Annotated in this window: 40 protein-coding genes and 1 pseudogene; 23 read left to right on the plus strand and 18 right to left on the minus strand. The window is 46.6% G+C overall.

Features of this window, described 5'->3' with window-relative positions; translation table 11 throughout:
* From VNN20_07540 to VNN20_07555, 4 genes are all read left to right on the plus strand, one after another.
* Positions 1-324, plus strand: a 324-nt coding sequence (locus VNN20_07540; GenBank protein HWP92033.1) for a DUF433 domain-containing protein, incomplete at its 5' end; no start/stop codon positions are given.
* Complete coding sequence (locus VNN20_07545) at positions 324-671, plus strand: DUF5615 family PIN-like protein (GenBank protein HWP92034.1); 348 nt, start codon at positions 324-326, stop codon at positions 669-671. The genes VNN20_07540 and VNN20_07545, both read left to right, overlap by 1 nt.
* Positions 672-1091: 420 nt before the next feature.
* The gene (locus VNN20_07550; protein ID HWP92035.1) at positions 1092-1313 is read left to right on the plus strand and encodes an AbrB/MazE/SpoVT family DNA-binding domain-containing protein; all 222 of its coding nucleotides are present in this window, start codon (positions 1092-1094) and stop codon (positions 1311-1313) included.
* Positions 1310-1771 carry a PIN domain-containing protein gene (locus VNN20_07555; GenBank protein HWP92036.1) on the plus strand — a complete coding sequence of 154 codons (462 nt, stop codon included), beginning with the start codon at positions 1310-1312 and terminating at the stop codon, positions 1769-1771. Before VNN20_07550 ends, VNN20_07555 begins: the two co-directional genes overlap by 4 nt.
* A gap of 102 nt (positions 1772-1873) precedes the next feature.
* On the opposite strand, the gene VNN20_07560 is transcribed toward VNN20_07555, so the two are convergent.
* Complete coding sequence (locus tag VNN20_07560) at positions 1874-2332, minus strand: putative toxin-antitoxin system toxin component, PIN family (GenBank protein HWP92037.1); 459 nt, start codon at positions 2330-2332, stop codon at positions 1874-1876.
* On the minus strand, positions 2310-2672 hold the full coding sequence (locus VNN20_07565; GenBank protein ID HWP92038.1) for a ribbon-helix-helix domain-containing protein: 363 nt from the start codon (positions 2670-2672) through the stop codon (positions 2310-2312). Before VNN20_07565 ends, VNN20_07560 begins: the two co-directional genes overlap by 23 nt.
* A 239-nt stretch (positions 2673-2911) precedes the next feature.
* On the opposite strand from VNN20_07565, the gene VNN20_07570 reads away from it, so the two are divergent.
* The 7 genes from VNN20_07570 (at position 2912) to VNN20_07600 (ending at position 12159) form a co-directional block, all read left to right on the plus strand.
* The gene (locus VNN20_07570; GenBank protein HWP92039.1) at positions 2912-3781 is read left to right on the plus strand and encodes an enoyl-CoA hydratase-related protein; all 870 of its coding nucleotides are present in this window, start codon (positions 2912-2914) and stop codon (positions 3779-3781) included.
* A gap of 185 nt (positions 3782-3966) precedes the next feature.
* The gene (locus tag VNN20_07575) at positions 3967-6126 is read left to right on the plus strand and encodes an adenylate/guanylate cyclase domain-containing protein (protein ID HWP92040.1); all 2160 of its coding nucleotides are present in this window, start codon (positions 3967-3969) and stop codon (positions 6124-6126) included.
* Positions 6127-6312: 186 nt separating this feature from the next.
* A complete protein-coding gene (locus tag VNN20_07580; GenBank protein ID HWP92041.1) occupies positions 6313-7815 on the plus strand; it encodes a tetratricopeptide repeat protein in 1503 nt (500 codons plus the stop codon).
* Positions 7816-7828: 13 nt separating this feature from the next.
* Positions 7829-8638 (plus strand): FecR domain-containing protein, encoded by an 810-nt coding sequence (locus VNN20_07585; protein HWP92042.1) that lies wholly within the window; start codon positions 7829-7831, stop codon positions 8636-8638.
* Between the two features lie 19 nt (positions 8639-8657).
* A complete protein-coding gene (locus VNN20_07590) occupies positions 8658-9704 on the plus strand; it encodes a CARDB domain-containing protein (protein HWP92043.1) in 1047 nt (348 codons plus the stop codon).
* Between the two features lie 250 nt (positions 9705-9954).
* A complete protein-coding gene (locus VNN20_07595; protein HWP92044.1) occupies positions 9955-11646 on the plus strand; it encodes a cation:proton antiporter in 1692 nt (563 codons plus the stop codon).
* A gap of 285 nt (positions 11647-11931) precedes the next feature.
* Entirely contained in the window at positions 11932-12159 is a 228-nt protein-coding gene (locus VNN20_07600; GenBank protein HWP92045.1) for a hypothetical protein, read from the plus strand.
* 123 nt (positions 12160-12282) lie between these two features.
* Here the strand turns inward: VNN20_07600 and VNN20_07605 are convergent, their stop codons facing one another.
* The 11 genes from VNN20_07605 to VNN20_07655 form a co-directional block, all read right to left on the minus strand.
* The gene (locus VNN20_07605; GenBank protein ID HWP92046.1) at positions 12283-13056 is read right to left on the minus strand and encodes a response regulator; all 774 of its coding nucleotides are present in this window, start codon (positions 13054-13056) and stop codon (positions 12283-12285) included.
* Complete coding sequence (locus VNN20_07610; protein HWP92047.1) at positions 13053-13190, minus strand: hypothetical protein; 138 nt, start codon at positions 13188-13190, stop codon at positions 13053-13055. Before VNN20_07610 ends, VNN20_07605 begins: the two co-directional genes overlap by 4 nt.
* A gap of 60 nt (positions 13191-13250) precedes the next feature.
* Positions 13251-15047 carry an EAL domain-containing protein gene (locus VNN20_07615; protein HWP92048.1) on the minus strand — a complete coding sequence of 599 codons (1797 nt, stop codon included), beginning with the start codon at positions 15045-15047 and terminating at the stop codon, positions 13251-13253.
* Between the two features lie 503 nt (positions 15048-15550).
* Positions 15551-16204 (minus strand): response regulator transcription factor, encoded by a 654-nt coding sequence (locus VNN20_07620; GenBank protein ID HWP92049.1) that lies wholly within the window; start codon positions 16202-16204, stop codon positions 15551-15553.
* Positions 16205-16228: 24 nt separating this feature from the next.
* Positions 16229-19597, minus strand: coding sequence for a GAF domain-containing protein (locus tag VNN20_07625; GenBank protein HWP92050.1), 3369 nt, complete (start codon positions 19595-19597; stop codon positions 16229-16231).
* A 1002-nt stretch (positions 19598-20599) separates the two neighbouring features.
* A complete protein-coding gene (queA, locus tag VNN20_07630; GenBank protein HWP92051.1) occupies positions 20600-21646 on the minus strand; it encodes a tRNA preQ1(34) S-adenosylmethionine ribosyltransferase-isomerase QueA in 1047 nt (348 codons plus the stop codon).
* Between the two features lie 89 nt (positions 21647-21735).
* Complete coding sequence (locus tag VNN20_07635; GenBank protein HWP92052.1) at positions 21736-22938, minus strand: argininosuccinate synthase; 1203 nt, start codon at positions 22936-22938, stop codon at positions 21736-21738.
* A gap of 127 nt (positions 22939-23065) precedes the next feature.
* Positions 23066-23494, minus strand: coding sequence for a hypothetical protein (locus VNN20_07640; protein ID HWP92053.1), 429 nt, complete (start codon positions 23492-23494; stop codon positions 23066-23068).
* Between the two features lie 110 nt (positions 23495-23604).
* Positions 23605-24285, minus strand: coding sequence for a peptidoglycan editing factor PgeF (gene pgeF / locus VNN20_07645; GenBank protein HWP92054.1), 681 nt, complete (start codon positions 24283-24285; stop codon positions 23605-23607).
* Positions 24272-25246: an RluA family pseudouridine synthase gene (locus tag VNN20_07650; GenBank protein HWP92055.1), complete on the minus strand. Its 975-nt coding sequence runs from the start codon at positions 25244-25246 to the stop codon at positions 24272-24274. The genes pgeF and VNN20_07650 overlap by 14 nt, the downstream gene beginning before the upstream one ends.
* A gap of 25 nt (positions 25247-25271) precedes the next feature.
* Positions 25272-26378: a hypothetical protein gene (locus tag VNN20_07655; GenBank protein HWP92056.1), complete on the minus strand. Its 1107-nt coding sequence runs from the start codon at positions 26376-26378 to the stop codon at positions 25272-25274.
* Between the two features lie 230 nt (positions 26379-26608).
* Here VNN20_07655 and VNN20_07660 point away from each other — a divergent pair, with 230 nt between their 5' ends.
* Positions 26609-27073: a hypothetical protein gene (locus VNN20_07660; GenBank protein HWP92057.1), complete on the plus strand. Its 465-nt coding sequence runs from the start codon at positions 26609-26611 to the stop codon at positions 27071-27073.
* A 113-nt stretch (positions 27074-27186) separates the two neighbouring features.
* A complete protein-coding gene (locus VNN20_07665) occupies positions 27187-30366 on the plus strand; it encodes a PAS domain S-box protein (GenBank protein ID HWP92058.1) in 3180 nt (1059 codons plus the stop codon).
* Between the two features lie 7 nt (positions 30367-30373).
* On the opposite strand, the gene VNN20_07670 is transcribed toward VNN20_07665, so the two are convergent.
* Complete coding sequence (locus VNN20_07670; GenBank protein HWP92059.1) at positions 30374-31144, minus strand: SAM-dependent chlorinase/fluorinase; 771 nt, start codon at positions 31142-31144, stop codon at positions 30374-30376.
* Positions 31145-31324: 180 nt separating this feature from the next.
* Here VNN20_07670 and VNN20_07675 point away from each other — a divergent pair, with 180 nt between their 5' ends.
* Positions 31325-32074 carry an MBL fold metallo-hydrolase gene (locus VNN20_07675; GenBank protein HWP92060.1) on the plus strand — a complete coding sequence of 250 codons (750 nt, stop codon included), beginning with the start codon at positions 31325-31327 and terminating at the stop codon, positions 32072-32074.
* Positions 32075-32160: 86 nt separating this feature from the next.
* Positions 32161-33042, plus strand: coding sequence for a nitroreductase family protein (locus VNN20_07680; protein HWP92061.1), 882 nt, complete (start codon positions 32161-32163; stop codon positions 33040-33042).
* 88 nt (positions 33043-33130) lie between these two features.
* On the opposite strand, the gene VNN20_07685 is transcribed toward VNN20_07680, so the two are convergent.
* From VNN20_07685 to VNN20_07695, 3 genes are all read right to left on the minus strand, one after another.
* Entirely contained in the window at positions 33131-34252 is a 1122-nt protein-coding gene (locus tag VNN20_07685; GenBank protein ID HWP92062.1) for a glycosyltransferase family 9 protein, read from the minus strand.
* Between the two features lie 323 nt (positions 34253-34575).
* Positions 34576-34950 (minus strand): hypothetical protein, encoded by a 375-nt coding sequence (locus VNN20_07690; protein HWP92063.1) that lies wholly within the window; start codon positions 34948-34950, stop codon positions 34576-34578.
* On the minus strand, positions 34947-36131 hold the full coding sequence (locus VNN20_07695; protein HWP92064.1) for a sigma-70 family RNA polymerase sigma factor: 1185 nt from the start codon (positions 36129-36131) through the stop codon (positions 34947-34949). Before VNN20_07695 ends, VNN20_07690 begins: the two co-directional genes overlap by 4 nt.
* A gap of 638 nt (positions 36132-36769) precedes the next feature.
* On the opposite strand from VNN20_07695, the pseudogene VNN20_07700 reads away from it, so the two are divergent.
* From VNN20_07700 to VNN20_07730, 7 genes and pseudogenes are all read left to right on the plus strand, one after another.
* A pseudogene (locus VNN20_07700) lies at positions 36770-36865 on the plus strand (zinc-ribbon domain-containing protein).
* Between the two features lie 12 nt (positions 36866-36877).
* On the plus strand, positions 36878-38116 hold the full coding sequence (locus VNN20_07705) for a hypothetical protein (protein ID HWP92065.1): 1239 nt from the start codon (positions 36878-36880) through the stop codon (positions 38114-38116).
* A 418-nt stretch (positions 38117-38534) separates the two neighbouring features.
* Entirely contained in the window at positions 38535-40712 is a 2178-nt protein-coding gene (locus VNN20_07710; protein ID HWP92066.1) for a UvrD-helicase domain-containing protein, read from the plus strand.
* A gap of 131 nt (positions 40713-40843) precedes the next feature.
* On the plus strand, positions 40844-41383 hold the full coding sequence (locus VNN20_07715) for a thioredoxin family protein (GenBank protein HWP92067.1): 540 nt from the start codon (positions 40844-40846) through the stop codon (positions 41381-41383).
* A gap of 232 nt (positions 41384-41615) precedes the next feature.
* Positions 41616-41909 carry a DUF2103 domain-containing protein gene (locus VNN20_07720; protein ID HWP92068.1) on the plus strand — a complete coding sequence of 98 codons (294 nt, stop codon included), beginning with the start codon at positions 41616-41618 and terminating at the stop codon, positions 41907-41909.
* 450 nt (positions 41910-42359) lie between these two features.
* The gene (locus tag VNN20_07725; GenBank protein ID HWP92069.1) at positions 42360-45299 is read left to right on the plus strand and encodes a GAF domain-containing protein; all 2940 of its coding nucleotides are present in this window, start codon (positions 42360-42362) and stop codon (positions 45297-45299) included.
* Between the two features lie 92 nt (positions 45300-45391).
* Positions 45392-46465 carry an HD domain-containing phosphohydrolase gene (locus tag VNN20_07730; protein HWP92070.1) on the plus strand — a complete coding sequence of 358 codons (1074 nt, stop codon included), beginning with the start codon at positions 45392-45394 and terminating at the stop codon, positions 46463-46465.
* Positions 46466-46510: 45 nt separating this feature from the next.
* Here VNN20_07730 and dnaE read toward each other — a convergent pair whose 3' ends face one another.
* Positions 46511-49942 carry a DNA polymerase III subunit alpha gene (gene dnaE, locus VNN20_07735; GenBank protein ID HWP92071.1) on the minus strand — a complete coding sequence of 1144 codons (3432 nt, stop codon included), beginning with the start codon at positions 49940-49942 and terminating at the stop codon, positions 46511-46513.
* A 410-nt stretch (positions 49943-50352) separates the two neighbouring features.
* Here dnaE and VNN20_07740 point away from each other — a divergent pair.
* A partial coding sequence (locus VNN20_07740) for a signal recognition particle receptor subunit alpha (protein ID HWP92072.1) occupies positions 50353-50939 on the plus strand: 587 nt, incomplete at its 3' end.

Below are 50939 nucleotides of genomic sequence, written 5' to 3' on the forward strand. Positions count from 1 at the left end.
GAGTTATTAATGTCCGTCGCAGAAACCAGGTACGAACATATTGTAATTGGTGAGGATGGAACACCCATCATCTCCGGAACAACTATGAAAGTGGTCGAACTTGTTGCTGAAAGAATTGCTTACGGCTGGAGTCCGGAGGAATTACACTTTCAGCACCCTTATTTGACTTTAGGGCAAATCTATTCAGCCCTGGCATATTACTGGGACCACTTGGAAGAACTCCACAAAGACCTGGAGCGCCGACTGCAAAACGTGGAGAAGATCAGGCAGGCAAGCGGGCCATCACCTTTAGTTGCCAGGTTAAAATCCAAAGGTTTACTGTAATGGCCATCGCCATTTACATGGACGTCCATATTCCCAGAGCCATTACAGTAGGTTTACGGCTTCGTGGTGTTGATGTTCTTACCGCACAAGAAGATAACTCGGCTAATCTGTCTGACCCAGAGTTGCTGGAGCGTGCTACTGCATCAAAACGAGTCCTATTCACATTCGACGATGACCTTCTGATCGAAGCTAGAAAACGGCAACTAGTAGGTAATCCGTTTACCGGCCTAATCTATGCTCATCCTTCGCGTGTGTCTATCGGAACCTGCATCCGTGATATAGAAATTATCGCTAAGGCAGCGGAGCTTGATGATATAGCCAATCGAGTGGAATTTCTACCTCTTTAACAACGTAGGAACTCAGATTAACAGCGTATGAACCCTGCAGTGGTAATTACTGCTTATCGAACAGGCGTGTATGAAGCTAACTTATGATGCTGAGCAATTGTTTGCCTTCCAGGTGTTGAAATAAGAGGGGAATTTCAGATAGTGTACACACCCCTATATCCCCTCCTTCGACTGAGTTTATCCAGCGTAGTCGAAGGGCTCAGGACAGGTCTCGAGAGGGGACTTGACAATCCTCCCTAAAAACTAAGTCCATCGTAAATGAGAGTCCCCCCCGGGATAACTACTTGTCCTTGTCTTTAGTTATCGAATCAAGTAATTCTCTCTTTGCTGCATTCCCACGAATATTACGATAAGACTGTGGAATCATAGTATTGACCTCTGCTTTACATTTATTTAAAATGTAAAGCAAGGAGAAATGATATGAATGAAGTTAAGCTATCGAGCAAAAATCAGGTAGTGATACCGCGTGAGGCCCGGAATGCTCTGGGAGTCAAGGCGGGCGATAAACTGCTGGTGGTGGTGCGTGGCGATACGCTTATTTTGCTTCGCAAACCCAAGAAATATTCGAGGGCGACCGCCGGAATTGCCAAAGGGCTTTATCCACCCGAGTACCTGGAAAAGGAGAGAGAAGGCTGGAAGTGACCTTAACAAGACTAGAAGGTTTCCTCAAACAGCACAGAAAGATCGGACTTGATACAAGCATCTTTATCTTCCAGGTGGAAGAAAACCCGAAGTACCTTAAGCTTGTTGAGCCGATTTTTCTCTGGATTGAAAGACCCAAGGCTCGTGCTGTGACCTCCACGATCACAATGCTTGAACTTCTCGTCCGGCCCTATCAGCTTTCAGATATCGATCGGGTCAATAAGTTCTATTCTCTGTTATCTACCTACCCACACCTGGATTGGATCGCGCCAACGCTCGAGATCGCCGACCTGGCGGCACGACTTAGGGCGGAATATAATCTGAGAACCCCTGACGCCCTGCAGGCCGCTTCAGCTTTGGCCAGCCAGGCGCCGGGATTTATCTCGAACGATGCCGTATTTCAAAGAGTGACTGAGCTTGAAGTACTCATTCTGGATGATTTGCTACGACTTAAATAGGAGGATATACACACCCCTAAATCCCCTCCTTCGACCCTTCGACTACGCTCAGGGCAGGCAAGGCTCAGGACAGATCTCGAGAGGGGACTTGACAATTCTCGACTACGATGAGGACGGTAACCCCTCAAGCTTAGCAATAAACTCTCTCGGCTTAAGAATCCTAATTCCTTTAAACTCTTTCAAATCCAGAAGATCCAAGTCTCCGGTAACTATAAATTTGGCACTTGAGGCCAAGGCGCCGGCAAGAATGTTGTTGTCAGATGGGTCTCTTTCGCAAACTCCTTCCACTTTTATACTAGTCTCATCGGGGTTGATTATCTCGAGCGCTTCCTCGATAAGCTTCATAGTCTCTTTTTTAGCCCGACTAAACTCTCTTTCACTAAATTCCCTATCCAGAACTTTTCTAAGCTCGTTCATTACAAAGGGAGATGTAAATCCCAAGAATTCTCTATCTCTTGCCCTTTCCAGAATCTCCGAGCAAAGGCCTTCCGTAATAAACGCAGCCATGAGTATGTTAGTATCAATAAAGGCTCTTAATTTATGAGATTCTTCTGAAGACATCCTCTTCGGTAACTATACCTTTCTGCCTGGCGGCAGGAACAAGCTTTTCCCTGACCCTATCGGCCCGCACCCTCCATAGATATTTATGTACAGCTTCGATGACTATCTGATCACCGGGAATCCCGGTTTCCCGAGATAATCTGTCCAGTTGTTCCTTAATACCCGGTGGCAAATCAAGCAGGGTTTTATCCCCGAAATAGTTTTGAATTGCCTGCCTTATGAGATTGCTCTTTTCCACGCCCCTCTCTTTTGCCACCTTCTCCACTTGTTTTAAGAGTTTTTGTTCTACCCTGATCGTTATGAATTTATTCTTACCCTTTGTCCTGGCCTTTGATGCCATAGTTATCCCTCCATGATGTTACACAATTGTAACACATACCATTGCCTGCGTAAACTTCTCGAAGGATCCTAGTCCGGCAAATCAAATTCATGAGGAGGATTTCAAATAGCCTACACACCCCTAAATCCCACATCACCGGGAATTCCCCGCTACTCTAAAAGAATTTTTTATTGACAGTAGCCCTTCTCTAATGCGAAAATGGTAATAGAAATTACAAATTCATAGACAAGGAGGACGATATGGCAAGAGGAAAATCGGCAAGATCAAAAACCAAGAAAAAAGGAGTCGACAGGAAGAATCCCGGCGGAAACAAGAAGAACGGTTCATTCAAGTTCGACTATGTTCTTTATGATAAGAAAGACCGCATAGCCCGCGTCACCATCAACCGTCCGGAGGTGCGAAACGCTCTCGACTCAAAAACAAGGGCGGAGCTGGCCACAGCCATCGAAGACGCATGGATGGACGATGACATAGGAGTGATCGTGCTTACCGGAGCGGGAGACAGGGCATTCTCTGCCGGTGGAGATTTGTCCTGGATAGTCGACCCCAAGAGAAAGGTGGATGCGGAATACATGCTGGTGCACTACCGGCTGGCCACGGCCATGCGCTCCTGCGGAAAACCGATCATAGCCCGGGTAAACGGGTTCTGCATCGGCGGGGGCAACGAGCTTAACATGCTCTGCGACCTGACCATCGCCTCCGAGGATTCCATATTCGGGCAGGCCGGGCCGCTCGTGGGAAGCTGCCCTATATGGTACGGGCTTCAGGGGCTTCAACACTCCGTCGGCGATAAGAAGGCCCGGGAGATCGTCTATCTCTGTAACCGTTACACGGCCAAGGAGGCAGAGCAAATGGGATGGGTGAATAAAGTAGTGCCGAAGGAAAAATTGGACGAGGAAGTCGACGCCTGGTGCAACAGGCTTCTGGAAATGAGTCCCCAGTCCCTACGGATCGCCAAATTGCAGATTAACTTCGTCTCGGACATGGCTTCTCCTCAGATAACTCACGGACTGGAGCTGGCCAGGTTCTTCCTTAAATCCCCGCAGATGATCGAGGGGGCAAGTGCGTTTTTGGAGAAGCGGAAGCCGGATTTTTATAAGTACCTTTAACTTAAACCTGAAAGGCTCTGCAATTCAAATCAGGGAGAATCTTAACCTGATTCATCAAGACTCATTGTCCCATCCTTCCCGGATTATAGGGAGGATGGGATAAAGGGTAATGTTCGAACTGGTGATGCAATCTAAGTATCCCATGTCCCACGGGTTTCGGTAAATTCTTTGCATCAGTATAATTAATGCCTAATACCCGGATGAAAGGCACGAGAAAGGGCACCAGAATTTTCTCATACGTATCACTGGCCATCGGTCTCCTATCCGCTTTAATCGTTATATGCCTTTATATATGGAATGCCGCTTTTCTTAGGGAGATTGACCTTCGATATAGCGACTTGCGTTTTAAGATGCGGGGAACAGTGGAACCCAATCCCCAAGTGGCTATAGTAGCCATAGACGAGAAGAGTATCAATGAGCTAGGAAGATGGCCCTGGTCACGCCACCAGCTGGCCGAACTCTTGAACAGGCTTACGGATTACAGGCCCAGGGTGGTAGCGTTTGACGTATTGTTTTCAGAGCCGGAATCCATGGATGCAGATGCCGCACTCGGTGAAGCCATGGAGAAAAGCGGAAACGTGGTGCTCGGTTATTTCTTTCGGAAGGATGCTACAGAAAAACCCTCTCCCTCATCGCTTAAAGAGCTCGATAACTCCAGCATCAAGCTGACAAAATTTCTGGGCCTGCCTAAAGGAGAGTTTCTAACACAATTTGACTCAGCAGACCTCAATATAAGCGAAATAGGAGCCCATGCTGGAGGATTCGGGTTTTTCAACGCCTTTCCGGATACGGATGGGGTTGTCCGTCGCGCCCAGATGCTCATAGAATACAAAGACAAGATTTATCCTTCTCTCAACCTGGAGGGCATTCGCCGTTACCTTGGACAGGACATACTTCTTCAAGTAGCTTCCTACGGCGTAGAGGAACTCTACGTCGGGCAAGAGCCTATTCCGGTAGACGAAAAAGCACAGTTTCTCATCAACTACTACGGCCCCCATGGCATTTTCCCCATCTATTCGGCTGTAGACGTCATATCCGGCGAAGTCCCGGAGGATGCCTTGAGGGACAAGCTGGTCTTCGTAGGAGCAACCGAGATAGGCATCTCGGACGTGAAACCCACGGCGTTCGACCCGGTGCTTCCGGGCGTGGAAATACATGCTACCGTGGCCGGGAACATACTCGACGGGCGATTCCTCATCAAGAATACCCTTACCAGGGCACTGGACCTGGCTTTAATCCTGATTTTACCGATGGTGCTTATATGGCTCCTTATGCGGGTTCAGAAGACATTCATCGCATTCGTCATTTTTGCGGCCGCGGTGCTCTTTCACACCTTAGTTAATTACCTATTTTTCACTGAGCTCAATTCACTACTCAGCTTTATTTATCCGGGTTTATCGTTAGCCCTTGCCTACGTGCTCTTCGAGGGTTATCGAAACATCGTTGTGGAAAGGAGGAATCGTTACCTGCGTATGGCCTTCAGCACCTATGTTTCTCCAGAGCTTGTAGCCGGTATATTGCAAGACCCGGATAAACTTAAACTGGGCGGTGAAAAGAGAAGTATCACGGTCCTGTTCTCAGATATAAGAAACTTCACCTCTTTTTCGGAAAAGATCCCCCCGGAGACGCTCGTAACCATTCTCAACGAGTATCTGAGCCCCATGACTCAAATTGTCATGAAAGAACGGGGCACACTGGATAAGTACATAGGAGACGCAATAATGGCTATCTTCGGAGCCCCCCTCGACGTCCCGGACCATCCGAAGAGAGCATGCCAGGCCGCTATCTACATGCTCGAAAAACTGGAGAAGCTCAACACCGAATGGAGCAAAAAAGGCTGGCCCCATATATCCATCGGCATAGGAATAAACACCGGCGAGGCCATCGTTGGGAATATGGGTGCAAACGTCCGGTTCGACTACACGGCGATAGGCGACACGGTCAACCTGGCTTCACGACTGGAGGGTCTCAACAAAATTTATGGCACCGAGATAATCCTAACCAAATCAACCTTGGATAACATTGAATCCCCCGAACTAGCCTTCTTGGTGAGGGAACTCGACCTGGTACAGGTGAAGGGGAAAGAAAAACCTATCCCCATATTTCAACTCATTGACTTCTATCCCGGGAACCTCAAGCAGAGAACACTGGTTAAATTCTTCTCCGAGGCCCTTTCTCTCTTCAGAGAGAGGAGCTTCCACAAGGCCCGGGACAGGTTTGCCGATATTCTGGGAACGTTTCCGGATGACGTACCTTCAAGTGTTTATTTCGAGCGCTGTTCTCAGTACATTACACATCCGCCGCCGGCTGAATGGGAAGGTATATATATCGCCAAGGAAAAGTAATAGCCATCCAATACGAGCCCTTGAGCGAATGAACTAAATACCGGGGAAGGGCGTTAACCCTAGCGAGAAATCCACTTGACAACCAATGGTGAAGCTTGTAGAGTCAGTCTAAGTTCTGGGAGCGTACTTGTCGGCCCGAATAGGTGTTCAATTCCGGCTGAACTTAGAGGAGGATAGAGAGGAGGGTTGAGCTACAGAAGGCTGCTTATAACCTGCTTCCTACTAGTTTATTTTACCCACCCCGTATCGGCTGATTTCGAGCTTAAACTCAACCAGGGCGTTGCCGCTTACCTTAAAAAGGACTACCAGGCAGCGGTAAATTTTTTAAAACTGGCCCTGGAAGAAAACCCGGACAGCGCTACGGCTAATCACATACTGGGCCTTTCCCTGTCAAGACTAGAAAAATATGATGAAGCTATTACCTATCTGGAAAAAACAAAAGAGCTCGACCCCAACATTAGAGGTATATACTTGGACCTGGGAACCGCCTACCTGAAGGGTGATGACCTTAAGATGGCCGAGAGTGAATTTAAAGAGGCGGTGCGCCAGGAGCCGGAAAACGGTCTTGCCTATTACAACCTGGGCTACACCCAGTTCCAACTCGGAAATTTCGAAGAGGCCATTACCGCCCTGGATAAAGCGGCTAATCTTGACCCGGAGCTGGCTACTCAGGCCCGTTTCTACGCCGGACTAAGCCGCTATAAGCTTACCGATTACCAAGCCTCTATAAGCGATTTTCAGTCTGCGCGCGAGCTAGGGTTGGGAACGGATTTTGCGATTGCCTCCGAGGAGTACCTGGACTTAATATCCAGACTCAACAAAAAATACTATGGAACGGTTAGCTCGGGTGTTCAGTACGATACAAACGTAGTCCTCGACCCGGACGGCGTCGAGATTATAAGCGACCAGAGCGCAGCGCGGGCAATCTTCTACTTGAACCTGGGATATAAGCCCTATCTTAAACCGGATGCGGTTATAGGCGGGGACTACACCGGCTATTTTTCTTTCAATCATGACTTGGAAGACTTCAACGTTCAAAGTCATCTTTTCAGAATTTATGGAGAAAAAACGGTCTCCGTGCGTAAAAGGCCCACTGCCTTTTACCTGGAATACTTTTATAACATCATCTTCGTGGGCGGCTCTCCGGCCGATAACCTCTTCTCTCAGAGCAACTCGGTAAGGCCGAAAGTGACCGTGCAATGGTCAAGCCTCACCCAGACCGAGCTTTCTTATCAGTTCAGGTATGACAACTTCGATAATTTCCCGGAGAGAGACGCCGCAAATAACAATTTGACCCTGGCTCAGCTATTTCGGCTCTGCGATGGGAAGTTATTCTTGAGGCCGGGAATTAACGTCGCCATAAATAGCGCAAAGGACATTACCGGCAGGCGCAACTTTGATTATTTCTCGCCGGAAGTCTTTTTAGAAACCGTTTCATTCCTTCCCCATGGGATTACGGTTTTAACCAACACTTATTATTTTAATGCAGACTACTACAACGACCCTTTCGACAGAGTGGACAATCAGATCGGGGTGAGGGCCGTGGTTTCAAAGAAGCTGTATAAGGTATTATCATTAGACCTGAGCTATCAGTACATCAAAAATTTCTCCAGCAGCGATTTTCCCGGGCCGGAGCCGTTTAAGTATTCAACCAACATATTCTCGGCCGTACTGAGCGCCAGATTTTAGGAGCGTAACAAACATGCGGGATGGACTCTCGAAATTCTGGATTGCTTCGCTGACCATATTCGTGTTAGGCCTTGCCGCCGCTCATACCCATGCCCAGGAGCCCGAGCCAATAGGTATCGTCACCGCAGCCAGGGGACAGGTTACCGTGGTAGGAGAAGATGGTGTGAGCGAGGCGGTTGAGGAAGGGGCCAGGGTCTATCTTGGGGACAGGTTTGAGACAGGAGAGGACTCCGGGGTAAAAATCCTGTTTAATGACGATACGCTTATATCGTTGGGGGCAAATACCACTTATGAAATAAACGAATTCGTCTATACTCCCAATACCAGGAGGTCCTTATCGAACATACTCCGGGGAAAACTGAAAGGCATAATCCAAACCTTTGAAGGCGAGGAATCTAACGTCGAATTCGCCACCCCTAAAGGGGTCATCGGGATAAAGGGAACCATAGTCTACATAGACGCAGATAGGGGCATATTCTTCGTCCTCGAGGGCAAGGGTAGGGTAAGAGGGGTTACAGAGGAGGTAGAACTGCTATCCGGAGAATTTACGATCATCGGACCGGATGGGAATCCGTCTCTTCCTAAGCCCATAACGCCGGAGCTAAGGAAAGAATTGGAAGAAGTGACCCTGGTCCTAGAAGAGGCACCACCCAGGGATTCATTATACAAAGAAGATTACCCGGGGAAAGAACCCCCTCCGGCAGTTCCGCCTGAGGGTATGGTGACGACTATTGGCGATGTGCCCACAGGCCAGCCGGTCGACCTGCTCCCTGGGGTTAATCCTGATGACGAAGCGCCGGTGGACGTTATCATAAACCCGTAGTGATGCTTGGAGATAAGGAATGAGGAAAGACCGCTTGAGACTTCATCTGTTATTATTGTTTCTGGTTACTGCTATTTCCTGCGGAGGTGGCAGCAGCGGAGGAGGAACTGGTCAAGCCTCGGTCAGGATCGTTATTCAATTCCCGGAAGTAGAATCGAGCGAGGTGGTATACAAGCAGGTCTCTACCAGGCAGGGTGTCGAGGACATCCGCATAATAACCATTACTATAGAGGATGGATTCCCTACGATAGAGAGAACCTTTGATGTCACCGACCTTCCCTTAGAGGAGAGGATTTTCGTCCCGGTGGGAAGTGACAGAATAGTCACGGTTAGAGCGAGAGATATAAATGGGCTCCTGATAGCCATAGGAAGCACAACCATAGACGTCTTCCCCGGAGCAAGCAACACCGCCACTATACAGCTTGAACTGGTAGGAGAGGTCTGCGACGACGGTATAGATAATAACGAAGACGGGAATGCGGACTGTGCTGACCCAGATTGCGATGGAGAAAGGTGCGACCCGGAGGATGATTCCTTTGTGTGTGAAAACGGGGAGTGTGTGATACCGACACCGTCACCCACCCCCACTCCTCCGCCCAGTGAGTCCTTGTGCTTCGACAATATTGACAACGATGAGGATGAGTTGGTGGATTGTGCCGACCCTGACTGCGATGGAAGGATCTGCCGGGTCGGGGGCGTTTCCGGAGTATGTGATAATGGAGCGTGCAGGATCATTGATTTAGTCCCTTCGATCGACGACCTGTGCGGGGTTGATTTTACAGTTACCAATCAAGGTAATACTACCGCCCCGGCCTCGGTTACACAGGTTGTATTCTTCACCGAGGATGACAGCGGAAACCCTGGCACCGCTACAGCCAATATAGCCACACCTTCTTTATCCCCGGGCCAATCGGTCAACCTTAACGCCGATATTGGGACCACTGTTCCCTCCGGCTCTTTCTGCTTCATTCCGAATTGCGTCTACACAATCGGAGTTGACGCAAACAATCAGATACCGGAATCCGATGAAGGAAACAACACTATAATCGGCCTCTGCCCCGGATGACGAGGCTAGGAAAAACAGTCGCTTAAATGCATAGCTACTTCTTCTTGAACTCGAGAATTCCCTGCGGCTTGCCACAGTTTACCTTATCCATCCTCCCCCCTGAGGAGGGATTAAGGTGGAGGTTCACCCTCCCCTTCATCCCCTCCCATCAAGGGAGGGGAAATGTTGGGATACGCTGCGGATTGCAGGGTGGTTCATTAGAGACAAATAAGCTGTATCCTATTAGTCCTCCTAGCTAGAATAAGTAAACATGGAATCCAGCCTCTTAGTCGATATCGGCCTATCCGTAATCACCGCCACGCTATTTGCGTACATAGTAAAGATTCTCAAGCAGCCGCTCATACTGGGCTACATTGCCGCCGGTATACTTATTGGCCCCGTAGGGCTGGGGTTGATAAAGGACCAGCACTCCATAGAAGTCCTTTCTGAACTCGGCCTTGCCTTCCTGATGTTCATAATCGGGCTGGAAATCGACTTAAAAAAGCTGATAAAAGCCGGAAAGGTGGTGATTATAGCCGGGCTGGTTAAGGTGGTATTATGCGGGCTCCTGGGGTTCGTCGTGGCCACTTGGCTAGGTTATACCGGCCTGACGGCGGCCTACGTTGCCGTTATCTTTTGTTTCAGCAGTACACTGGTCACGGTCAAATTACTATCGGATAAAAGCGAACTGGATACGATCGCCGGGAGAATCACCTTAGGCATTCTTCTCCTAGAAGACGTGATAAGCATATTTGTCCTGGGACTGCAATCCAATATCACCAACCCCTCCATCCTGCCCATATCCTTCTCCCTGGCCAAAGGCGCGGCGTTGGTGCTGGTTTCAATGCTCGCCACCAGGTATCTTCTTCCATCCCTCTTTAGGTTCGTGGCAAAGTTGCCCGAAGTACTCCTCCTCTCCACGATCTCCTGGTGTTTTTTGGTATCCTGGCTGGCCATGAAAGCCGGGTTTTCCATAGCCATGGGGGCATTGATAGCCGGGGTGAGCATATCCAATTTCCCTTATAACCTGGATGTATTGGCCAAGATAAGGGCACTCCGGGATTTTTTCGTAACCCTCTTTTTTGTCTCCCTGGGTATGCAGGTGGTCATAAGCTCTTCTTCGATAATTACCTCGGCCCTGGTGATATCCTTCTTTGTCATACTGAGCAGTTTCTTCACAATTATCCCCACGCTGAGGCTCCTCCAGTACGGCTATAGGTTTGGAATCCTATCGGCTATATCGTTAGCCCAGATCAGTGAGTTTGCCCTGGTAATCGTCGCTCTCGGCTATAAACTCGGGCACATATCCCAGGATATCGTATCGCTCACGGCAATAGTGCTTATAATTACCGCGACCATATCCACCTACATGACCCTGAATAACCATTCTATATGCGGATTTCTTCTCGAACTCCTCAAGAGAATGGGAATAAGGGAAAGCGCATCAACAGAAACACCCGGCGCCGACCATAAGGGGAGAAGCCTCGTCCTCCTAGGGTGCCACCGGGTCGGAAGTTCCCTGGTGGAATCCTTGAAGAAGAGATACGACGACCTTCTGGTAGTGGATTTCAGCCCGGAGGTGGAAGCTAATCTCAAAGCTCAGAATATACCCTTTGTCTATGCCGATATAAGCCATATGGACACGCTTGAGGAAATAAACATCCGTGAGGCAAAGGTGGTAGTTTCTTCCATCTCCGACGATTTTCTGAGAGGAACCAGCAATATCCGGCTTCTTCGGCATATAAAGAGCTTGAACCCCGAGGCCAGGGTGATTGTCACTGCGGAAACGATCAAAAACGCTATCGAGATGTATAAGGAAGGGGCGGATTATGTACTAATCCCCAGGATATTATCGGCGAACTACCTCACCGAGATCATAGACATAGCCATTAGCGGAAGAATGGACGAGCTCAAAAAACGCGAGCTCGAGGAATTAGAAAATAGAAGAGAGGTTCTTGATTGAAGCACAGTTTTGAGGATGCACCGGGCTTGTAAGACCGACCGGCTCGAGCAAACCCGACCTTACAATTTTTTGCCGTTAATTTCCCAACCCGGTCAGACGGCCTGTAATTAAAACCCTGTCATTGAATGGTTTTTGAATTGATAATAGTAGGTTAAGTAGGTACAGGTATTATGGCACGCACGTTGCAATAAGAACATTAATGTGTATCCGACGAGATTGATATAAAACAGAAATCGGTAACCGAATAACAAATCAATCTACAGGTCAATAACTTACGGAGGGAAAATGAAGAATTTTGAATTTGTGGCCCTGAACTCGTCCGGGAGAAAGGAAATAGGCGTGGTAAGGGCTTGGAGATTGGCAGAGGCAAAAAGAAAGGTACAACAGAAGGGGTTTTACCTAGTTTCCATCAAAATAGAAGACGGATCGGCTCCTGGAATAGAGAAAAATCTTTCCTTCTTCCAGGAACTAAAAAATATTTTGTTTCCGAAGGTTAGAATAAACCGTATTTAAAAGATAAGGCTGTGTGCTTCTGTTTAGGCCATTACACTGTTTGCTTTAGCAAAATCCAGATCCAAAAACCCAAGACATTTTTGAGGTTAATCTCCGAACTGCCCGGTTTGATTTTTTTCGGCGCTACGCTTTTTTAGCTTCCCTGAGCACCTCATGCAAAACCTTGAGAAGCGCTTTTGCTGTGAAAGGCTTCCATAAATAAACCTGGGCATCGGAGTTTCCAGCCCAGCTATACTTATCCTTCTCGTCAAATCCGCTGGCAGAGACGATTTTAACTGCCGGGTTGATTTTTCTAAGTTTACCGATGGTTTCCGCCCCGTCCATAACCGGCATCATATTATCCACAATCACCGCCCTTACCTCCTCCTTATACCTATTGAAAATGGCCAGAGCCTCCCGGCCGTCCCTTGCCGTGACCGCGCTATAATTGTATCTCTCCAGCGTCATGTTGGTAATCTCGCAAATCGAGGCTTCATCGTCGACAACCAATATCAGTTCTCCATTTCCAGAAGGGGCTTGTATATTGTCTTCATCCGCTTTTGATGATTCATTCGATCTACTAGCCGGCAAGTAGACCATAAACTTCGTTCCCTTCCCCACCTCGCTATAGACTTTTATAAAACCGCCATGACCCTTGATGATTCCAAAAACTATGGCCAGCCCCAACCCGGTACCCTTGCCGTATTCCTTTGTGATGAAAAATGGCTCGAATATCCTGCCAACATTGTCCGGGGGGATTCCGATTCCGGTATTGGAAAAACCGACTACGACATAAGGACCTACCCCAGCACCGGCGGTCATACGCGCGTAATTTTCATCGATAAAGATATTCTCGATAAAAATACTTAATTTGCCCCCATCGGGCATGGCATCGCGGGCATTAACACACAGGTTCATGAAAACTTGATGAAGCTGAGTTGGGTCGCGTCCCGAGCCTTGTCCAGTAGCTCAGCCTGTTCTCGTATTCTTTGCTCCACCGGGAACTCGCTACCATCCATTCGGAGACCATAAAGGCCTTTGCCGTTACTCATCGCTTCCTCGGCAAGAAATGATTACCACCATCCAAACAATCGTCTTCTTCTAGCCCTTATCTACCAGCTAGGCTGTGCGGCGATTAACGCCCTGGTACTCTCACAGTCCATAGGTTTTGAAAAATAATAGCCCTGTCCGTGTGTACATTTCATCAGTCTAAGTTTTGTTAGTTGATTGGCGGTCTCTATGCCCTCTGCCGTAACATCCATACCCAAACCATGTGCCAGCATTATGATCGCCCGGACAATATTCCAATCTTTTTCATCGCCGTTTATCCCTTTGATGAAAGAACGGTCTATCTTTAATGTGTCCACCGGCAGATTGTTGAATGAGCCAAAGGATGAATATCCGGTTCCAAAGTCATCCAGGCTTAACCGAACCCCCAATGCCCTCAATTGCCGTAAGATACCGGTCACACAATGAGCATTCTTCGTAATTGCATCCTCTATGATCTCCAGTCTCAGTTTGGAAGGGTCCAGGTCGGTATCTTTAAGGACCTGCTCGACCTGGTCTACGAGATTAGACTGGGTACACTGCTTACCGGATAGGTTAACATTCATGGAGAAAGGGGTTTTTCTATAAAATTCATCCTGCCACACACGAGCCTGTCGGCACGCCTCTCTCAGCACCCAGTCTCCTATCGGAATAATTAATCTAGTTACTTCCGCACCCGGAATAAACTCCGCTGGTAATAACAGTCCGCGCTTCGGGTGTCGCCAGCGAAGAAGAGCCTCGATCCCGGTTATTTTACCGTTGTCTAACGACACGACCGGCTGGTAATGAAGCTCAAACTCCTGACGCTCGATTGCCTGGTGAAGGTCAACCTCCAGCTCCAGAAGCTTTGCTGCCATGTCCCTCATGCTATGGTCAAAAACCTCGTATCGCCCTCCCCCAAGCGACTTGGCCCGAAGCATAGCCAGGTCAGCATCATGCAGGATGTCTTCTGTACGCTCGTAGCCCGCCGAGCTAAGGACTACTCCAATACTGGCACTGGTGAATACCCGGTGACCGTTGAGATTAAAGGGCAAGTTGACTTCCCTGCTTATACGGTTAGCCACCCGTATGGCATCGCTAATGTCCTTGATGTCATCGAGTATAATAGTAAACTCATCGCCACCCAGGCGGCCCACGGTATCGTTAGAACGCAGGCACCCTTCCAACCTTTGCGCAACCGCTCTAAGCAATAGATCCCCAATCCTGTGCCCTAGAGAATCGTTGATTTTCTTGAAACGGTCCAGGTCCAGGAATAAAACGGCAAACAAGTAGTCTTTTCGCCTCATGCCGTGTCTGATTAACTGATTCAACCGATCTAAGAATAAGTTTCTATTCGGTACACCGGTTAAGGCATCGTGGAAGGCATTATAAATCAATTGCTCTTCCAATTTTTTGCGCATGCCCCTTTCCTCCACTTCCTTCAATGCCCCATGTATGGAAGGCACTAACCGGGAGAGGCGATCTTTAAGGACATAATCAGTCGCACCGCTTTTTAGGGTTTCAATCGCCGTTTCTTCCCCTAGCGAACCGGTGACAAATATGAATGGCACTTCGGGGCATTTTTCCTTGGCTATAGCCAATGCAGACATGCCGTCAAACGATGGAAGCGTATAGTCCGAGAGAATAAGGTCGGGTGCAAATTCCTTGAGTTCTTTGAGATAGGTTTCTTCAGTGTCCGCCTGTCTTAATAAAAACTGTGTGCTTGCCTTACTGAGCTCGTGTCTAATCAAATCTGCGTCGGCAGGATTATCCTCCAATAACAAGATGCGAAGTTCCCTAATCACGAAATGCCCTTTCCCGTTTACAATCTGGTGTTGGACACCGGACTGCGCGTCGCAAGGTATAAGTACCAGTGCAAGCACTCTCGAGCTAGAACGTCCCTATTCTATAACACCGCATCTCTTAATAAAATCAGGAAAAACCTTAGTTTGATTGGGGAAAAACCCTAATTGAAATAGCTAGCTAGAATTAAGGGGGAATTGATCAACTCGTAGTGTCCGCCGTTTTTAAACCTGTCCAAAATAAGAGATTTATTGTCAGAGCCGACCCGATGGTAAACTAAGGACTTCAATTATGGAAAAGAAACAACCCCTCTTTAAATCCACCCTTACTAAGGGCGGAAACACAGGGTGGAATGGCTATTTACATGAATAGAGTTAGGATAGCGCTTGGATAGCAAACATAGACGACGGGAAACTGATTTTAAAAAGACGTTTTTATCTATCTAAAGACCTTATCTTACGAAAGTGAATCGTTGGTTTCTAATTATCTTGGACAGCAATAGGTCGTTTTCTGGGGCAGATGCCCACAGCGATTTTAGTATGATTGTTCTCATTGTTACCCTTAATCATTGGGAATTCGGGAATTACTCCGGCTTTATTATCCCCATGCGGATGGCATAGCGCACCAAGCCGGCAATATCATGAATATCCAGTCGCTCCATCATCTTGGTGCGGTGGGTGTCCACGGTTTTGACGCTCAAGTTAAGCATACGGGCAATCTTTTTGGTCGAGCAGCCCTCGGCAATCAACTGTAGAATTTCGCGCTGCCGCGGCGTTAATAAATTTAAGGAAGTGCCTCCGGCTTCGGCTCGCTGTAAGTAATCGGCCACGATATGCTTGGACACACCCGGGCTTAGATAGGTCTGACCACCGGCAACCGCCCTGATAGCGATTTCAAGCTCGGCCTGGTCCGCGCCCTTCACTAGATAGCCGGATGCCCCGCTTCGTAATGCTTGAAGCACGTACTCTTCATTTAAATGCATAGACAAGATTATAACACCCACTTCCGGGAACTCCTTTGTTGCGCGTGCGGTCACCTCCAAGCCGTTCAAACCAGGCATAGAAATATCGATTAAAGCTATGTCCGGCCGATAAGCTTCGATGAAACTTAGAGCATTGCGGCCATCACCCACTTCCCCTATAACCTCCATACCGTCTATATTCTGTATTAACGACCGAATCCCGGCCCGCACGAGGTTATGGTCATCCGCGAGTAAAATTCGAATCGGCTTGGTCATAAGATTCTCTTTGCTATAGCTGTTTTAAGATTCAAAGCTTAGTGGAAAGTAAGCTCTAATCATGGTTCCCTTATTTGGCTTTGTCTTGATCTCAATCCTACCGCCGACAAGCTGGACACGCTCTTGCATACTGAGCAGGCCGAAACTCAAGCCGCGAGCCATCCTTTCCTGCACCGCATCCAGGTCAAACCCTATTCCGTCGTCGCGAATCACCAGTTCGAGCATGCTATCATGCTGCCTTAGCTCTACCGATACCCTCTTTGCATTTGCGTGGCGTAAAACATTAGTCAACGCCTCCTGCGCGGTGCGAAAGCAAACAGTCTCAAGATTCGGCTCAAAACGCATGTTTTCCGGGCTGGCGTTAAATTCCCCCACAAACCCTCCCAACTGCGCCTGCTGATTTATATACCACCGCAAGGTAGCGACCAGCCCCAGGTCATCCAGCATCGAGGGCCTTAAATTCAGCGACAAATCCCGAACCTGTCTTAAAGCCTTATCAACCACCGACATGCTCTCCTTCAGGTGGGTTATGTAGGAATCATTCTCCCCGAGACCTCGCAAAGCCTGCAAGTGAATCTTCACCACCGTCAGCACCTGGCCTATTTCGTCGTGCAATTCTTTAGCTAGAAAACGGCGTTCGATCTCCTGTACACTCATCAAGCGATGGGACAGACTCTGCAGTTGCCGGGCATAATTATTCAGTCTCTCCTCCGCATTCTTTCTTTCGGTAATATCGATACATGAACCCATAAATCCAACAAACCTGCCGTCTGGAAGAAACCGGGGCACACCCTTATCTAAGACCCACCGGTATTCCCCATCAAACCGCTTCAAACGGTATTCCATCTCAAATTCCTGACGGGCGTTAAAAGCAGCAAAATAGGTGTCTAAACACCGTTCTTGGTCATCGGGGTGCAAATTCTCAGCCCAACTACTGCCCAGTTCCTGCTCCAAAGTCCTTCCGGTAAACTCCAGCCAGCCCTTGTTGACGTAACTCCAGAGCTTATCGACCCCCGACATCCATATCATAACTGGAGCTGCATCGGCCATGCTTCTGAATCTTTTCTCGCTTTCCCTGAGCGCCTCTGCCTTCTGAGCATTATTGATCGCTATCTCTATTTGTTGCGCTATGATTTCGAGCAACTTTAGCTCTTCCTTTCGAAATGCATTCTTCTTCAGGGAATTAATATTTATAACCCCTACCGTCTCGTCCTGGAACCTAATGGGCATGGCCGCATAACTTTTTGTTCCGAGGTCCCTTCCTGCTTGACCGATAATCGTATCTTGGTCTGTATCTGCACAATATATTGGCTTGCCTTCTATTATCGTTTTCCATGTAAAGCCTTTCGGATAAGGTATTCTTCTTAAACGTTCGACAAACCAGCCGGGGTAACCCCGGTAAGCTCTCATGACAGCTTCCTCTTCCTCTACCAAGTAGATACCGACATTGTCTATTCCCTCTATTTCTTCACTCATAGCCTCGACGGCATTTTCCAGGACGTCTTGTAAGTCGATGGATTGATGCACTGCCCGGGTCACACTGCCGACTACAGGCTCATAACGATTCTTTCTGGATAATTCCCGGTATTGCTCCGTCTTTGCTATGGCTATAGCGATCTGGTTACCAACGGCGGAAAGTAAACCTATCTCCTTTTCATTAAATTTATGCTCCTTATACGCAGCAAACCAAATAACCCCTATGACTTTTTCTTTGAGAAATATAGGTATGCCCAAGCTGCCACGGAGTCCCAGGTCTCTACCGGCCGGCCCGGTATCCGGGTCCTTTTGGGCATCCTCGATATTAATTACCCTGCCGGCATTAATAGCCTTCCAGGTTAATCCTTTAGGATAGGGAATTCTTCCCGCTCTTCTTATATAATCCTCGGGAAGATTTACATGAGCTTGAAGCACTGCTTCATCTTTTTCTTCGTCTATCACATAAACCATCACCGCGTCCACATTTTCTAGCTCGAGGATTTTATTCAAGGCAACCCGGTAAATCTGCTGAAGGTCAAATGACTGGTTTATGGCTTGAGTAATGGCGTTTACTACTTCCAAGTCCTTGTTTCTTTCATTTAACCTTTCATTCAAGGCTTTCAGTTCCTTGGCCTGCTTCGCACGGGTCAAAGCCACTCCGATTTGCTTTGTCACAGCCTCCATTAACTTTATGTCTTCTTCATCGAAGGCATGTTTTTGCAGAGAATTTATATTCACACAACCGATAGTTTTATCCCCAAAAAAGATAGGCGTGGATAAATAGCTTTTCGTGCCAACCTGTTTGCCTGCCGGTCCGATGATTGTGTCCCGTTCTACGTCGCCGCAATAAAGAGCCTTTCCTTCTAATATCGCCTTCCAGGTATAGCCCTTAGGATAGGGGATTCTCCCCGTCTGTTCTACAAACCAATCTGGAAAACCTCTATGGGCCTTCAAAACCGCCGTCGGTGGACCTTGAGCCGAGGTCACCAGGTTTAACCGGGGGAAGGAAGTTGAATCCCACCACTCTCCTTCGACCAGATAAATACCGATATGGCTGGCCTGTCTTATGTTCTTGATCATGGACTCTACGGCGTTTTCCAGAACCTCTTGAAGATTAATGGATTTATGTACAGCCTGGGTTACGTGGCTCATTATCGACTCGTAACGGTTCCTCTTGGAAATATAGTCCAGGCTTTTTTTTAATTCTTCTTCAACTTTGACCCGGTTTGAGATTTCTACACGTAAAGCCTCGTTGGTTTTTAGAAGCTGGCTCGTTCGTTCTTTAACCCTTATCTCTAGCTCATCCAAGGCTTTATCGAGCTTTTCCTTGGACTGCCTTTGTTCGGTAATATCGAGTATTGCAATTCTAAAATGAACGAAATTCCCCTCAGAATTAAATACGGCCACGCTGTCTAACCTGGAATAAAAAGTGGCTCCGTCATTACGGAGCATCTGCAATTCACAAGACTCTCGAGTATTTGTCTTGAGGAGCCTTTTTCGATAACTGTAAAAAACGTCGTGATTTTTATGGGCAATATATCGAGTAAACCGCTTCCCTATCAAAAATTGTTTCTCGGCTCTAAGCAACTCCGCACCGGCTAGATTGACATCTAAAATAATTGTCCTCGCATTCAAGGTAAAATATCCGACCGGGGCAAAATTGTATAAGTCAAGGTACTTGTTGCAGGATTCCTCAAGCTCCAGTTGTATTCTGCGAAGCTCTTCGTTTTGTATCTCCAGCTCAGCTTGATACACCCTCAGTTCATGGATTAAGCTGGAGAGGTCGGCCTTAGAAAAATCATCTACCTTTGCTGGCTCATAGTCTAATAATCTCGGGGCGCGTCTGCGCAAGACTTCACCAGCCTCACTCTGCAGGAGACCCTTTTTCCCCTGGGATCGTTTGTATTTCTTCTCCATGTTTACTCTTTTAAACTATATTATATCGCCAACTTCATCGTCAACTATGGGCACACATCCTTTGACTGTGAGATTGAGTCCAAAAAAACTCTTTAATTTAACCGTAATTTAACCGTCCATCACAGTACCAGTATAAGACCCTAATTTTCAGAGATGATTCATTTGTGAAGCTTTTCCAGATCTATTTCGGGGAGATAACCTGAAGCGTTGATAAACCGAGTTCGCAGTTTTATGTCCAATTGTACTGAGTCCGCAGGCCGCTTCCATAACTTACTCTTAAGTTTATTACAGGGTGATTAAAATTAAATCAATAGTACTTTTATACTAGCACCAATGTACTCGTACTACATCTTTCTATCTTACTTTTATGCCTGAATAGATGTATGTATAAGGAATTAGTCGAAAGATACTCAGACTGAAAGTTCGCGGTCTACAAGCCAGGCCTTTTCATATTATTTTTTTACCGACACCCACTCCGACAATCAAGAGGGTTTTACAATATGAATTGACCTGACTTGATTTATTATTAAGCACCTAACTTTTCCAAAATAAGAGATTGCTTCACCGCAAAAAGAAAGGATAGAATTTTTTGAGGTGTTTCCCCTTCGACTCCGTCCTTCGTCAAGCCTGTCCTGAGGAAATCGAAGGGCTCAGGACGAACGGGTCTTTTATTCCTGATTAACAGCGGATGCTTGCATCCGCTCATCCTGAGCCCCGTCGAAGGATGCCAAATGTACTTATTCGGAACCCTATCTAGCTTGTCGAAGGGATAAATTCCACGAACGAAGCAATCCCATTTCTAAAAACTAATCTCATCAGGGCATACACGGCTTGGTTGAACGGATATGATTTGGACAGCATTTACACGAGAAAGATAAAAGAAAGCAGCCTGATTTGAGAAATGCCTTTTTATCCGCCTAAAAGCCTTGTTTAAAACGATGGATTTCTTGATTTTTTATTATTTTGAACAGCGGCGAATAAGACCACTTTTCATGAAAGGCTTCAAATTATTAGCATAGCATCGCCGTAGCTGAGGAATCTATATCCTTCCCTTTTGGCCTCTTCGTACGCCTTGAAAATAAGCTCTTTCCCGGCAAAAGCGGAAACAAGCATAAGGAGTGTGGAACGGGGGAGGTGAAAATTTGTGATTAAGGCATCGACTACCCGGAAACGAAACCCGGGGTAGATAAAAAGGTCCGTAGGTCCATTCTCTTTTCTTACCCTGCCCGTTTGATCCGCTGCCGATTCGAGGGTCCTCACCACAGTGGTCCCGACAGCAACTACCCTCCTGTGCTCGCTCTTGGCCTTATTCACGGCAAGAGCGGTCTCCTCCGGAATCTCCCTGTGTTCCGGGTGCATCTTGTGTTCACTAATATCATCTGTCTTGACCGGTCTAAAGGTTCCTACCCCTACGTGTAGCGTTACATAGCGAACTTCCACCCCGCTTCGGTGTATTTCATCAATAAGCTCTTTGGTGAAATGAAGGCCCGCCGTCGGGGCGGCTATGGCTCCATATTTCTCCGCATAAACGGTCTGGTAAGAAGCCCTGTCCCTATCTTCCGGTTCACGCTCGATGTAAGGGGGAAGAGGCATCCTGCCATATTGCTCTACATAATCATCGGCATTCACCTCATATTCAATCAACCACTCGTCTTTCCCATTCTTAAGAACCCGGCCCCTTAACCCTCCGTCGAATTCGACCGAAACACCTTGTTTGGGATTTCTCATAATCGCTTTCCATAGACGGGGATTTACCCTCTCGGTAAGTAGAACCTCGAACCTATCGCCGTTACTTAGCTTACCGAATAACCGGGCCGGTATGACCTTTGTGTCGTTAAGCACGAGGAGATCGCCCTTTTTCAGTAAGCCGGGCAACTGGTAAAACCTTCGATGTCCTATTTCTCCATCCCCTCTCCTTACAACCATCAACCGGGACTGTTCCCTCTTGGCAAGGGGATAGAAGGGTATCAACTCTTTAGGAAGGTGATAGTCAAAATCAGAGGTTTTCATGGATTTTATTCTACCTAAAACATTTTCCAAAGACGCCATAAATGGCCTCCCTATAACCACCGGTGCTCGCGAAAGCGCTCTTTTAGATTTTTCTGATATTGGGTGCATAAAGGTGTGCCGTTTAGCTATTACTCTTTCTGTAATAGGGTTTTGACCGCCAGCCTCAATGCATTAAGCCTGATGAATCCGGTTGCGTCTTTTTGATTGTATATTTTGTCCTCTTCGAATGTGGCCAGGTCCCTTTGGTATAGGGAAAAGGGAGAACGCCTTCCAGCGACCGATACATTTCCTTTATAAATTTTCATCCTGGCAGTACCGGTGACGTTCTTTTGTGATTCGTCTATGGCCGCTCTCAGCATGGACATCTCCGGGGAATACCAGAAGCCATAGTAAATAAGCTCGGCGTATTTGGGGGCTAGGGTATCTCTTAGATGCATGACCTCCCGGTCCATGGTGATAGATTCAACTGCTCTATGCGCTGAATGGAGTATCGTACCGCCGGGGGTTTCATATACCCCTCGGGACTTTATCCCCACAAACCGGTTTTCCACCATGTCCACCCTGCCTATCCCGTTCCTGCCTCCCATCTCGTTCAGCCGGTAGAGGAGTTCTACCGGCGAAAGCTCATGTCCGTCTATGCTTATGGGCACGCCCTTTTCAAAGTCTATGTCGATGTAGGTCGGTCTATCCGGAGCCTTCTCCGGAGAAACGGTCATCTCAAACATTTCTTCGGGCGGCTCGTCCCACGGGTCTTCCAGGATTCCTCCCTCATAACTGGTATGAAGCAAATTCCTGTCACAGCTATACGGTTTTTTAGGAGTCACCGGGACGGGAATACCGTGTCTCTGGGCGTAGGAAACGAGGTCTCCCCTCGATTTCAAATCCCACTCCCGCCAGGGAGCTATGACCCGGATGTTAGGCTCGAGCGCATAGTATGTAAGCTCGAACCTTACCTGGTCATTTCCCTTGCCGGTAGCACCATGTGCCACCGCATCAGCATGCTCTTTCTTGGCAATCTCGATTTGTTTCTTTGCAATCAACGGACGCGCTATGGAGGTTCCCAGGAGGTAATCGCCTTCATAAACCGCATTTGCCTTGAGTGCGGAGAAAACGAAATCCCTGACGAATTCTTCTCTCAGGTCCTCGACATACACCTTGCTTGCACCCGTTTTTAATGCTTTTTCTCTTACTTCCTCCAAATCCTCTCCCTGGCCGAGGTCGGCAACAAAGGCTACTACATGAGCCTTGTACTCCTCGATAAGCCACCTTAGTATCACCGAGGTATCGAGACCACCAGAGTAAGCCAGTACTATCTTATTTATCTTTGCCATTTAAAAAGCTCCGTTCCAAGCTGGGATTTATCCAATCGAATGAAAGATATCAAATCCAAAATCGTAAATTCCAAAAAATACCCGATAAACCCTGAATTCTAAATTTGATATTTGGTCACTGGTGTTTTCACTTAGACTTGCTGCCCCTAAGGTCAAAGAGATAAAACGTAGCGCCTTTATTTTCATAAAACTTCTCCAAAGAAAACCCTACGTACTCCAGCCTTTCGTTATCGTCTCCCATATAAGAGGCCCTCTTGACCTCATCGGATAGCTTGCAAACAACCGGGATATCGTCAGACAGACGGTCATTACACACAAAGTTAAGCTGGAACTCGCCGTCCACGGAAAAACCGGGGGGAAGGGCAAACCCCACTGCCAAATTAGCGTTGATCAATTCAACAACCATGAGCTTTACCACGCTTCCTCCGCCCGAAGTTTCCCCTCCGCCCTCCACTTCAAACATGTAACCATAGTAGTTAACCGGTATGTTTTTCTCTCCTAGGGAATTGAGATACCAGTAATCCTCTGAATTTACCCAGCACATAATCTGTAGCATTTTTACCCTCCGCAAGTTTAATCATGAGCTAAGAGCGAACACTTTTTCAACTCCTAACCCTTGGTCATTCACTAGTTAGAATGATAATAATAACATGTTTATCCCCGAGACTAAACCAAGCCGATAATGCTGAGCTGGGAGCCCACCATTTTGCCGTCTCTCCGGTAGGAGTGGAAATTATTATTGCACTTGGTGCATATACTCATTACCTCTATATTCTTTACTCCCTCTTCAAGGAGTAAAAGCCTATTTATTTCCTTAAGGTCGAGTGTGTATTTGGAATTGCCTTTCTCGAAGAGATAACGCTGATTATCCTTGAACTTCTCCATAAACGGTGAGGCCACGTCCTCACCAACCTCATAACAGCAGTTTCCGATAGATGGTCCCAATACCACATGAACCCTCGAAGGATCAGCCCCAAAATGCCGGCGCATCTCCTGGAGGGTCTTTTGAGAAAGCTGATAGAGCGTTCCCCGCCATCCGGCATGCACAACTGCTACGCAAGATGCGCGTTCGTCAACCAGAAGAATAGGCACGCAATCCGCGGTAAAAACCCCTATGCCCATTCCTTTCTGCCCGGTTATAATCGCATCCCCCTTCGTTCCCGGCTCTTCTTTGAACCCGTCTTTTAGTACGATAACATCGGCGCTGTGAACCTGAGCCATGGTAAAAACGGTGCCGAGTCCGAAATTTCTAGCCGTCTCCTCCAAATCACCGTTAAACTGACGATCAGAAAAGCCATGCACGACAAACCTAAAATTGGATAAAGTATCGGACCTAAACCATACCATTTTTGGCTATATCTTGTCCTTCCAGAAGATTAATTGCCTCCTTCATATCGTCAGGAAGAGGGGCATTAAACTGTACCTCCTCTCCGCTCCGGGGATGCTTGAACGAGAGCATCTCTGCATGGAGTGCCTGCCTTCCCAGGGTTCTGGAGATAGCTTCCAGATGAGCAGATTTATGCTTTTTTAGACCGTAAACCTTATCCCCCAGGATCGGATGGCCGTTTTCCGAAAAATGAACCCTTATTTGATGCGTCCTTCCGGTCCTGGGCTCGGCTTCGACCAGGGTTGCCCCATTATATCTCCTGATGACCTTCCATACCGTATGAGCCTCTCTTCCTGCCCTTGCCGCCGAGGACATCCTCTTCCTGTCGATCGGGTGCCTTCCTATAGAAGAGGTGAAGGAACCGGCTTCCTCTTTGACATTGCTCAATACCAAAGCCAAATACCTTTTCTTGACACTTCTCCGCTTGAACTGCTCGATTAAGGACTGATGGGCAAAATCGTTCTTGGCTACGACCATAACCCCCGAGGTCTCCTTGTCCAATCTGTGTACTATACCCGGCCTAATCTTGCCCCCGATCCCGGAGAGCCCTTTGCATTTGTATAAGAGCGCGTTCACCAAGGTCCCGCTCTTCACCCCGGCTCCCGGATGCACGGTCATTCCGGCCGATTTGTTAACCACTACGATATCATCGTCCTCATACAATATCTCTATGGGTATATTCTCTGGTTCTGCTTCTATGGGCTCCGGTGGAAGCAAGGTTATAGAGGCGGTCTCGCCTCCGCTCAGTTTCTTTGACGGCTTTATCGCCTCTCCGTCCACCAAGATAAACCTCTCTTCTATAAGCTTCCTTACTTGTGAACGGGTCAGGCTGGGAATTATATGGGAGAAAGCAACGTCCGCTCTCATGCCGGAAAAAACTAAAGGTATTTCCAATATCTCCTTCTCAGCTTCCCTTTTCATGATTAGCCTCTATCTCCCCCCACCCTTAATCTTTTTCGTCTTTCCTCTTTTCCTGCATTATCCTCTTGGCAGTACTGGTAATAACCCCGGGAAGATTTTTATTCCATAAAAGAGCACGGACTTCCCTATCCCTTAAATGCCGAATAAGGTGGAGAGAAACGTGGGACGGCGTCTTAGGATTATTTACCAAAGCCACCTTCACCTGATAAATCTTAGCCCATTTGCGCGACATGGAGATTTCCCGAAGTATGTCCTCATCGACGGTCTTTGACTGGGCTATGTTTATTATCTCCATGTCGGTAAGGCGTGGATTTTTGAGCACTGCACCGGCTACTATCCGGTTTGGGTCTCTAACCAAGATCGTCCGTGCCTCCCGGTTCCCCAAGATCGCTAGCTTAACCCTCTCGGCTATATTCATCTGTTTTATAGTATGGAGTAAACTCTCCCGCCTAGCCTCCCCTATATCTTCTTCGCTTTCTTCCACCAAGTCATCCGAAAAGCCAATGTCATCCAAGAACGATGACTGGACATCATCGATTATGGCTGATCCAGCTTCTTCATCGGATTCTTCGGGGACATCCGGGGCTTCACCATCTATTCTCAGGAACTCCGGGATTACCCCTTTCTTGTCCAGATAAAGACGAAAGAAGGAAATTACCCGGTCAAGCGTCGAGCGGCTGATAGTAGGATTCTTGCTGAGCGCTTCGACGATCTCCGCCGAACGAAGGATTCGCTCCTGGTTGTTAGCTATAAGGTCTAGGAGCGATTGTATATGAGTCGCTTCTGCCAGATAGGCTATCGTGGCATCACTCGTAGAAAAGTTTAATATTATTTTTTGCAGTAAGGTTTCGCTCTCCGTACTTCTGGCGATATAATCGAGAAGCTCACTCGGCGATGATGAATCGGCCAGCACACCCACCATGACGCTTTCCGGAATGGATTTCAGGGACTTTGCCGCCTCCTCGCTTATCTCTTCATCCTCATCCTGAGTGAGGCCGTATAGGACGAACGCAAGGTCTTTTGGTGGGATCGGTACGACGCCCTGCGCAGCCATGAGACGCATTTCTCTGGGAAGGGAAGGGTCTATGAATTTCTTTATGGATTCGGGAATCTTTTCCAGAAAACTTTTCATCAGGGGTAAGGTTTATTTTAAGTAAAAACAACCCTGTATACAAGCTTCCCCGAATTGCCAAACCCCTGACGAAATTTGTTATTGAAGGCTATCCATGGCACCCGTACCCTAGGAAAATTGCTGTGTTTTAAATTAGTTAAGGCCGGAAATATTTATGGCATATTTTTTGCGATTAAGGCTAGGGGTGATCGGAGCTTAGTTTGCTGGCACATTTCCTGTAGAGGAATGATATGAAACGTCGAGTAGAGAGTTATAAGCTTAGGAGAGAAAAAATGAAGAACTACGCCATGGGTCTTGCAGAGAAGGACTATTCAAAATCAAATGAAGTAACACTAAAATGGAGCGAGGTGCTCGAAAGCGCCTTTGATTACTATTACGCTGAATACATCCCGGCCTGGGCTTTGAATGAAACTTCGTTCAATAACTGCGGTGATAAGCTTTTCATCTCCAAAAAAAGCAATGAGTGGGTAAGCTGGGAGAAAATCGCCGAGTCGGAGCGGCCGGATATAGCAACGCTGTTCGACCTCCTGCCCGATCTCCCCGGAGACGACCAATACCGGCAAATTCTCCGGGAAATCCGGAACTCCGGGATAGAAGAACCCGAGGACTATTTCTGGGAAAACATGTTTTCCTACAAACAGGCAAACGAAGTTAAGATCAATGGAAAGAAGTATAGAATCGAGTGGGAAGCATAGCCCGGGATAACTATCTACCAGCACAATCCAGAGTCTAACGCAAAGATTTAGTGAATATCTGGAAATTCTAGTTAGATCATTACAGGACGAAGGAAATCCCCGACGAGCCCGGCATGGCTGGATTATATAAAGAGCTATTCGATAAGATTTTTCGGGAATCGCTGGATGTGGTCGCCATTGTCGACCCGGCCAGCGGAAACGTAATAAGAATCAACAACGCCGTCCGTTATAGCCTGGGATACGGCATAGAGGACCTTGTTGGAAAAAACCTCTCTGTGCTTTTCTCTAAAGAAAGCTCGCCGAAAATACAAAACTGGCTTGAAGAAACCAAGAACCATGGGCCGGTATTCACAGAAGAAAACCTAATCCGCGCCGATGGCTCAACTTATCCCATGAAATTAACCACCACACTTACACCCTGGGATGAAGGTGACGCTATCCTGGTAACCTTTCGGGATGTAGTAGGAGAAAGACGAAATGAGGAGGTATTGAGGCGCAGTGAACATCTTCTTGAGAACTCTTTCGAGCTTATCACCATTCTTGGCCCGGACGGAGCATACCGATACGCCAGTCCTTCATACAAACAGATATCGGGATACGAGCCCGAAGAATTATCAGACCAGGACTTCTTCCGGTTTATTCACACGGAGGATGTGAGTCGGCTTTGTGCTAGTCTTGACAGTTTGCAAGCAGACCACGGAGTTAACCATACTGCTGAATTTCGCTTCAAACGTAAGGACGGCTTATGGGCTTACCTTGAATCCCGAATGAAGACCCTTCCCGGTGAATCCGAAGAGGCAATCACAATCATTATTGCCCGTGACCTGACCGAACTTAAGCAAGCGGAAAAAGCCTTTTTGGAAAACCTGACACAGCTATCCAAAAAGAACCGCTATGAAACCATAATCAATTCCGTAACCCAAAGCGTACACCAATCAATAAACCTGCAAGAAGTCCTGGAAAACGCCGCCGACTCCATGAGTAGGAACATACAGGGCGCCGATTTTGTAGCCATTTACCTGGTCGAAGGAGCAACCCAATCGACCGGAGTTAATCAAGCTCCAGACTCACCACAGGCAGTTTTAAAAGCTTACCGAGGCTATCCCGATTGGTTTATCGAACGGGTAAGAAGGATACCCTATCCCAAAGACTTTACCTGGAAAACCATAATTAGTGGAGCGCTCAGATACTGTGCGGATGCCGAAACAGATACGGTAATAGGCCCGGCTGGAAGGGAGGTGGGAACCAAAAGCTACGTATCGATGCCTATACGTTTAAAAAACGAGGTCATCGGCGTGATAAACATAAACTCTTTGGAAAAGAACTCATTCGACGAAGAGGAGCTTAAGCTCGTAGAGGGCGTCGCCAGACAGATAGAGGTAGCTATCAAGAATGCTCAACAGGCCGAGGAATTACGTCAATCAGAGGAGCGTTACCACACCCTATTCGACCAGTCCCCGGTCGGCGTATACATCTTCGACAGAGATTTCACCATAACCCATTGCAATAAAAAAATGGTTCAAATTCTCCAATCTTCCTACGACAGAATCATAGGTACGGACATGCGAAGGCTATGCGACCACCGTGTCCAAGCAGTATTGGATACGGTCTTAGCGGGAGAAAGCGTAACATACGAAGGGTCTTACGTAGGAACCACCACGCCGGCCAAACTATGGGTGTCAAAACGGCTCTCTCCGCTCCGGGATTCAAAGGGAAAGGTCATCGGCGGGATGGCGGTGGTGGAAGACATAACCGAGCGCAAGCGGGCAGAGGAAGAGCTCCTTAAGTCTCAGGCCAAGTATGCTGACCTCTTCGAGAATGCTAACGATATGATTTTTACCTTCGACCTTTCCGGCAATCTTACCTCGGCCAATCGCGTGGCCTTCACCACCCTGGGTTACGACCTGGAAGATGTTTCCAAAAGCAACTTGTCCGAGATACTCACTCCTGAGGGCTTTAGGTTTGCTCTCGACATGCTCCAAAATGCGATCATACGGAAATCAGACCTGACCGAGTTACAACCCTGGGAATTAGAGGCGGTCAAGAAAGACGGAAGCAAACTCTCTCTTGAGGTGCGTACCAGGCTCATTTGGGAAGGAGAGAAAATAGTCGGGGTACAGGGCATTGCCCGGGATGTTACCGAGAGAAAGAAAATGCAAGAAGAAATAGTGAAAGCCCAGAAATTGGAGTCCCTGGGCATTCTTGCCGGCGGTATAGCCCACGATTTTAATAATCTTCTTACTTCCATTCTGGGTAACATCTCCCTTGCCAAGATGTACGCCAATCCGAACGATAAAGGATACAAGAGACTTTCCGAGGCGGAAAAGGCCTGTATCAGGACGAGGGATTTAACCCAGCAATTGCTCACGTTTTCCCGGGGTGGAGCACCGGTGAAAAGGGTAGTATCATCACTCGGCGAGATAATTAAAGACTCGGCCAGCTTCGCGGTAAGCGGGTCAAAGGTCAAATGTGAATTCGTTATAGAAGAAAAGCTATGGCCGGTGGAGGTTGACCAGGGACAGATAAGTCAGGTTATGAACAACCTGGTAATAAATGCCGACCAGGCTATGCCAAAGGGAGGGGTAATAAAGATAAAAGTAGAGAACGCTGTACTGGAAAAGGATGAAACCCCACATCTAATGCCAGGACGCTACGTAAAGATAACTATAGAGGACAGCGGGGTGGGAATACCGGAAGAGCTTTTAACCAGGATCTTTGACCCCTATTTTACGACGAAGCAAAGGGGGAGCGGTCTTGGGCTTGCCACCGTTTACTCGATAATTAAGAATCACGATGGGTACGTGGGGGTGGAATCAAGATTAGGGGTGGGAACAAGGTTCAAAGTATATATCCCGGCAAAGGAGGGAGGAGCATCAACCGAGTCAGAAGCTCAGGAATCCCTCAAAAGGGGCAAAGGAAGGGTTTTGGTAGTCGACGACGTGGATATTGTGAGGGAGACTGCCGGAGAAATACTGTCGCACCTGGGATATGAGGTAGATTATGCCAAGAACGGCAATGAGGTAATCGAGAAATACGCCCGGTCGAGAGAAAATGGAAAGCCAATCGATACGGTTATAATTGACTTGAACATACCCGGAGAGATCGGCGGCCAGGAAGCTATCCAGAAGCTCCTGGACAAATATCCGGGTGTTAAAGCCATAGTATCTACAGGATATTCAAACGACCCGATATTATCCGATTACGGCAAGTATGGATTCAGGGGCGTAATCAGCAAGCCATATAAAATAGAGGAGCTAGGCGACATCGTGTACGAAGTAATCAATGGTAATTAATACATCTTCATTCTTCATTCTTCACTCTTAAAGTTTCATTCATCCCAATCACATCAGAAGCCCTGCCCTGGTTTATAGATATCTCCAGGAAACCGGAGCTACCGATTATGGCCAGGAGTTCACCCTTGGAAACATCTGAATACGACTTAGAAACTCCTTCGACTACCCTTTGCCCAATATGGATTTTCGATTTTCCTTTTATAAGATTGGACGGTATATTCGTAACCAGATTGCCAAAAGAGTCTACATGAATAAACTCACCGATTATTTCCCCCCTCCGAACCACCGGCTCCTTAATTTCAAGCCTAACCGGTTTCCCAACCTTCTTTCCCAAGTCTTCGACCGGAACCCCCAAAGAAAGATGAGCCGCGGCAGGAGCGAATATGTCCCTTCCGTGAAAGGTATTGCTTATCCGGGATAAAACGTATTTTGAATCGGTTATCTGGTAAGCGCGATACCTCTTTGATAGGGCATAAACAAAGGTAAATAGCCCATTATCCGGCCCGATAAAAAAGTGTCCGTCGGCTTCCACGGCTATCGGTTTTCTTTTACTTCCCACACCCGGGTCAACCACTACAACATGGATTGTCCCTACTGGGAAATAACGGTAAAAGTTCATCAGTGTGAATGCCGCATCGAAGATGCTATGTGGCGGTATTTCGTGGGTGATATCCGTGGGGATAGCGTCGGGATTTATGGAGAGAATAACCCCCTTCATCGCACCGACGTAGTAGTCTTTTAAACCGAAGTCAGTAGTAAGGGTTATTATGCGTCCCATCGGTAACACCTTTTTACCTGAGAAAGCATTTAGTTGCAAAAATTGTTCACAAACCAGAAAAGGCCGCCCTTCACTGAACAAACTGAGTAAGTTCGTCAAGAAAGAACGAAGGGATACTTAGTTGATAAATTAGCCTTACTCCGCTTGGGCTGCAGATTAAAGATCATGTAAATTACATACATGAAGCTCTACATACTCGGCTCGGGCACCTGTGTTCCTTATGAAAGAAGAGGCTCCTCTGGCTATGCATTAAGACTCCCCAAATCAACCCTTCTGCTCGACTGCGGAAACGGCACTACCTGGAAACTCGAAAAAGCGGGCATAAATTATCTGGATATCGACCATATATTCCTATCCCACTTCCATCCCGACCATACTGCCGACCTGATTCCATTTTTATTCGCTACGAAATACACCCAAAGCTCTCAAAGGGTAAAACAACTTCATATCTGGGGAGCGGAGGGCTTTTTAAACTTTTTCTCGGCACTGAAAGAGGCCTATAACGGCTGGATCACCCCTGATTGCCTGAATGTATCAGAAATTAAAGAGGGGGCTATAGAATTTCGGGACTTCCGAGTAATCGTGAGGAAAACCGTTCATATTGAAAGCAGCCTCGCCTATAGAATCGAATCCGAGGGCAAGTCCCTGGTTTATTCCGGCGACACCGATTATTCGGAATCTTTAATCGAACTGGCAAAAGGCGCCGATGCACTAATCCTGGAATGCTCCGCACCGGACCAAAAATCAAAGGTTAAAGGCCACCTTACCCCTGACGAGGTTACCAAAATAGCAAATGAGGCCAGAGTAAAAAGGCTTATCATCACCCATTTGTATCCCGTCTGCGACGAAAATAAGGTGATAGAAAAAATTAGAAGAAAAACAGCAGTTGAAACAATCCTGGCTGAGGATTTAATGGAAATCAAAATCTAGAATAGAGACCGGCAAATGTGTATCCTAATACTCCCTTGACAATAAAACCGAACACTGTTTTAATTGGGAAAAAGGAGGTACATAAAATGGAACTTTTTGAAGCAATAGGGGCAAGAAGAAGTATAAGGTTTTTTAAGCCCTGGAAACCAGTAGAAGAATGGAAGATTCAGATGATGCTCCAGGCGGCGAGATATGCATCCTGCCAGGGGAATTGCGGCTCAACCGAAGCCATAGTGATCGACAAAAGCAAGTATCCCAAGGAAAAATTCGAACAGATCGTCGAGTGCGCATCGCTTTTTAATGAAATACATCTTCGTCAGGCTCCAATAGTCATCGCTTGGCTTCTGAATCTAGATGCCTGGTATAAGGAGTTGGTTCAATCTTTCGCCGTGCTTTTCCCGGCAAGAGCAATAACCGCAGCCCATGGTTGGACTTACAAACTTCTCACCGAGGTAACCTATCCCCGTCTAATGAGCTTCCCCCGTGAAAGAACGGAAGGCTTGTTGAGAATAGAAGCAGGCCAGGCAATAGCGCATTCAATGCTCGTAGCCACCGAACTTGGACTGGGTTGCTGTCTTCTGGCCACTGGAAGAAAGCCAGCGGAGTTTCCAAAGGTGTTGGGGACTCCAGATAACGTCGTGCCAATATGGCTTATGGCGGTAGGTTACCCACTTGAGTCTCCGGGGCAGAGACCGAGAAAGCGCTTTGACCGACTGTTTCACCTGAACCAATATGGAAACCCGCTGAAGGAAGACGAACAGGTTAGAGAGGAACTAAAAAAGAGGAAAATGATTCAGCCAATGGACCCGCTGCCGGGGCGAGAAGAAGAGCTTAAACACATATGCAGGATGTTCGGATATTCAGAGGATATGCCGGACATGCCCAAAGACCATATAAAAGCCCTGTATAGTGAAGATTCTCCCTATTACGGTGAGCTACCCCCAGGCCTCGAAGAAAGAGGGGTGTAGTAGCTTAATGCGGATTTCGGGATGCGGATTGGAGAGTTGAAATACCTTTTAATCCGCAATCCGAAATCCCAAATCCGAAATAAGCTACTCACTTCCGCTGATTCAACAAAAGGGTTAATACAGCTTCCTTGACCTCATTAACAGCTATATCATTCAGGCACTTGACACCATAAGGGCATTTCGGAGTGTAACCGAACTTGGTGCAAGGGCTACAGCGCAAATTCTTATTTATTACGATATGATTCTTGCCTATCGGGGCCCATTTCTTTTGAATCCCGGCGCCAAAAAGAGAAACCGTTGGGGTGCCAACACCGTAAGAAACGTGCATAAGTCCAGTATCGCCCGTAACAAACAAATCTAGAAGCGAGATTACCGCCGCTGTTTCCATGAGCGACGTCCGCCCGACAAAGCTGAGAAAGTTTTCCTTGCCCAGAATTTCTTCAAATCTTCTCTGATCATGGAGGTCGGACTTGCCGCCTACCAGCACTATTCCCAAGCCTTCGCCCAGAAGGTCTTTGGCAAGCTGGGCGAACCTATGTATCCCCCATTTTCTTTCTCGAACCGTTGCCCCGCCAAACATCCCGGCAATTGCCCTATTCTTTTTCCTCAACCCTTCTATTTCTGGTGCAACTTTAGAAATAATACTCGAATCGACCGGAATAAATGGCTCATCTCCATCAAAAGCGTATTTTTGCCCGGTTATGGACGATACCAGATTCAAGAAGCTATAAACCTCATAGTCACAATGGCTATAAGGGACGGCATGGCTAAAAAGCTCAGCCCTTTCGTTGGTAGCAAATCCCACTCTCACTGGCGCGCCAGTTAAATAAGAGATAGCGGAGGTCAGGCGGTGCCACTGCTCGGTGTCGATAACCATGTCGTATTTTATCTTGAGAACATTAAGAAGCTCGATTGGGGGTTTAAAATCATACCGGAATAATCCATCGATGTATGGACAGGGGTACAAGATACCGTAGTTCCTCTTCTCCGCTAGTATATTTATTTCCGCATTAGGGAAACCCTCCTTAAGTACCTTTAGAGCGGGGTAAAGAAGGACGGCATCCCCTATCCCTCCAGGTCGGATTACCAGGACTTTTGGCTGCTGGTTATCGGTTTCTTTTCTAGGTGTAACAGTCAGTCTTGAGGCTGAGCAGGCCAATCTTCCGAACGTACTGTCGAGTCTCTTAAGGAATTCTATTTTCCAATTCACTTGTCGTATTAACCCGTTTGTTTGACCGCTATAGTGGATAACGATACTTATTGTCCTGATTGCCAGTCTTGAGGCAATTTATTCCTTATCCTGTTTATTCTTATCAGAACAAGGAAGGACTATACCTAAGATTGACCTGGTGACCCCATAGCTGTAGAAAGACAATCAAAGAATCAATTCTTTTAAATATAATGAAAATAGATTTTCCCGACAAAGCCATCTCCGCAAGCAATTATCGGGTTATAGTAGAACTTTTTCGCTGGATTTATAGGCTGAATGGAAGAAAGTTATGAAGAGAGGACTTTTACCTTGGCCCGGTAATCTTATTTCCTGAGCCAATCAAGAAATTCCCCATAGGAGTAAAAATGATAATCGGGCCCATATCCAGAAGAGGGGATTCTTATTTTAGCTATTTCCTTCTCCAGCCTCTCAAACAAGTCCTGAGGCTTGATGTCTTTAAACTCGGAGACACCCCAAGGTTTAAACAAACCATCATCTTCCCTCACATTTATATGGCCATTTGCGAATAGGGAAATGTAGTTCCTTCTGTTCTTGAAATAGAAAAAGACCTTCCCGTTCGGTTCTCTTCTTTTTAAGAGCATTGCTACATACTTCGGGTTATAATCATTCCGAGCATGCCCTTCATCCTCAGGCTCGGCAAATATATAGTGAAAATGATGAATGAGCTGACCTATCATTCTATAAAATCCTTGAGTAGCGTGCCTATTTCCAGTTGTTTGAGTTTCCTGAGGGCACGTCTCTCGATCTGTCTTATCCGCTCCCTGGTTAGTCGGTAATGATTTCCAATCTCGTCGAGCGTGTACGAATTATCATAGCCGATTCCGAATCGCATCCTTAGAATTTCTTCTTCCCGGTCGTTCAAGCTGGAAAGGGCTTCCTCTATTTTTTCACTCATAGTTGCTTTAGCTATGAGCGAGTCGGTGGATAGACCGTTGTCCGGAATAAAATCTATGAGTGCGGTACGGTCATCTTCCAAGCTCGGGCTGGGCGCATCCAGGTATATCATGCTGGTAGTGGTTGCGTTCATAACCTTCTTCACCTTCTGGACGGAGAGCCCGGATTCTTGGGCGATTTCATCTATATTTGGAATCTCGCCATTCTCATTCTGTAGCATTGTCGTGGTCTTATAAACTTTATTTGCTTGTTCCAGCACTCTAATCGGCACCCGAATAACCCTGGTCTGGTCGAAAAGAGAACGGGAGATACTCTGGATTATCCACCATGAAGCGTATGTGGAAAACCGGTATCCCTTGGTATGGTCAAATTTCTCAACCGCCTTAATAAGCCCTATATTACCTTCCTGAATAAGGTCGGCTAACGGAAGTCCACGGCCCATATACTTCTTAGCTATGCTTATAACTAACCGGAGGTTAGCTTTAACAAACCTATCTTTAAACGATTTTGCTTTCTTCGAATAGGCCCTCTCCATAGCCGTCAGCCTCAGCAGCCTCATTGGGGAAATGGAGAGGTGATTCGTAGTCCTTTTAGCCGTATTTTTCCCCTTCCTGGAACACCCATTCCCAGAACAATTACAGTTCTTCTGGCTCCTGTTCTTGTTATGAATTGTGATTTTGTCAATTAGTTCTTGTACCTCTTTTGTTTTGGCCTCGTATTTTTTTATCTTAATAGAAATTTCCACCTCATCGTTCGGGCTGAGGAGGTTTTCGTTTCCCACTTCCTTAAAATAGGATTGCAGAATACGGTAATCGTCTTCAGACACCACTTTATGGCCATTGCCATTTGCAGAGCCATTTCCTTCTTTGGTGGCCGTCTCACTCTGATTGATCAAGGCATCCTCTTCCACCAAATTTTCGATCGAGAACATGTCAAGCGCTTCTACCAGGTTTTCTTGAGCCATTTTGCGCACCTCCAATTAAATTTAGGGCAATATTCGTGCCATAATTGACCCTGCTATAACTTTTTGAAATCACTTTAAAAATTGTGATGTCCCTCGGTTTATGAGGCGTTTTACGGTAGTGAATCAGGAATTTGTGACAAAATTTGTTAATGGTACCCCAATCCCCTCGGTTGTCGCAAGCAAATATTAGTTTTTCTCGAAGAATATGCATCAGAATTATTCACTGGGCCGAATCAACATTTCCCAGTGGAGTAGGCTTACTGATGGTAGGTCCGGAGCACTTTCCAATCCCGGTAAACGATCAGTTTTTATCAAGAAGAGAATGACCAATTCGTAGATAGAACAGGATTGTTACCAAATCCTTGCTCAAATGCCGGGAGTAAGGAGGTCAAGTAGAACTCGGAGAAACTGTTTTCGACATGCCCGCTTTCAACACTGACACTAAAGTACCAATCCCAATCGGGGAGAAATCAATTAAGGCAGACGTTTTTCCACTCGCACTTTGCAAAAACAACTTTGGGCGCCTATATTGACTTAAAGATAAGAAAGCATAAACTTTTGCTTAGAGCGTGGGAGCATACGAGCGCCAAATAAAGACAACCTCCGTAACTTTCCTCAAACATTAAAAGAACACGATTATGATAATTCAATGTGAACGGTGTAACAGAAAATTTAAAATAGACGATTCGCTCATCAAGCCACCAGGAAGCAGAGTTAGATGTTCTAAGTGTGGAAACACCTTTTTCGTGGAAAAAAAGCAGGATGTAGAATCAAAGTCACCACCGGAAATAGAACAAGGCATAGGAAATGAATTCGAATATAGAGACAACCTTTCGAGCATTGATGGGGAAAAAATAAAGGCCTTTGAATCCAAAAGTTATTCCCTCGAGTTGGAAGAGGCCAAGGAGAGGCTGGATGATTCCTCCCCTTTGTCCCCCCTGCAAACTAAAGAACCAGAGACAGATATAAGTAAAGGGCCAACTGATGCTATTAATTGGGAGAAATTCGTCAGTATTACCAAGTCTAAAGCAGAAGAGGGAAGATTTAATATCGATGTAGAGAAAGACCCTGAAGTCGAAAGAAAGGGGGATCAATCCGGGTTTAACTGGTCAAAACTTTCCATAGACGACGAGCCCGAAGAATCCTTTGCCGAAACACCACAGCTATTTGATGAACCACAACAAGAGGAACATATTTCTTCAAGAGACTACGAACCAGTAAAGGAGGATATACCGAATATTGAATTCTCTTCAGCGACAACCGAACTGACAGTAGATAGAGAAAAGCTAATAACCGCTCCACAGGGAACCAGGTCGAGCTCTCATCGCTACAAACCACAACATAATCCGCACGCATTTACCGAGGAAGCCCTGCCCCGAAAGGAAGGTTTTATCGGTAGCGCTATAAAAAAACTGATTTATGCCTCATTCACCGTCTTGATCCTAGCCGTGATAATAGGGGCCGGAATGATAATATTGGCAAACAAGGGGTTAATTCCAAAAGAGAAGGTGAGCAAGGTTGGCGATATACTATCAGGGCTCCCGATAAAGCTTATTGAAGACCCCAGAAAGGATTTGATTGTATCTGATCTATCCGGCAAATGGCTAAGCACCAGGAATGGGCTTGTCTATGTAGTTTCCGGCAACATAACTAATCAATCCAAAAACATAGTAAACTACATCCGGATTAAAACCGAGTTTGCGAGCGGCGGGAAAAGTCTCTTTGAGAGGGTCGTATATGCCGGAAATACCTTCTCGGAAGACGAGCTCAAAATTTTGCCGTTAGACCAGATATGGCAAAGGCTAAGCCGAAAAAACGGGGACATAGATTTCAATAATCCTAACAAATTAGCCGGGCTCAATTATGGCATAGAACCCGGTGAGTCGGTTCCATTTTTCGCTATCTTCCCGTCAGAAAGTCAAATATTGGGGTTAAAGTACCGGGTCGAAGTGGAAGGGTTCGACAAATCGGTTTCTAGCCAATAAACCTCTTCGGATATCCAGTTATTTAGTTTAAAAGCATGTCGCCGGCTTAAGTGTAATTCTTACTAACATAGCCAGTAGACAACGGAACCATAACAACCATTTACAGAAGAAACAACATTAATTACCCGCTTTTTTCTTCTGGAATACACCCCTTTAATTAAAAACCTAATTTCTGACGGGGTCTCGTTTAATGAGTTATATTCTCTTTGCCATTCCGGTTCTTGACATATCTGAAATATAAGCTATAGTCGTTGCACAAGATTTTTCCCTCTACATAATTTAAAAATAGGCATAGAGTTTGGGGAATTATGTGCTAATGATGAGGTGCTGATGGAAAGAGAATAAATAAGGTTTGCCTTACTATTTCTCGCCATTTCAGGCCTTTATTTAATGTATTTTCCTCACAACGGAGGCTGTTATGCAATCTAATCTTTTGGATGAGCTTAACTCATCCCAAGCAGAGGCGGTTACCCATCCAGGTGGACCTGTGCTGGTTCTTGCTGGCGCCGGCTCCGGCAAGACCAGAATCATCACTCAGAGGATAGCTTTTCTGATAAAAGAAAAGGAAACTGCCCCCTTCAACATTCTCGCCGTTACCTTCACCAATAAAGCAGCAAATGAAATGAAGGAGAGGGTGCATCGCCTGGTAGCACGCGACGCCCGGGAACTGTGGATAGGAACGTTTCATTCCGTCTGCTTGAGGATATTAAAGAGGGAAATCGACAAGCTGGAAGGTCGTAGAAGAGATTTCATAATCTACGACGAGGTCGACCAGATTAAACTGATAAGGGAGTGCATGAACCAACTAGGTTTTAGCGACCGAGTTCTTGACCCCCGGTCAGTTCGCTCGCAAATAGACTGCGCCAAGAATAGAGGTCTTCATCCCGGCGATTTTGGGGCAAATATATACGACGAGAGAGTCTCAAGAATTTACCAAATATACGAAAGAGAGCTCAGGAGATTAAACTCGCTCGACTTCGGGGACCTGCTCGATTTTACGGTTACTCTGTTTGAAAAAAGACCGGATGTGCTGGAAAGATACCAGAAACAGTTCCATCACATATTGGTCGACGAATATCAAGATACGAATCATCTGCAGTATAAAATAGTCAAATTACTGTCCGGCAAATACCGAAATATCTTCGTAGTGGGGGACGATAATCAGTCCATATACGGCTGGCGCGGCGCAGATATAGGAAACATACTTCACTTCGAGAAGGATTTTCCCGACGCCAAGGTAATAAAACTGGAGAAGAACTACCGGTCTACCAAGAACATATTGAGGGCAGCAAATGCAGTAATTTTGAGAAACAGGTACAGGAGCGACAAAAGGCTCTGGACGGAAAATCAAGAAGGGGAGCTTATTACCTACTACGAAGCTCGTGATGAAAAAGACGAGGCCAAATATGTTGCCTCTCAGATACAAATGCAAATAGACAGTCATGGACGTTCTTATAGAGATTTTGCCGTTTTCTACAGGACAAATAGCCAATCCCGTCTGTTAGAAGAAGAGCTACTACATAGAGGAATTCCCTACACCATCGTAGGAGGAGTCGGGTTTTACGAAAGGACTGAAGTAAAAGACATTATGGCCTATCTTAGAGTAATTTCTAATCCCTCTGACGAGTTAAGCTTGAGACGTATAATAAACGTGCCCCCTCGAGGCATAGGAAAAAGTACCCTAGAAATTCTGGATAATATATCCAAGGAAAGGCAAATTTCATTGTTCGAAGCGCTTGAATTGGCTATCAGAGAAGAGCTTCTTCCCAAGAAGGCATCACAAAACCTGGATAAGTTTTATAAGCTCATCGGCGAGCTAGTAAAAATCTCTAGAAAGCAAAGCATAGGAAAACTCCTCCAGATAATCTTAGAGAAAACAAAATACTTAGAGATCCTGAACAAAGAAGATGAAAAGAAAAAAAACGTCGGAGAGATTTTGAATCTGGCAACAGAATTTGAGAATGAGGAGAAGCATAAAAGCATACACGATTTTCTGGACTGGGTTACCCTAGCCAGCGACGTCGACCAGGTAAGCGAGAAAGCAGACCAAGTCACCTTTATGACGTTACACTGCGCTAAGGGGCTCGAATTCCCGGTGGTATTCATCATAGGAATGGAAGAGAACCTCTTTCCTCACGCAAAATCACAGGGAAACGGTAAACTTATCGAAGAGGAAAGGCGACTCTGTTACGTGGGGATTACCCGGGCAATGGAGAAGATATATCTCACCAGCACCTCTAAAAGAAGGCTGTTTGGGCTAGAACAAAGATCAATCCCATCGAGATTCATATTGGAGATTCCCAGAAAACTCCTCCACTGGGAAAGCTACCAAATGAGGCAGACCGATGAAAGTTACGACTCTTATCACACCCTTGCCTCTACAAAGGCCGGTGTAAGTTTGAACCTGGATGGAAACGGCAACGGAATTCACAATAATGGTTATAGGATAGGAGAAAGAGTTATACACCCCTCGTTCGGACAAGGCATAGTAAAAAAGATAGAAGGTATAGGCAACGACACTAAAATGGTAATTTCATTTTCCAACCACGGTAATAAGAAGATCCTGGCAAGCTTTCTCGGACTGAGAAAGGCTTGATTCGGCACAGTATTAATCATGATACAAGATGCATGATAAATATGTTTTTTCGTGCATCGTGTATCTTGTACCCAGCATCAATTTATTAGTGAGACTTTGTGCTTATCGATAGCTTAACTTCAGGAGGTATCATGGGACAGGAACTAAAGATTGGCGATGTTGCCCCGGATTTTAACCTTCCCGGTGTCGACGGAAACGATCATTCCCTAGCCGATTTTAAGGATAAAAAAGTCGTAGTGGTTATATTTAGCTGCAATCACTGCCCCTACGTACAGGCTTATGAGGATAGAATTATTTCACTACAGGAGGAATTTAAGGAAAAAGGTGTTATTTTTATAGCAATAAATTCGAATGACGATAGAAACTACCCGGAGGACAGCTTCGACAATATGGTAAAAAGGGCAAAGAAGAAAGGATTTAACTTTCTCTACTTAAGAGACCAATCTCAAAAGATAGCCCATGCTTACGGAGCCAGTCACACCCCTCAGATATTCGTCTTCGATGAAAGAAGGAATCTACGCTACACCGGCAAGATCGACGACAACTGGAGAGAACCCGGTAAGGTAAGAGAACGCTATCTTAGGGACGCAATCCTGGCTTTGCTCGAAGAAAAAGAAATAAAGAACCCGGAAACACATGCCATCGGCTGTACTATAAAATGGGCAAGATAGTAATCACACTACCCTACTCTACCAATTCGTATTGAGCCATTTCTAATCATCGACTAGACAATAATATTCCATTGACTTCCTTAGTAACTTCATTCGAATAGAAGCGCACGCTTCACCAAGGATATATTGCTACATATTCCCGTCGCCATGTATGACCATCTTTCAAAGTTTGAAGCGCAGACCGATGTTTGTTAAATTCTTTGCATACTGACTGAATACCAAGAGTTACATCGTGAGACACCGTAAGCATAAAATAAAGCGCCAGCATAGCATGATAAAGGGATTGAAGGACTTTCTCGAGGGAAAGATCTCATCACTCGACTTCGTCGAAGGCATCATACCCGGAGAAATAAAGGTGGGCAGCGCCACCGGAGAGAACCTGGTCGTAAAATACAAGTACAGCACGGTGAGCGGCGCTAAGTTAATTGCCAGAAGCGGCTCCTCAATTCAGGAGGTGTTTGTCATAACCAGGTTTCCGGAGAGACTACGAGAGGTGATTGAAACCTCAGGTGAGCGGCCAGAATAAATGCCAAGTGTAACTAAAAAAACATACCAGCCAGCCCGTTTACTTATAAATCCTGAGAAGTGTGCAATATTCCCCCTCACTACTCACCTATGATTCTGGGTAAAGGAAATACCCACAAAAACCTTAAGAGTATAGGCGTAGAAAATTCGTAAGTCCAAAATAGCCAAAAAGTATTACTTAAATAGTACTAAAGAGGTATTTTTTAATCCTCAAATAATTCTAAAATAATTCTTACGCTCTTTGTGAGCACCGATACCTCCAAGAAGTAGCTTATGGTATGGAATTCGATTAAAGGATTAATACTCATCCGATTCCCTGGAATAAATAAGAATGGAGGCATTGAACCATTTCAAACAACATTGATTTCTGAAAGCTCATCCTTTGGCTATCACCAAATTACCATGTTTTTAACCCCTTATCGTGTCTCTATAACATTTTAAAAAATAGGCTATGAGACCTGACCAGGAACTAGGACAACAAAATAAAGACCTGGAGTTGCTAATTAGCCTTACTCAGGCTGTACACCAGTCTACCGACTTGAAAGAAATATACAAGCTGGCCCTAGACTCGGTTATCGAGCTGGAAAACGTCGACATGGTGGCAATTTATCTGGTAAATGAAGAAAGGCAAGAGGCGGTGCTGGAGGCCCATAGGAACCTTCCTCCAGATTATATTCGGAGAGCGGAAAGGATCCCCTACCCAAAAGGAATAACCTGGAAGGTGATCAACAGCGGTGAGATGCTAAATGTGGAGGACGCTCAAAAAGACCCGGAGATAGGACAAGCGGGCAGAGACCTGGGGCATCACGGTATCCTGGGAATACCCATAATTTTAGAGGAAAAGACAATAGGGGTAATCTGGTTTTTCAGCTATAAAGAACGCCGTTTCGACCAGAAGCAGATAAAACTACTTACCGCTATCGGCAATCAACTCGCTATAGCCATAGCCAAAGCAAAGATGTTTTCAGAGATAAAACAAAGTGAAGAGGCACTCCGGAAAAGCCTATCCCATCTATCAAAAAAGAAGCGTTACGAAACTATCGTCAGCATAGTGACACGTAGTATACATCAATCACTCAACCTCCAGGATATTCTGGAAAACGCAGTTGAAACCATGAGTCAGAACATAGAAGGAGTAAGGCATTATGCGATTTACTTGGTAGAAGGGGAAGCCGTTTTAAAAGCTCACCGGGGTTACCCTGATTGGTTTATTGATCGTGTAAGAAGAATACCCTACCCAAAAGGTTTTACCTGGAAGACAATTTTGGAAGGAAAGCCTATCTATTGTCCGGACGTAGACGAGGATACATTTATTGGCCCTGCTGGAAGGGAGGTAGGGACAAAGAGCTATGTGTCTATGCCCATACGCTCTGAGGGCAAAGTAGTAGGGTGTATAAACATAAGTGCCTTAGAAAAGTATGCATTTGATGATGATGATTTAGCTTTACTTGAAATTATAGGGCAGCAAATTGGGGCTGCTATTGGTAATGCGCAAAAGGTAGAGGCACTGAGAGAAAGCGAAAAGCGTTTCGCTTTATTCATGAAGAATCTCCCGGGAGTGGCATTCATGAAGGATGCACGAGGACATTATATTTACGCCAACGAAGCACTGGCAAAAATTTTACGCAAGGAACCGAGGGAATGGCTTGGAAATACGGATGACGACTTGTGGCCGCCGGCTGTAGCCAGGCAATTCAGAAAAAATGACCGGATCGTCATCGAGAATAGAAAAGCTTTACAAGTAATCGAAACCTTTCCACACGAGGATGGGCCTCGTTACTGGCTTACGAGCAAATTCCCAATATTAGATAAGAATGAAGACCCGGTAGTGGTGGGAGGAATTGCCATAGACATTACCGACCATAAAAGAGCAGAGGAACGAATCAGAGAACAGGCCGCTTTGCTCGATATAGCCACGGACGCTATTACGGTCCGGGATATGGAACACCTTATCCTATTCTGGAGTAAAGGTGCCGAGCGGATCTACGGCTGGAGGTCAGAGGAGATCCTGGGAAAAAAGGTAACCGACCTACTATTCAAAGAAGACACTACGGCATTCGAAGAAGCTCTCAGGATTGTGAAAGAAAAAGGAGAGTGGCAGGGGGAATTGCGCGAGATAAATAAAGACGGTGGAGAAATCATCGTTCAAAGCCGCTGGACTCTCGTGCATGATGAAGAAGGAAATCCAAAGTCAATATTTGTTGTCAGTACCGATATTACGGAAAAGAAGAAGATAGAAACGCAGTTTCTCCGTGCACAGAGGCTGGAAAGCATCGGTACCCTTGCCGGGGGTATAGCACACGACTTGAACAATATGCTCTCACCAATTTTGATGGCATTGCAATTGCTAAAACAAAAATTTACAGACGAAAAAAGCCAGAACCTACTCAACACACTCGAGACAAGCACCCAACGTGCAGCGGACCTGGTAAGGCAGGTTCTTTCCTTTGCCAGAGGAATGGAAGGCGAGCATACAGTTCTTCAGGTAAGACACATTATTTCCGAACTGGAGAGGATTCTTAAAGATACCTTTCCCAAATCTATCCGAATACGTACCGATACACCCAAAGAGCTATGGACTGTATCTGGTGACCCAACACAACTCCATCAAGTACTAATGAACCTCTCCTTGAATGCCCGTGATGCTATGCCTCACGGGGGCACGCTGACTATTTTTGCCGAGAATCTTTTCCTGGATGAATACTATGCCCAGATGAATATCGAAGCTAAACCCGGCCCTTACATAGTTATAACCATCTCCGATACAGGAACCGGCATACCGCCTGCGATAATCGATAGAGTCTTTGAGCCTTTTTTTACCACCAAGAAACTCGAAGAAGGCACTGGGCTAGGACTTTCTACTGCCTACGCCATTGTCAAAAGCCACGGTGGATTCATAAACGTTTATAGTGAGGTAGGAAAAGGAACAAACTTTAAAGTTTATCTGCCGGCGATCGAGACAACCGAGACCAAAAAATTGGTAGATAAACAGCCCCAAGAACCACCCATGGGACAGGGGGAATTGATACTAGTGATCGATGACGAACCGTCAGTTCGTGATATTACCAGAATTACATTAGAGAAGTATGGATATAGGGTAATAACGGCAAATGATGGAGCGGAGGGCATTGCACTTTACGTGCAAAAGAAGGAAGAAATAGAGGCGGTCATAGTAGACATGATGATGCCGATAATGGATGGTTCAGCAACCATAAGAGCTCTACGAAGGATTGACCCGAGCCTAAAAATCATACTAGTTAGCGGAATAAAAGGGAACGAAAAGCCCACCCGAACAAATGGTGTCAATCTACCAAACGCCTTTTTACCGAAGCCATTCACGGCAAACGCACTTCTCAAAACCCTACGCGCGGTACTAAACTATAAGAATTGAAGTTCTCCGGTAGCTTCGCCGAAAAAAGTATGCAGTTATGACAGATAAAGTATAATTTTGTAAAGAATGATGAAACTAAAAAGGAGAAATAGATGCCGAAGCGTATTCTCATCGTGGACGACGAAGAGGCGAACAGGGAATTGTTGAGGACGTTACTGGAATCCTTCGGGCACGAGGCAGAAATAGCCGAAGACGGTTTTGAAGCATTGGCCAAGTTCAAGCTGGACATTGACCTGATTCTCCTGGACGTAAACATGCCCGGAATGGATGGTTTTACCGTGGCACGAAGTATCCGGAAGGACTCCGATTATGGGAATATCCCTATTCTAATGGTTACCGCATTGACCAGCAAAACCGACCGACTTCGTGCCGTCGAGGCCGGCGCCAACGACTTCATCACAAAACCCGTCGACGTCACCGAGCTTAAAGTACGCATGACCTCTCTGCTCAAAGTGAAAGAGGCGCAAGACTTCATGAAACAGCAACAAGAAGAGCTGGAGCGGACAGTAGAAAAGCGTACCGCTACGCTCCGCCAATCCTTAGAGAGCCTAGCTAAAGCACATCGGGCTACTTACGAAGCACACCTAGATACGGTTCGCTGTCTGGCAGTGGCGGCGGAATACAAAGACGAAAACACGGCCAATCATATTCACCGCATGAGTCACTACTCCGCCCTCTTAGCCCAGGGCTTGCACCTACCCCCGGATGAAGTAGAGCTGATACTCCACGCCAGCAAAATGCACGACGTCGGGAAAATCGGGATTCCCGATGCAATTCTGCTAAAACCGGACAAGCTCACCCCCGAAGAATGGGAGATGATGAAGCAGCATACCATCATCGGCGCGCGCATCCTCGATGGGTCTATATCGGAAATACTGAAGGCGGGAAAGGTGATGGCTATTTCCCACCATGAGAAGTGGGATGGAACCGGCTATCCCAACGGACTGGCCGGAGAAGACATACCGCTCTGGGGGAGAATCTGTGCCGTTGCCGATGTTTTCGACGCGGTGACCAGCGAGCGGCCTTACCGAAAAGCTCTACCAAATGAGAAGGCCTACGATATGCTCAGGGAGGGTCGAGGGGCTCATTTCGACTCCCACATCGTCGACGTGTTCTTCGATAAACTAGACCAGGTAGAAACTATCCAGAAAAAATTCCAGGAATAAGACTATTGTTCTCCTTGATTCTCCGGGCTGAGATTACTGTCCTATTCAGCCGAGCCTTAAAACCCCGCTCCCGAAAAGCCTTTCGATATCGTCAAGAAATCTATCATGAACATTAACCTTGTATTCACCGACCTCAACCACCGCTTCACCACTACTGGTCTCCACGTGAAGGTGTATCAAGGATTCACCGGGATGGGTTTCAAAAACACCTTTTAATTTGAGTAGGTTTTCCCTGGTGGCATCTTCCCTTTTTAGGCTAATATGTACGGTGGAACCGTTTCTGACTTCCCTAAGAGAGAATATGTCCTTTGCTCTAATCTTCACCCTTTCTTCAGATGACTCCACGGTCCCTTTCACGATCACCGGCTCCGCTTTTTCCTCCAATATGGGCAATGACTTTCGGAGAAGGTCGTTAAAAACTATAACCTCGACCGAGCCCTTCATATCCTCGAGGACCAGATTGCCAAAGATACCGGAACCGCTTTTGGTATGTTTAACGGTAAGCGAGCGAACCACTCCGGCAACCGAGACCTCTCGCCTATCCTTGACCTCGGAAAGTTCCTCGGTGTCGGTGTTGGTATACTTCCTTATCTCTCCCAAGTACTTTGCCATTGGATGACCGGTGACGTAAAAGCCTAGAACCTCCATCTCGTTTTTTAATAACTCTTTTTCGTCCCACTCCGGCAAATCAGGGAGCTTAGGTGGTGAGATGGAGTCATTGAGCGTAAAAAGGAACTTTTGACCCTCCGGGGCGCTTTTCTGAACGGCCGAGGTGTAGTTGATAAGGCTGTCGATAGCCTCGCTTAGTTGGGCCCGGTTGGCCCCGAGCGAATCGAAGGCCCCGCTTTTTATCAGGCTTTCCAGCGTCCTTCTATTAATCTTTTTGGCATCTACCCTCTCGCAAAAATCGAATATGGATTTGAACTTTCCGTCCTCTCTAGCCTTTATCACCGAATCAACCGAACCTTCGCCGATGTTCTTGATTGCGGAGAGGCCGAACCTGATCTTGCCTCCAGAAGCGGTGAATCCGGCCATACTCTCGTTAACGTCCGGGGGAAGTACCTCGATCCCCATCTCCTTACACTCGGCTATGCTGGCTATGACTTTATCACTATTGCCTGATTCCACGGAGAGGAGCGCGGCCATGAACTCTGCCGGATAGTGAGTCTTAAGATAGGCGGTTTGGTAAGTTATCAGCGCATAGGCAGCGCTGTGGCTTTTATTGAACGAATACTCGGCGAATTTCTCCATGGCATCAAAGATTTCCTCCGCCTTCTTAAGACTTATCCCCTTTTTCTTTGCTCCTTCTAAAAACCTCTCCCTCTGCGCCTTCATTTCGTCCGGCTTTTTCTTCCCCATAGCTCGTCTCAGAAGGTCCGCCTCTCCCAGGCTATAGTCCGCGAGCACACTTGCCGTTTTCATGATCTGTTCCTGATAAACAAAGAGCCCGTAGGTGTCTTTCAAGATTTCCTTAAGCTCGGAAAGAGGGTAGTTAATCCTCCTCTGTCCGTGTTTTCTCTTTATGAACTCATCCACCATTCCGCTGTCCAGCGGGCCCGGGCGGTAAAGGGCAAGAACGGCGATTATATCCTCAAAATTGGATGGTTGAAGCCTCACTAGAAGCTCCTTCATTCCGGCAGATTCAATCTGGAAAACTCCCCGAGTACGCCCGCTGGACAGAAGCTTGTACACCTCTGGGTCGTCGAGAGGAATTGCTTTTATGTTAAACCCGGAGGCTTTTACCCTGTGGTTTTCCTTGATGAATTTAATCGTTTTGTCGATGACCGTTAGTGTTTTCAGTCCCAGAAAATCGAACTTCACAAAACCGAGACTCTCTATGGAGTTCATGTCGAATTGAGTGACGATTTCATCCCGGGAGCCTTTGTATAAAGGAATATACTCTGCCAGCGGCTCATTGGAGATGACGATCCCGGCGGCATGGGTAGACGAGTGTCTCACCATGTCCTCCAGGGGACGGGCTATCTCGATAAGCTCTTTAATGCCGGGCGACCTCTGCACCAGCTCTCTGAGCTGGGGGATCTGGGAAATGGATTCTTCGATGCTGAACACCTTACCCCTAAAGGTGGGAATGAGCTTGGTGACCCGGTCTACCTCGGCATAGGCAATTCCCAGGACCCTGCCCACATCCTTCACCACCGCTTTAGCAGACATCGTCCCGAAAGTCCCTATCTGGGCAACCTTGTCCGCTCCGTATCTTTCAGTGACATATTTTATAACCTCATCCCTTCTCTCCGCACAGAAGTCAACGTCGATATCCGGCATGCTCACCCGCTCCGGGTTTAAAAACCTCTCGAAAATGAGGTTATAGGGAATGGGGTCAATCTCCGTAATCCCGAGCGCGTAAGCAACGAGACTACCGGCAGCGCTGCCCCTGCCCGGACCCACCGGGATTCCATGGGACTTGGCATGATTGATAAAATCGGAGACCACCAGAAAGTAACCGGAAAATCCCATATTCTTTATAGTCTCTATCTCACTCTCAAGCCTTTCTCTGTACGAGCCCGCTTTATCCGGCGGGATCCCCGATTCAATTAACCTCTCCTCTAGTCCTTGCCGGGCAAGATCGGCCATGTACTCGTCCAGTGATTTTTTCCCCTCTACATCGATGACCGGGAGCTTATAGCCGTTTGTCTTGAACTCAAAACTACATCTCTCCGCTACCTCAACCGTGCGTTCTATCTCTTCTTCACAACCCCGGAGGCATTCCAGCATTTCCTCCCGGGATTTTAGAAAATATTCGTCTCCGCTGAATTTAAACCTCTTTTCATCCTTCACCGTCGTTCCGGTTTGTATGCATAGGAGTATTTCGTGTGGTTTTGAGTCCCCGCGTCTAAGGTAATGGCAATCGTTCGTAGCTACAACCGGGATGCCCAGCTTCTTCCCTATATCTTTTACTTTTTGGTTGACAATCTCCTGCTCCGAAATCCGGTTTGCCTGGATCTCCAGGTAGTAGCCGTCGCCGAAAATCTCTTTATATCTTGCCGCCGTGCGTACTGCCCCTTGCAGGTCGTTGGCCAGGATGTATTTACAGAATTCACTGTTGAGACAACCGCTCAGCACGATCAGTCCTTCCCGATGTTTATCCAGGAGCTCATGGTCAATTCTAGGCCGGCGATAGAAACCCTCAAAATAGGCTTTAGTGACAAGCTGGGACAGATTCTTATACCCTTCCTCATTCTTGGAAAGGACGATCAGATGATGGTTCTTTTCCTCGGGAGACTTGTCCTGTCTCGACCCGGGGGAGACATAAACCTCGCACCCGATTATCGGCTTTATTCCGGCCTTTTTAGCCTCTTTGTAAAACTCGTAGGCGCCGAATAGATTTCCATGGTCGGTCAGGGCCACCGCAGACATGCCGTACTCCCTGGCCTGGGTGAATAGTTCGTCGAATTTTATCGCGCCGTCTAGGAGGGAATACTGGGAGTGAAGATGTAAATGAACAAAGCCTTTTTCCATCTAAGACGTATTATATATCAGAAAAAATCGGGTAAGCAAGCTTAAATAAAATTTATCTTAATATTGAAATGTTGCATCTGTAACTTAAATCTTAACTGAGACAATGTTTTGTTTTCTAACCAGTTTAAATTATGAAATTTCGGCCACTCCTTTTAAAAACCGGTATATGCCCCATTCTCAACAGGTTCTGAATCAAGCTTAAAACATTGACAACCGATTCTGGACGTTATAAAGTCTTATAAGATGGGACATGAAAAAATCTCTAGTCGTAAACCCTGATTTAACGCCACGCTAACCTTTACCATCTTCTGATATATGCAATCAAATAATCACAAAACCACGGTCGCTTTGAGCATGATCTACGCTTTTTTGTTATACTTAATTGGATAAAAATGGAGGCAGAAGAAATAATGGAATCGATTATCTCTAGTCTAAGCAATATTTATGAAGCCAACCCTGAGCTTATCTTCCTGGCCGGGTCTATAGCCGGATTACTCCTGATTACGTCGATAATACTTTTGCTTTCGAGAGGAAAAACACAGGATAAATCCGGCGATAAACTATTAGAGCACTCTTCTAATATCCAAGGAACATCTTCCCAATTGATCACCGGCCCGGAAGAACAAATATTAGACATCCAGGAACCGAAGGCAGAGGAGGACATAAACGAGGAACTGGTCGAGGAGGCCGTATCGAAAGAAGTAGAACTCGAGGAAATGGCGGGAATAGAAGAGCCTGATATAACCGAGGAAGAAATAAGGGCAAAAGAGGATGAAGAACTCAACGTGGAGACTATGGAAGAACTAGAAGAGGAGATAGAAGAGACCAGAGAGGGGCTTTTTTCCAGGCTCAGGGCCGGGCTTTCCAGAACCCAGGCCGGCCTCATCGGTAAGCTCGATGAGATGCTTTCTATCAGAAAAGAGATAAACGATAACCTCTGGGACGACTTTGAAGAAACCTTAATCATGTCCGATGTAGGGGTCGGGACCACGATGAA

Source organism: Thermodesulfobacteriota bacterium, from assembly GCA_035559815.1.
Classification (GTDB): Bacteria; Desulfobacterota_D; UBA1144; order Nemesobacterales; family CSP1-2; genus DATMAT01.

Coding starts and splice junctions, on each gene's coding strand:
- VNN20_07725 (HWP92069.1), top strand. CDS start 42,360: ATGAGACCTGACCAGGAACTAGGACAACAAAATAAAGACCTGGAGTTG.
- VNN20_07635 (HWP92052.1), bottom strand. CDS start 22,938: ATGGCAAAGATAAATAAGATAGTACTGGCTTACTCTGGTGGTCTCGAT.
- VNN20_07570 (HWP92039.1), top strand. CDS start 2,912: ATGGCAAGAGGAAAATCGGCAAGATCAAAAACCAAGAAAAAAGGAGTC.
- queA (HWP92051.1), bottom strand. CDS start 21,646: ATGGCGTCTTTGGAAAATGTTTTAGGTAGAATAAAATCCATGAAAACC.
- VNN20_07660 (HWP92057.1), top strand. CDS start 26,609: ATGAAACGTCGAGTAGAGAGTTATAAGCTTAGGAGAGAAAAAATGAAG.
- VNN20_07640 (HWP92053.1), bottom strand. CDS start 23,494: ATGCTACAGATTATGTGCTGGGTAAATTCAGAGGATTACTGGTATCTC.
- VNN20_07610 (HWP92047.1), bottom strand. CDS start 13,190: ATGAGTAACGGCAAAGGCCTTTATGGTCTCCGAATGGATGGTAGCGAG.
- VNN20_07710 (HWP92066.1), top strand. CDS start 38,535: ATGCAATCTAATCTTTTGGATGAGCTTAACTCATCCCAAGCAGAGGCG.
- VNN20_07690 (HWP92063.1), bottom strand. CDS start 34,950: ATGATAGGTCAGCTCATTCATCATTTTCACTATATATTTGCCGAGCCT.
- pgeF (HWP92054.1), bottom strand. CDS start 24,285: ATGGTATGGTTTAGGTCCGATACTTTATCCAATTTTAGGTTTGTCGTG.
- VNN20_07575 (HWP92040.1), top strand. CDS start 3,967: ATGCCTAATACCCGGATGAAAGGCACGAGAAAGGGCACCAGAATTTTC.
- VNN20_07585 (HWP92042.1), top strand. CDS start 7,829: ATGCGGGATGGACTCTCGAAATTCTGGATTGCTTCGCTGACCATATTC.
- VNN20_07655 (HWP92056.1), bottom strand. CDS start 26,378: ATGAAAAGTTTTCTGGAAAAGATTCCCGAATCCATAAAGAAATTCATA.
- VNN20_07565 (HWP92038.1), bottom strand. CDS start 2,672: ATGGCATCAAAGGCCAGGACAAAGGGTAAGAATAAATTCATAACGATC.
- VNN20_07650 (HWP92055.1), bottom strand. CDS start 25,246: ATGAAAAGGGAAGCTGAGAAGGAGATATTGGAAATACCTTTAGTTTTT.
- VNN20_07620 (HWP92049.1), bottom strand. CDS start 16,204: ATGACCAAGCCGATTCGAATTTTACTCGCGGATGACCATAACCTCGTG.
- dnaE (HWP92071.1), bottom strand. CDS start 49,942: ATGGAAAAAGGCTTTGTTCATTTACATCTTCACTCCCAGTATTCCCTC.
- VNN20_07595 (HWP92044.1), top strand. CDS start 9,955: ATGGAATCCAGCCTCTTAGTCGATATCGGCCTATCCGTAATCACCGCC.
- VNN20_07600 (HWP92045.1), top strand. CDS start 11,932: ATGAAGAATTTTGAATTTGTGGCCCTGAACTCGTCCGGGAGAAAGGAA.
- VNN20_07715 (HWP92067.1), top strand. CDS start 40,844: ATGGGACAGGAACTAAAGATTGGCGATGTTGCCCCGGATTTTAACCTT.
- VNN20_07730 (HWP92070.1), top strand. CDS start 45,392: ATGCCGAAGCGTATTCTCATCGTGGACGACGAAGAGGCGAACAGGGAA.
- VNN20_07695 (HWP92064.1), bottom strand. CDS start 36,131: ATGGCTCAAGAAAACCTGGTAGAAGCGCTTGACATGTTCTCGATCGAA.
- VNN20_07590 (HWP92043.1), top strand. CDS start 8,658: ATGAGGAAAGACCGCTTGAGACTTCATCTGTTATTATTGTTTCTGGTT.
- VNN20_07625 (HWP92050.1), bottom strand. CDS start 19,597: ATGGAGAAGAAATACAAACGATCCCAGGGGAAAAAGGGTCTCCTGCAG.
- VNN20_07680 (HWP92061.1), top strand. CDS start 32,161: ATGGAACTTTTTGAAGCAATAGGGGCAAGAAGAAGTATAAGGTTTTTT.
- VNN20_07605 (HWP92046.1), bottom strand. CDS start 13,056: ATGAACCTGTGTGTTAATGCCCGCGATGCCATGCCCGATGGGGGCAAA.
- VNN20_07560 (HWP92037.1), bottom strand. CDS start 2,332: ATGTCTTCAGAAGAATCTCATAAATTAAGAGCCTTTATTGATACTAAC.
- VNN20_07670 (HWP92059.1), bottom strand. CDS start 31,144: ATGGGACGCATAATAACCCTTACTACTGACTTCGGTTTAAAAGACTAC.
- VNN20_07675 (HWP92060.1), top strand. CDS start 31,325: ATGAAGCTCTACATACTCGGCTCGGGCACCTGTGTTCCTTATGAAAGA.
- VNN20_07665 (HWP92058.1), top strand. CDS start 27,187: ATGGCTGGATTATATAAAGAGCTATTCGATAAGATTTTTCGGGAATCG.
- VNN20_07550 (HWP92035.1), top strand. CDS start 1,092: ATGAATGAAGTTAAGCTATCGAGCAAAAATCAGGTAGTGATACCGCGT.
- VNN20_07545 (HWP92034.1), top strand. CDS start 324: ATGGCCATCGCCATTTACATGGACGTCCATATTCCCAGAGCCATTACA.